This window comes from Mycobacterium sp. M23085 (assembly GCF_045343915.1).
Taxonomy (GTDB): Bacteria; Actinomycetota; Actinomycetes; order Mycobacteriales; family Mycobacteriaceae; genus Mycobacterium.
The window spans coordinates 461,372-519,042 of sequence record NZ_CP174280.1 but is presented as its reverse complement, the minus strand read 5'-3'; the positions used below and the strand labels follow the sequence as shown (position 1 = coordinate 519,042).

Here is a 57,671-nt window from a genome sequence, read left to right as displayed (position 1 = left end):
TGATACCGGCCTTGCGCATCAGGGCCTGGGTGTCGCGCCGCTGCTCGGGCAGGACTACCGTGACGACGTCGCCGGCGCTACCCGCCCGTGCGGTCCGTCCGGAGCGGTGCAGATACGACTTGTGTTCGGCCGGCGGGTCGATGTGTACGACGAGTTCGACCTCGTCCACGTGCACGCCACGCGCGGCGATGTCGGTGGCCACCAGCACCCGGGCGCCACCCGAGGCGAACATGGCCAGGTTCCGCTCGCGAGCGGGTTGAGACAGATTGCCGTGCAAGTCGACCGACGGGACTCCCGACTCGGTCAGCTGTTTGGCGAGTTTGCGCGCTTGATGCTTGGTGCGCATGAACAGGATTCGGCGGCCGGTGCCGGACGCAAGCCGGTGCACGACTTCCTTCTTGGCCTCCGCGTTGGCGACGTGGAACACGTGATGGGTCATCTCGGACACCGGCGAGTTGGCCTCGTCGACGGAGTGCAGCACCTCGTTGCGGAGGAACCGTTTCACGAGCTTGTCGACGCCGTTGTCCAGCGTTGCCGAAAACAACAGCCGCTGGCCACCATTCGGAGTAGCGGCCAGGATCCGGGTGACGCCGGGCAGAAAACCGAGATCGGCCATGTGGTCGGCTTCGTCGATGACGGTGATCTCCACGGCTTCCAGGCTGATCAACCGCTGCTTCATCAGATCCTCGAGCCGACCCGGGCAGGCGACCACTATGTCGACACCCGATTTGAGGGCTGTTACCTGACGGCTTTGTGAGACGCCGCCGAAGATCGTGGTGATCCGCAGGCCGCAGGCTGCCGCCAACGGTTCAAGTGTGGCCGTGATCTGCGTCGCCAGCTCTCGGGTGGGCGCAAGCACCAAACCGGACGGTCGCGAGCGATGCCGGTTTCCCTCCGCCAAGCGGCTGACGAGCGGGATCGAAAAGGCCAGGGTCTTGCCGCTACCCGTCTTTCCGCGACCGAGCACGTCACGGCCGGCTAGCGTGTCGGGCAGGGTCTCGATCTGGATCGGGAATGGGTGCGTGATGCCGCGTTCGGCGAGCGCATCAACCATCTGATTGCGCACGCCAAGGTCGGCAAAGGTTTTGTCGGTAGTCACTTTCGGTGCCTTTCAGGCATCGGTCGTGCCGGACCGCGGCGTTGTCGCGCGCGTCCTCAGCACAAAGGTGGCGAGATTGCCGGAGGGCAAAATCGATCGCCGCGAGACAAGCTGGTGCGGATGCACGGATCATCTGAACGTGGTGGTTGAGCCCGAATTTCGGGGCGACACCAGAGGGATGAAGAAGCGTTCCACGACGTGGTTGACATCTTGCTTTGACGCCAACGCTGGTGCCAGCATAGCGCACCCTGTGCACAACAATGACAAAGCGGCCCCGCACAGCGATGTGATCTGTGTCGCCGAGTACTGATCAGGATTCGAGCCGGGCCCGCACCGCTGCCATGCGTTCGATGAGTTCGGTCTCGTCGATGACACCGCGTACCAACAGGGAATGCGCCAGCGCAACCAACCTGTTTTCCGGGTACGGCAGCTCGGCGTAGACAGTTGCCGACAGCGCGTCCTCGTCGTTGCGCCGATCGACAAAGGCGAGAACATATGGGTCACAAGCGCTTCGATCGAGGGCATCGCACATCCCGTCGAGGCTCGTGTGCCACGGAGGTGTCGGATTTTCGACCCCGTACTTGGCCGCCATGCGACTCCAGATTTGGTTGCGCTCAACGATTTTCGTCAGCGCGGCGACGGTGGCGTTCTCGATGGGGTGCGGAGTGTGCGCGGCGCTCATCTCTCAGCTTGTATCAGGCGGGGTGTACGGCCGGGCGAGTCTGTGTGACGACGTTGGTGGTCACCCCCGGCTTTGGCAGCGCGACACCGATCAGGCAATCGCGCGTGATGATTTCGACCAGTTGGTCTTCGGTCCAACCCTGTGTTCCGTCTGGGCGGACGGGCATCACCATGAACCGATGCTTCTGGTTGGAATCCTCCACCCGGATCTCGACCTCTTCGGGGAGGATGTTCGGCCGAAGCGAGCCAGCGTTCCGGGATTTCGGTCTGCAATGTGTCGTTGCCGGGCCCGGTGTAGCCATGCCACAACTCGGAGAGGTTGAACCGAACGCGTGGTGCTTTTCGGCGAGCACGCGTGCGACCGCCAGCAGCCATCGCGCGTAGTAGGGTAGGCCGAGATAGATGGTGCGGCCCACATCGACGTTGCCCATCCGCCGTCGTTCCTCGGACAACCAGATCCCACGCCACCCGAGCACCTCACACATGACGTACGTGTTGTGCTCCCAAATCTCGTACTGCTTGTTCTCGAATTCGATGGGGGCGTCCGGCTCGCCGCCGACGTCGTGCGGAGTCTTGACGTAGGCGTTGAAGCGTTCGTGGTCAATGAGATCCGGCGTGGGGGCGTCCGGCAGCTCCGGGTACGAGGATTGCAGCCGGGCCACCAAGTCCAGCTGCGCCGCTCGCTCCGACGGGGTCGTCATCACAGCTCCATCCGCTACGGCCATTTTCCGCCTCCACTTCACTCCTCCTGTCCGCATTGCGCAACCTCAAAGCGAATCTGGAGAATGGCGGTCTCCGGTAGTGTCTGCGGGATGGAGCGGCGCGTCCTGGAGGCGGTCATTTATGAGCGCGAACCGCCGATCGCAAGGATCGTCCTGAATCGGGTGGACAAGGCCAACACCAAGGATGCGGTGCTGGTCAGCGAGGTCGATAGCTGCCTGCACGAGGCCGACCGCGACAAGGACATCAAGGTCGTCATTCTCAAGGCGAACGGCAACGGATTCTGCGGCGGCCACGTGGCGCGCTGGGGCCCGGACGAAAACCCCTATCCGGATTTCGGCGACACATTCGAGGACCTCTACAAAGGCACCGCCGATTTGTTCTTGTGGCCGACGCTCTACCTGTGGGAATTCCCCAAGCCGACCATCTCGCAAATCCACGGCTACTGCGTGGGTGGCGGCATCTATCTCGGCTTGCTCACCGACTTCTGCGTCGCCTCCGAGGACGCGTATTTCCAGATGCCACTTGCCCAAAGCCTCGGCGAACCCGGCGGGCACACGATGATCGAGCCGTGGCTGTTGATGAACTGGCATCGCACTATGGACTGGCTGCTGCTGGCCCCGACCCTGTCCGCGCAGCAAGCCCTCGAGTGGGGTCTGCTGAACAAGGTGGTGCCGCGCGAGGAGTTGGAGGACAGCGTCGAGGAGATGGCGCGCAAGATCGCCCAGATCCCGTTGACGACGTTGATGGCGGTCAAGAACAACGTCAAGCGCGCATGGGAATTGATGGGCATGCGGGTGCATCTTCAGGTCAGTCACATCTTGACGAATATGGTTGGCGCCGCCTCCGATGTGCAGGCGCGGCGGGCCGAGCTGATGCAGTCGGGCATGAAACCGCGTGAATTCGTCGACCGCGACGCATCCGACACACCGCCGGCGTGACGTCGTCGCTACCTTCGGCGCAGGGTCAACGCGGTTCTTCTGTGGCGTCGTGGTAGGCGCGGCCAGATACCGACTACCGGCTCATCTCTCCCGCGATTCTGCGGCCGGCGGCGTGGCGCGCGGCGACGTAACCGAACACCATGGAGCTGGCGATGCTCGCCCCGGCACCCGGATACGTTCGCCCCATCACCGTCGCGGTGGTGTTGCCGGTGGCGTACAAGCCGTCGATCACCCGACCCTGCTCGTCGAGAACCTGTGCGTACTCGTTGGTGATCACACCGCCGCACGTCCCGACGTCGGCGGGAAACACCCTGGTCGCGTAGTAGGGAGCGATGTCGAGCGGCCCGATGGCGGCATTGGGCCGGTACCCGGGATCGCCGAGGCAGTCGTTGTAGGCCGATTGGCCGCGGCCGAAGTCGGGATCCAACCCATTGGCCGCGAACCGGTTGAAACGCGCAATGGTGTGGGCCAGTTCGTCGGCCGGAAGGTCGATTTCGCGGGCCAGGTCGGGAATCGACGCAGCCCGTCTGACCGCGCTGGATTCGATCAGCTCGGCCGGTAGCGGCTGGTTCCGCTTCAGGATTTTCAGGGGGCTCGCGCTGGTGACGTATCTGCGCACATATCCCTCGTCGAAAATCATCCAGCACGGCACGGCCTTGTTGGCATACATCGCTTTGCCCACTTCGACATAGGAATTCGACTCGTTGCAGAATCTCCTGCCCGCCGAGTCGACGTAGATGGCCCCGGGACGCTGGCGTCCCGAACCCAGCGAAGCGGCGACGGCGCCCCCATTGGCGATGAAGACCGAAGGCAGCCACCAGGCCTCGTCCAGCAGATCGGTTTTGGCGCCGAGCCGCATCGCTGCCTCGAGCACCTCCCCGGTGTCGCCGGCGTTGGCGATCGACCACCTTCCCTCGTTGGGCTGATCGCCGCTATACCGGCGGCGCATCTCCTTGTTATGGCCGAAACCGCCGGCGGCCAGCAGGACTCCCTTGCGCGCCGCGACGTTCAACGGTGTGCCATCGCGCACGACGCGCACGCCCACCACCCGGCCGTCGTCGACCACCAGGTCCGTCATCGCCGCATCGGTCCACAGCGGGGGCACCCCGTCGCTGAGATCCATCAGCGCCTTGAGCATCTGAGCGATCAACGATGCGCCGTTGGTGAGGATTTGACGCCGCCGCGCACGCGCCATCGCGGTGCGCAGGAACACCCGGGTCGCCACCGCGAATGCCCGGGGCGCGCGGTTGAAGTATTGAACCGAGCGCAACTCGTTGGTCAGCACCACATACCCGTAGTTCTTGGCCAGCGGTGGCTGTACCTTGTCGCTCCAGTTGCCCAACTTCGCGGCGTCGAATGGGATTCCCTCGACGGCGCGGCCGGACGCGTTGCCGCCCTTGTGGTTCGGGTAGTAGTCGCTCCAGCCCGCGCACCGGATCAGTTCGATGCCTTTGCGGCTGAGGAAATTGATCATCTCGAAGCCCGCGGTGAGGAACATCTCGCGCCGCCGGGGGGAGGACGCCGCACCGATATCGCCGACCACGTCGGCAAGGTAGGCCAGGCCGTCCTCGTGCGAGTCCGCGATGCCCTCGGCGCGCATCAACGGGTTGTTGGGCAGCCAGACGATGCCGCCGGACAGTCCGGTCGAGCCGCCGACCAGCGACTGCTTCTCGATGATCAGGGGTTCGAGGCCGCAGTCCAGGGCGGCCAATCCGGCGACCATCCCGCCCCCGCCACTGCCGGCGATGACCAGGTCCACCGAGTGGTCCCACCGGGTCGTCATGGCGCCTCCGAGCCGAAGCCGAGATCGGCGATCGGCACGTCGATGGTGGTGTTGGTCTTCTGGATGGCGGGCAGCAGGGTGGGGTAGGGCAGGCCGGCCAGGAAACCGTCGATGACGCGTTCGAAGTTCGAGATCAGCCCCTCGATCTGGTCGGACAGCCGCATGAACTCAAAACCCTTGGAGTGCAGGCCCTTCTGCTGTCTCGGCAGGTTGGAGAAGTCTTGGGCCGGGATGGGCGGCCAGCGTGGATCATCGGGGGCCATGGGTTCTGGAGGCGTCGGTTTGCCGGCCGACGCGTCCGCCGGAAACCGGGTGAGAGACCAGATCTCGAACAGCGTCTCCTCGGGTCCCAGCGGACGGATGCGGTACGAGGAAGCGCTGCTGTAGGTGGGCAGGATGAAGTGGTGCGGGAAGGCGAATCCGATTGCGTCGGTGATCCCGCGGCGGACCAGGTCGTTGAGATCGGGCATGCCGCTGCCGCGGGCACGGTGCCAGTTGACCACGGCATCGTTGAGGGCGCTGCGCCACGCCGCCAGCGCGGCGGCGGGGTCGGCCGGCAATTCGATGTTCTGCAGGCCCTCGGCGATGCGGATGTCGTTTTCATGCGTCATGCCTGCCATGCCGTCCCCGAGCGTGCGCATGAAATAGAGGCTGCTCGCGACGACGGGATGCACTGCCGCGGAAGGCTCATCGGTCTGCGCGGACGGGAGCAGTTGCGGGTGGGTCTGCGGGACGTGGTAGCCCTCCATGAACGCCGCGGTCGCCAGTTTCCAATTCACCGGCAGCCGGCACGATTGCCACCACTCCACCCGCAGCGAGTCCACCTGCCACGCGTCGTAAATCGACGCGAACGGCTCCATCCAGTCGCGCAACGGCGGTGCGCCGTCGTCCAGGTTGATCCACGCGCATCCGCCCCAAAGCTCACAGCGCACCGACACCAGTCGCAGGTCGTCGGCGGCCAGGTTCTCGTCGGCGAACGCATCGGGCCGTAGGACGAACGTGTTGCGGCCGTCGATGCCCCAGCACCAGCCGTGAAACGGGCACACGAACGTGCGCCGATTCCCGTTGCCTTCCACCAGCTTCACGCCGCGGTGGCGGCAGGCGTTATGGTAGGCGCGCACGCTGTGGCCGTCCACCCGGACCACGATGACCGACTGATCGAGGATTTCGTATTCGACGAAGTCGCCGGGCTTGGGGATCTCCTCGAGCCGGCACGCCATCTGCCACACCCGAGGCCAGAGCAGCTGCGCCTCCAGCGCGTAGAAATCCGGATCGTAGTAGCGCTGCTTGGGGATTCGATCGGCGGTCTGGACCGCCCACGGCACCGGTAGCGGCATCCAATTCACCCTGGCCCGACGCGGGGTTTGCGCGCCGGAAATCTCGTTGCCCATACCTACAGCCATCTCGTCATCCCTTGTGTCACTTCACAAGACCCGCGATACTCTGTCTTGCCAGTAGCGGTCGCGGATTCGTCTCTTGTACAACTTTCCGTTCGGGTCGCGGGGTAGGGCGTCGAAATCGACGGTGCGCGGGCACTTGTAGCCGGCCAGGTGAGCCCGGCAGTATTCGATGAGTTCGGCCGCGAGGTCTGGTCCCGGCGCCACGCCGTCGGCCGGCTGCACGACGGCCTTGACCTCTTCGCCGAATTCGTCGTTGGGAACCCCGAATACCGCCGCGTCGACCAGCTTCGGATGCATGACGAGCACATTCTCCACCTCTTGCGGGTAGATGTTGACCCCGCCGGAGACGATCATGAACGTCGACCGATCGGTGAGATACAAAAACCCGTCTGCGTCGACATAACCCATGTCGCCGAGAGATCGCCACCCGCGGTCGTTGTAGACCGATGCGGTCTTGGCGGGATCCTTGAAGTATTCGAAGTCGGGTCCACCTTCGAAGTAGAGCTCGCCGGATTCCCCGACGGGAAGTTCCCGCCCGTCCTCGCCGACCACATGCACCGGGGTCAGTGGAACCCCCACCGAGCCGGGATGCGCGAGCCATTCCTGCGGACCGATCGTGGTGCCAGCGAAACCCTCGGTGCCACCGTAGTATTCGTGAAGTATAGGTCCGAACCACTCCATCATCTGGTACTTGACGTCGACCGGGCACGGTGCCGCCGCGTGAATGACGCAGCGCAAGCTCGAGACGTCATAGCGTTGCCGGACCGCCGCGGGCAACTTGAGCATGCGCACGAACATCGTCGGCACGAACTGGGCGTGGGTCACCCGGTGGGTCTCGATCAGACGCAACACCGTCTCGGCGTCGAACTTGCGCATGAGAATCGACGCGGCGCCCACCCGGTTGGCCGCCATCGTGTAATTCACCCCGGCCGCGTGATACAGGGGCGCGGGGGACAGGTACACGCTCGCGGCGTCCATCCCGTATTTGTGGATCAACGCCATCTCGAGCACCGACTGCGCCCAAGATCCGTTGCCGTCGATGGGCAGCGGGCGTCGCACCGCCTTGGGCCGTCCGGTGGTGCCGGACGAATAGAGCATCTCCGATCCGTCCGATGCCGGTGGGGCATCGCCCGCGGCCGCGAGCGCTTCCTCGTAGGATCGCCAGCCCGGCAGCGCACCGCCCACCGCGAGGTAGGCGACGACCGCGGTGTCAGCGGTGCGGATGTGCGCGGCCAGCTCGGGCATCGAGGCGTCGACGAAGACGGCTTTGGCGCCCGAGTCGTCGATGACGTAGCCGACCTCACCGGGCACGAAGTGGGTGTTGACCGAAGTGTAGTAGAGGCCGGAAAGCTGAGCGCCCCAGGTAATTTCGAGGAACTCCGGCCGATTCGGCAGCACCAGGGCCACGCCGTCGCCGCGGCGCAGTCCCGCGTCGTGCAGCGTCGCGGCGACTCGCTGGCTGCGGGCATGCAGTTCGCCGAACGAGATCGTGCCGTCGTCGGTGATCAGGGCCGGCGACTGTGCGGCTGCGATCGCGTGATCGGCGATGTTCACCATCGGGCCTATGTTGTTGCGGCGCCGTCGGTCTGGGCGGCGGCTGCGGCCTGGCGGCGGGCCTGCTCGGAGGGCAGCACCTTGTCCTTGAACACCGTCTGAATCAGTTCCTGCACGTCCTTGCTGATCGAGGCCAGCGCTACGAGATCGTTCGAGCTCTGCCAGTGCACGCGCATGCCCATCAGCTCCCAGGCCCGCTTCAGGTTGGCCTTGGTGGCCAGCAGGGTCGTCATCGGTGCCTGCGCGATGTGGCGGGCGATGGCCTCGACCCGGCCGTCCAGCTGGTTGCGGGGGACCACCTCGTTGACCAGGCCGACGTCCAGTGCCTTCTTGGCGTCGATCACCTCGGCGAGATACAGGTAATATGCGGCACGCCGCCAGTTCATGAAAACCCAAGGCTCGATGGAGCATTCGCCCGACGGCATGCCGAAGCCCTGCAGGGGCGGGTAGGAGAAGTACGCGTCCTCCGAAGCGATGACGATGTCGGTGGTCAGCCCGTAGTGGGTGCCGCCACCCACGCAGTAGCCGTGCACCTGCGCGATCGTGGGCTTGGAGAACTCCCACAGGTTCAGGATCGGCTTGACGAACAGGTCGGTCTGCGGCTTCCACGGTGTGCCCATCACCTTGGCGCCCTCGACGAACGACGGATAGTCGACGGCGTTGTTGCCGATGGCATGTCCGGAGCAGAAGCCCTTGCCGTTGGCCTTCATGATCAGCACTTTGATGTCGTAGTCGCGGTCGGCGTCCAGCAGCGCGGCGTCGACCTCTTCGGCCAGCTTCTGGTCCTGGGCGTTGGCCTTCTCCGGCCAGTTCAGGGTGACGCGGGCGATCGGGCCCTCTTTTTCGTAGATGATTCTCTCGCGGGTCTCGTTGAGATCCATAGGGCTCTACCTCTTCTCGTTAGGACGTGATGACGCCGATTTCGGCGCCGATGTCGTAGGTGGTCCCGACCTGGCCCGTCCAGCACACCGTGCCGGACGCTCCCGCTTCGATTTCCTGTTCGACTTTCTCGGTGGCGATCACGTAGATCGGCGTGCCCGCCTCGACGTGTTCACCCGCACCGACGAGCAGCCCGGTGAGCTCGGCCTCGGAGACCGCCACCGACACCCGTGGGATGCGAATGATGAAGTCAGCCATGCGCCTTCACCGCCTGACAGGTGCGCTGGGCCGCCTCGACGATGCGCGCCGGCGACGGATACACCTGCGCCTCGAGGGCCGCCGCGGCCGGGCTGGGCACGAACCGCGCGGCGACCCGCTCGACGGGCGCCGCGAGTTCGCCGAACAACTCGGTGGACAGCAGCGCGACGATCTCTGCTCCCGGGCCGCCGAATTGGACCGCGTCGTGGACGACGACGGCCCTGCGAGTGCGCCGGACCGATTCGACGATGGCGTCGACGTCCAGTGGCACCAGGGTGCGCAGGTCGATGACCTCGGCGCTGACGCCGTGGGTGGCGAGCGTGCCCGCGGCGGTGAGCGCGTCGTGCACACAGCGCCCATAGGCGATCAGGCTCACGTCGGTGCCGGGCCGCTTGACGTCGGCCTGGCCCAGCGGGATGGAGAAGCCGGGGTCGGTGGGGACGGGCCCCTTCTTGCCCTGCAGCCGGATCGTTTCGATGAACAGGCAGGGATCGGGGTCGAAGATCGCCGACGTCAGCAGGCCTTTGCCATCGCGGGGCGTGGACGGCACGATTACCTTCATGCCGGGGATGTGCATGAACCACGCCTCCAGGCTCTGCGAATGCGTCGCACCGGTGGCCAGCCCGGCGTAGACCTGGGTGCGGACGGTGATCGGCGCCGACGTGCGTCCGGCGGTCATGAACCGCAGTTTGGCGGCGTTGTTGATCAGCTGGTCGGCGGCGATGCCTATGAAGTCCATGATCATGATCTCGGCCACCGGCAGCAGTCCGTCGATGGCCGCGCCGATGGCGGCACCCAGGATGGCGGCCTCCGAGATCGGTGTGTCCAGGACCCGTTCGTTGCCGTACTTGGTGGACAGCCCCGCGGTCGGACCGGATGCGCCGGGATCGGCGATGTCCTCACCGAGCAGGAAAACCCGCTCGTCGGCCGCGAGCGCTTGGTCCAGCGCGAGGTTGAGCGCCTCGCGCATTGTCATCTCTTTGTCATCCATCACCAAATCCTCAGGCCGGGAACCGGATCGGCGTGGCGTAGACGTCCCGGTCGAGTTCGTCCGCCGTCGGCGGGTCGGCGCTCAGCACGGACCGCAGGGCGGACTCCACCGCCGCCAGCGCCTCGTCGTCGATGCGCGCGAGTTCGGCTTCGCCGCACACGCCGGTGTCGGCAAGGTGCCTGCGGAAGCGGGGCACCGGGTCGGCGGCGATCGCCGCCTCGAGTTGTCCGGACGGTATGTAGGGCATCCGGTCGCCGAAATAGTGGCCGCGGAAGCGGAATGTCAGGCACTCGATGAGGGTGGGGCCGCCGCCGCGGCGGGCCCGCCGCAGCGCCGCGTCGAGCTCGGCTTTGACCGCCAGCGGGTCGTTGCCGTCGACGGGAACACCCGGCATTCCGTATCCGGCGGCCCGGTCGGCCACCCGCTCGAGTTTCATGGTGTCGCCGGTCGGTGTCATCTCGGCGTACAGGTTGTTCTGGCAGACGAACACCACCGGCAGGTCCCAGAGCGCGGCCATGTTGGCCGCTTCGTGAAAGGAGCCGGTGTTGGTGGCACCGTCACCGAAGCTGACCACGGTGACACGATCGAGCCCCTTGCGTTTGGCGGCCATCGCCAATCCCACACCCACCGGGGGTCCGGCACCGACGATGCCGGTCGAAAGCATCACGCCGACTTCGGGTTTGGCGATGTGCATGGTGCCGCCCTTGCCCCGGCTCGCGCCGACCGTGCGGCCCATCATCTCGCCGTAGATCTCCTCGAGCGGAACCCCCTTGCCGATGAGATCGTGCAACCCGCGATAAGTGGTCACCAGCTGGTCGTCGGGCCGCAGCGCGACACCCATCGCGGCGGCGATCGCCTCCTGCCCGCGCGACGGCCAGTACACGCAGATCAATTCGCCGGTGCCGATTCCCTTGGACAGCCGGTCGTCGGCCGCCTTCATCAGCACCATGAGCGTGTACAGGCGCCGTTGCATGGAGCGGTCGTCGGTCATCGCGCAATCCCATTGAGGTGCAATCCGATTGGTGCCACCGTCGTCACGCGCCCGACCATGGCTTGACCTTGAGGAAACCGCCGCCGTCCACGCGGAGTTGCTGGCCGGTGATATACCGGGCGGCGTCGGAAGCGAGGAACAGCACCGCCTCGCTGATGTCCTCGGGTTCGACGTAGGGGATCGGCATCGCCTGGACGAACGGGAAGACGGGTTCGGCGTCCTCGCGGGTCGGCTCCTTCAGATCGGGCCGGAAGGCCCGGTACATCGGCGGGCTGTGCAACATGTCGGTGTTGACGTTCGTCGGATGCACCGCGTTCATCCGGATGGAGAACGGGGCGAGCGCTAGGGCGAAGTCGTTGACGTAATGTGCGGCAGCCAATTTCGCGAACGCGTAGCCGGCTCCGCCGGGGCCGCCGTCGATGCCCGTGGTGTTCATCGACGACATGAAGGCCGCGTTGGACCCGATCACCACGATCGATGCACCGGACTGCAGGTGTTTGAGGCTGGCGTGGACGAGGTTGAGCACGCCCACCAGATCCACGTCCACCGCGTCGGCGAAGGCCTTCGGTGGCAGGCCCGCGGTCAATGGGCAGATGCCGGCGTTGGCCACCACCACGTCGAGGTGCCCGAATTCGGCGACGCCCTCGTCGATGGCTGTGGACAGCGCCGCGCGGTCACGAACGTCGGCGATCGCGGTGTACGCGCGCTGGCCCTCCTTCTCCACCAGCCGCGCCGTCTCGTCCAAATCCTCGGGGCGGGCCAGGGGATACTCATTGGTGTCGATGTCGGTGCACAGATCCACGGCGATGATGTCGGCACCTTCGGCGGCCAGCATCCGCGCATGGGAACGGCCCTGACCGCGCGCGGCGCCACTGATCACGGCCACCTTGCCCGCTACCCTGCCCATCGCCCGTCCTTCGTCCGAAGGTCTACATCAGGACCCGCATTGGGGCCCAACGCCATTCGCCGTCAGCACTGGTGTCTCTGTTGGTATCTCCGTGGGAATGGATCGACGTGTCGCCCGTTCGCGCCATAGCGCGGCGCGCGGTCACCGCGGCGGGCGTCGGAATCAGACCTTCGGTCGGCTCCATCGCATCTCTTCCCGGAAACCTGCGCTGACCTGCAGATGGGCTATCACTACGCCCAAGACTAGCTAGAATATCTAAAATAGCAAGGAATGGTCGCGACGAGGGGATTGGCGATGGCCGACGGGCACGGTGGAGTCCTTGAGGGTGTGCGGGTGGTCGAACTGGCGTCGTGGACTTACGTGCCCTCTGCCGGTGCCGCCCTGTCGGACTGGGGTGCCGACGTGGTCAAGGTAGAGGGCGTCACCACGGGCGATCCCGGGCGCGCGCTGGTGGTCGGCGGGTTCACCCGGCAAGCGGCCCGCCCGGACGCCGACTTCATCCTCGAGCTGGGTAACCGGGGCAAGCGCAGCATCGCGATCGACATCAAATCGGAAACGGGTCGCGAACTGTTCGGCCGACTGTTGGCCAGTGCCGACGTGTTCTTGACCAACTGGCTGCCCGGTGCGCTCGAACGGGCCCGGCTGACCGTCGAGGACATCCGCTCGTTCAACCCGCAGATCATCATCGCGCGCGGCACCGGCCTGGGCGTGCGTGGACCGGATCGCGATCGCGGCGGATTCGATGCGGCGACGTACCTGGCACGCGGCGGGGTCGCCTACACGCTGACGCCGTTCGGCAGCGAGACGCCCGCGGTGCAGGGGCCCGGCTTCGGTGACCTGCAGGGTGGGGCGACATTGGCCGGCGGCGTGTGCGCCGCCCTGTTCCACCGGGAACGCACCGGCGAACCGACCATTGTCGACTCGTCGCTGCTGGCGCAGGCGATGTGGTCGATAGCGCCGTCGATCTCGGCCGCCGACTTCTTCGATATCGATGGGATCCCCGGCGCACCGCCCGGCCTGGCCATCAATCCGCTCGTCAACCGGTACAAGACCAAGGACGGCAGGTGGATCCAGCTGGTGTTCCTGCAGCCGGACAAATTCTGGGCGGGCTTCTGTGGGCGCGTGGGGCTGGCGGAACTGGCCGACGACCAGCGATTCGTGCCTTCCAGCAATCTGATCGCCAATGCGGCCGCGGCGACCGAGCTGCTGGCGACCGCCTTCGCGCGTCACGACCTCGCGCACTGGCAAGCGGTGCTCGCGGATGAACCGGGTGTCTGGGGTCCGCTGGCGACACCCCGGGAGACTCTCAACGACCCGCAGGTCGAACCCAACGGTTACGTGATCACCAACGTCGACGACCACGGCGAGAAATACCGAATCGTCGCCGCGCCAGTCCAATTCAACGAGACACCACCGTCGCCCGCGCGCGCCCCCGAGCACGGTCAACACACCGAAGAGATCCTGTTGGACCTCGATGTCGACTGGGACGACATCGCCAAGGCGAAGGAGATCGGGGCGATTCTTTGAGGAGCCTGGCCGGTCCGGCTCGGCGACTAATTGCGCTGTTGAGCAGCCTGTTTCGATAACACGTGTCGCAAATTTACTGATGAGTAGCCGATTTCGAAACGGTCACAGGCGCATATCAATGTCAATGGTGGGCTGGCACATCATGGCGGATCCGCAAATCATTGCACAGGGCGCCTTTTGGGGGGTGTGACCGCGACGAAGCGTAACGCACGGCTTCCTGCCGCTATCCACGTAGCGGTTTCGCGAAGGCGCAGCAGGAGGTATCAACAGCATGACGACGAACTGGGTTCCCGCCCAAACTTCATGCGGCCCGAACTCCGGCCGCATTCTCGACACCGCGCGGGGCATCCTCATCGGACTTCGCCGGTGTCCTTCCGACGCCGCGTTGGACGAATTGCACAGCGCGGCAATACGGCACAAGGTGCCGGTATTCGCCATGGCCTGGGCACTTGTGCACCTGGCGGGGGACGGGGAGAAGACGCCCAGCTTCGTCGACGCGCAGTCCGCGGCCCGCCGCGAGTGGGGTGCGCTGTTCAAATCCGCCGCTCTAACCTGTTGAGCGAGCGCCACGACGTTGGGGCGGCCGAGCTTTCGAGGGGTAATTCGGCCGCCTCCAACTACAACCACACCGTCGGCCCAAATGCGTATCCGGAGGGAAGCGCTTGCGGGCTACCGCTGCAGTGGCCGACGCGCCGGCGAGGTGTCCGGCGCTGGCGAAGAGGGCGTGTGGCGACACTACCGGAGTCCGAAATCGAATACGGGATCAGGCTGTTTCGTTAGCGCCGCCCCGGCGGGGCGGGCTTGGGCGGCGCCCACAAGTCGACCGGCACGATCTCGTGCGCGTGACCATCAGGTCCCAGTAGCCGCCCCCATGATTTGACGGAGCGTAGTACCACGCGAGTGTCGATGACGGTTACGCCGGGGTATGAGGCGATCAGTCGCGATATCAAGTCGTCGAGCGACGACAGGGCGTGGAGCTGCATGGTGACGAAAAGGTTTTCCACGCCGTCGCCGACGGCCGCGACGCAGAAGCGGGTCTCCGGGTATTCCACCAGTGACCGTCCCACAGCGGCCACTGGCGACCCGCTTACCTGAAGTTTCAGCGCGACACCGGTCAACCAGCCGGCTTCCACGCGGGCGAAATCCGTGCGGAATGCCAACAATCCCGAGCGGGTCAACAATCCCAGGCGCCGTCGCACCGCCGGTTCCGACTGGCCGACGGCGGCAGCCAAATCCCGGCAGCTGAGACGCCCGTCATGTTGGAGTGCCAGAAACAACTGGCGGTCGAACTCGTCGAACTCATGGTGATGCGCATGCACGGCCGGATCCGGTGTCAGCTCGCGGACTTGCCTCGCGCTGAGACCGCCCAGTCGCCAGCGGGTGCCGCTGAACAGCCGAGTAATGAGCGCGGACCGCACGCGCAGCAGCCCCGGGACCGCGGGAAGGACATCGATGATCAACTCGGCTAGCCGGGGTTGGTCGGCGGCTGCTACCAATGCATAGAGGTTGCCGGCGCCCGTCGTTATATTGACGCTGAAGACCTGCGGCATGACCGCGAATTTGTCGGCCACCGAGGGAGCGGCCCCGGGTTTGCACTCGGCCTCGAACAGCGCGGCTCGCGCTGGCAGCCGCGGACCGATGGCGGACGAGACCCATGCTCGCCCGGTGGACACCAGGCGACGCCACCGCCGTGCCGCGGTGACCGGCGAGACGTCGAGAACCCGGCCGAGTTCCTCAAAGCTGATCTGCGGATTGACATGGAGCGCATCGAGCAAGGCGATATCCATCTCGTCCACGCCGTCCACGCCGTCCACACCGCTTATTGTCACGCCGTCGACTCACCGAGGTGCTCACTCTGGGCGACAAGCTTCATGCCGAGCGGCTGAGGCCGGTCCATTCGGGGCGGCTGGATCCCCGGGGGACGAGGATCGGATCCGCCCAGCCGGGCGCGGTGCGGCTGAAACTGACGGGCGGGGCGAGCATGTGGATTCCACCCATGGGACTCTCGGCATCGTAAGCGATTGGTTCGGCGATCGAGTGCTCGTCGTCTCGGCCTGCGTCGGCGGGGTCAACCAGGCCCAGGGTTTGGTACCACATCGCGTTACGAGTGAGGTTGACGGTGACATGCCAGCTACCACCTTCGGTTTGTTGTCGGATCAGCCCGGCGGCCGCGCCCAGAGCGCCCATGTAGCCGGTGATGAAATCGTTGATGAGCCCGGTGGGCGGCAGCTTGGGGCTATCGGCCCCGCCTTCGATCACCATCAATCCGGACGCGGCCGATCCGTTCATGTCGAAACCGCCGCGGTGTGCCCACGGCCCCCTCGACCCATAACAGGTGACCGAGACGTGGATTAGGCCCGGGTGGGTGCTTGCGAGTTCGCAGGGGTCGAGACCCAGTTTCTCCAATTTGAGGTGGCGATGGTTGTTCACCACGACATGCGCGTCGCGCAACAATCGACTGACATCGGCCTTGCCGCGGTCCTTGGTCAAATCCAGCCATGCGCTGCGAGATCCGATATTGGCTTCGAAATAGACCCAGTCGTGCTCGAAGTCGTTCGGGCGGGAAGCGCCGAGCACCTCGGCACCCTGCTCGGCCAGCACGCGGCCCACCGTCGGCCCCGCCACCGCGTGGGTGAACGACAACACGCGCACGCCCCCGAAGGGTCGCTCCGAGGGCCCTAGTTCGTGCGGAGGGGCGTCGCCTATGCGGGTGAGCCCGATGACGGGCTGGCTGGCCAGCAGCGCTCCATGCGGGTGGGCCAGCCACTCCTCGGGGCTGCGGGCCACACAGGCAGGCAAACCGACCGCGTTGGCCGCTTCTTCGAGATCGAAGGCATCCCAATCGCCAAACGCCTTCGCGACTTTAACGCAATCGGGTGGCACATCGAGGAATCGGCACCATTTGGCCGACTGGTGCGGATACACCGCCGAGGCCATTACGGTGCGCCCATCGCGGGTCCGATACGGAATGAGCGCGAAAGGATTGTCCAATACCAGCGCAATGGAAGGAAATTCGCCGGCAAGCGTCGGCTCCCATGCGTAGCTGGGATTGATGTGATGTACGGCTTGGCGCAAATCCAAATGCAGATCCTGGCCCGGACCGCCGCGCTGGCGGTGCATCGCGGCCGCCGCCACCGCGTTGCCCATCATCGGTATACCGATCGCCGCTGCCAATCGATGCCGCGCCGGGATGATGGGATCCTGACCGGCGAAGGTGACTCGGCCCCCGGCGTCGGCGACCGACAAGCCGACATCGGCGAGAAGATCGTCAAGCGCCTCGGTCGCGTCGAACGTGGACATCGCGGACGTCGTTTCGGTCATCGTTGAGCTTCCTCTGCGGTGGTGCCGGTCATCCGGTGGGCGGCTGGTGTTGTCGCGACCGGCTGACATTTCCCTGCCGCCAGGGTGGGTGCATCGGCGCCCAGAGCACCGAAGACGATGGAAAGTGCTCGGAATCGTGGTTCTGTTGCAGGAAACCGACACCACTGGGCCCTCGGATCGACGCGACAAGATGGTGGCGTCACATCATCCGCGCGCTACGCTCAGGAGTCGAACTCCGCGCCGCGTTCGTTTCCGAACTCCGCGACGCGTTCGGTTCCTAATAACGCCAAGCTATTTCGACGGCGGCAGCTGGCGCGGGCCGTCAGGCGGACCCAACTCGGGAGGTCCATCCCGCTTGGTCAGCGCGCGCCGACGGGCGCCTTCCGCGGACTCCACCGACAAGCGGTCAGCATCATCTGCAACCCGCCGCGGCAGGGACGAGTGGGAACGGTCACCGGCCACCTGTCGGTGCGGGCGGTGGCGGGGTTCTTGCCGCGACGAGGTAACGAATCCGGTTCGGGCCGAAGGTGTTTCGGTGCTGGCGGGCTGCCCGGACAGCTGAGTGTCGGAGGCCTCGGTGTTGACCGCCATCTTACGGCTGCGCTTGAGCGTGAACGTGATCTCTTCGGTTTCTTCCAGGACGCCTTCGAACACCTGGCGCGCGGTGCGCAGTGGCTGGGTGGTGGTGTCGAGCACCTTGGTCACGAACGGCGGCACCAGCGGGCGGATCCACCGGGCGGCGGCCTTGGTGGCGTCCGGAATCGACGGGATCAACGGGACATTCCGTTCCTCGTGCGTCTCCACCTCGCCGACCGGCGACGCGGCAGCAGGCAGGTTCTCCGGGACATCGGGTGGCTCGGCAAGGCCCGAGCCGGCGGCCGGCTCCGGCGCCGGCAGCTGGGTGATCGCCCGACTGGCGGCCTCGGCTTCGGCGGCGATCGGCAGATACACGTCGTCATCGCCCGGCTCGAAGGTGCGCCGCGACGGCGCGGGCACCGGATTGTCGAAAACCTCCAGCACCCGGCGGCGTTGCTGCTCGCGATCGATCTCGGCCTGCGCCTCGATGGCGAGTCGAGCCTGCGTCAGTTGGTGCTCGGCCCACAGGATTTCGGCCTCGCGGCGCACCTCGGCCCGCTTCACCGCGATGGCGGTGTCGGCGTCGAGTTCGGCGCGCTCGCGCTCGGCGCGCGAGGCGGCACGGCGATCGTGGGATGTCTGTCCGCGCCACAAGCCCAGGATCAGGGGCGCCAGGTAGAGCAGCACGCACAGCGCGAGCGTCAACAGCCGCAGGGCCATCGCCCCGGCATCGGCGAAGGTGAGCTCATTCATCGCGATCCAGCGCGCGCCCAGACCCCGGCCGGCGTCCGCCACAACGGCGGCCCGTGCGTCGTTCAGCGCTGCCTCCTGGCGCGCAATCGTGGCGTCCAGGTCTGGTGCGCGGCTGTCCCGGGCGGCTAGCGCGGTATCCAATTCATGCTGGGCATCGGCGAGAACCTGGTTGGCGGTGCGCGTTTCGGGCCCGGCACCGGGGTCGCCGGTGATCCGCGTCTGCGGGCAGCCAGGTGTGGGGTGGTACTCGCAGCGGGCGACGACCAAGGCCTTGTCCTGGCTGTCACGGGCCTGCGCGACCGCGCTGTCGAGCGCGGTGCGGGCATCCCTGGTCTGCTGCAGGGACGCCGATGCCTGTGCGACCGCGGGTTCCGACCCCGCGTTGCGCAACGCACGTTCGTCGAGACGATGGTCGATCGAGCTGGAAAGGATGACCAATGCTGCGAGTTCGCCGACGACGACGCCCACCGCGGCGGCCACCGCGGCGCGGCCCACGACGCCGGAGCGGCTCCGTTCGGGCCCCGGGATGGTGCCCCGGGTGACCGCGCCGACCAGCAGACCGAAGACGAGGCTGAGCGCCACGACGGCCGGCAGTGGCCAGCGAGCCGAGCCGCTTACCGCCAGCGTTGCGACCAGCCAGGCCAGCACCGCGCCCAACAACGCCACCGCGCCGGCGACAGCATGGGTGGACCGTTCGTGGCGCTCGCCGAGCTCGCTCCGGTGCCCGCCGCCGAGCCAGATGAGCACCGCCGGCACCAGGGCCAGCCCAGTGCGCTGCTCAGTTACTTCCTGGGGCATGACTGAAAACACCTCCACCTTCAAGCCTGGCAGGCCACCGCCCGACACATCGAATCGAACCACCCCGGCTGTGGTGCGCTTCACAACGCCACCGGGGCACGAATAGGTTTGCTGACCCGAGAGACGGGATCTGCCCCAGATTTCTGCGACGCGGGCAGATCAGCGACCGTTCCGGCAGGCGACATGAGACGGTATAAGCCTATGACGAACCACGATTATGTCACCTACGAAGAGTTTGGCCGCAGGTTCTTCGAGGTCGCCGTCACCCCCGAGCGGGTCGCCGCCGCGTTCGCCGACATTGCCGGCAGCGAGTTCGCCATGGAGCCGATTGCGCAGGGCCCGGGGGGAATCGCCAAAGTCAGTGCCAACGTCAAGATTCAAGAGCCGCGGGTCACCCGCCGGCTGGGCGACACCATCACCTTCGTCATCCACATTCCGCTCTCGATCGACCTGCTGGTCGACCTATGGCTGGACAAGCAGCGTTTCATGGTCTCCGGAGACATCCAACTGCGCGCCACTGCGCGCGCGGCCGAACCGCTGTTGCTGATCGTCGACGTCGCCAAACCGCGGCCTTCCGACATCACCGTCAACGTCTCATCGAAGTCGATCCGCGGCGAGGTGCTGCGGATCCTGGCCGGCGTAGACGGTGAGATCCGGCGATTCATCGCGCATTATGTCGCCGCCGAGATCGACTCGCCCCAGTCGCAGGCGGCGCAAATCATCGACGTGGCCCAGCAGCTGGACCAGGCGTGGCCCTGAGCATCCCGGCCCACGAATAGGCGCGACGGTGTCGGGGTATCCGAACTCGGTTGTGCGGTTGCCGTCGGCGCGTTGGCGGTGACACTTCTATCGCCAGGGGAGGATGACTTTGGCTCGCGTAGATGTATCGGTGTCGTCACAGGTACCACCGGAAGCGGCGTGGAAGCTGGCGTCCGACCTGGATCGATTCGACGAGTGGATGACGATTTTCGCCGGATGGCGTGGGCCGGTGCCCGACACCATCGAGAAGGGCACCTGTGTCTCGTCGTGCGTCAAGGTCAAGGGGTTTCGCAACGTCATTCACTGGGAGGTCACCCGGTACGACGAGCCGAAAGCCATCGAGCTGCGCGGCCGCGGTCGCGGCGGTATCCGTCTCACGGTCGCGATGACCGTTACCGATGATCACCCGGGGTCGACGTTCCACCTCACCGCGGATCTGAGCGGCGGTCTGCTGAGCGGGCCGATCGGGGGACTGGTCGCCCGCGTGCTGCGATCCGATGTGCAGAAGTCGGTGAACAACCTCGCGGCCCTGCGCTAGCCGGGCTACCGGGCCGGGTGGGTGGTCACCCATTCCCTCTCGTCATCGCGAATTCGCCTGCGGTCCATCGCAAGCCAGGACAAGCCGGCCCCGAACGTCAGCATCGCGACGATAGCGGCGGCGACACCCGCGCCGGCCTCACCCAAGGCGAAATTGGTCACGCACACCGCGAAGGCCAACGCGGCCGCCGCGACCACGAGTAGCCCGGGCGTTTGCCCCGCCGCCGATAGCGATCCGCGCGGGTGGCGGTCAGCGGTCCGATCGTGGTCGGCAGTCCTCGGACTCATGGGCGTCTCCTCTGCTGTCACATCCGCTTCGGCCGATCTGGTGGTGCTACCCAAAACGCCGTTCGGACAAACGACTTGGCAGGAGGCGACGGGAATTACGCTTTACCCGCCGGTTGGTGATGTGGGAAAGACGAACTAGTCATGGACACAGATCATTTACGGCGTCGTCGACGAAGTCGCTGGCCTGTCGGGAGTTCAGGCCACCCCGGCCCAGCCGGCGGTCGGAGGTCTGCAGCACCGTTTCCTTCAGCTGGCTGACATCAACGCCCGCCCATACCTGTTGGCAAACCTCCTGGCCTACTTGCACCAGTGTCGCGTCACCGCCGTCGACGTCGCGGATGCCGTCTTTGTGCAGGTCGTTGAGGTAGGAGTTGACGTCAGCGTAAGCCGGGCCGGCGTAAATGACCTCGGGGACCAGAAGCAAGCAAATCGTCATTGGCAGGACCATAAATCGCCTACAGCGCCGCTGCGCCGGCATAATTCCTCTCCTTTGCCTGGAATTCCGGAGCGAATCACGAACCTAACGCCAAAGAACGCTCTGCGCGGATGGAATTGCCGAAACCGCCCGGATATTGGAGTGGCGACGGTACGTCAACCAGCTGTGAAATGCCAACGAAGTTTGTCAAAGTTTGCTGTCGGCCGCTCAACGACATTCGCGATCAGTGCCGCAGCGCGAAACGTCATCCGGATCACTGTGCGTGCACGCATGATCAGCTGCCAACACCCTAGACAGGGTCGTGCGGCCGCAGCCGGCGCACGGTGCGGGTCTCGATGGCATTGATCGTCAACGCCCGGCGGCCGATCCGCCAGCCCGCGTCGGTCAGCACGTACTCGTCGTCGTAGCGCAGGTGCCAGGCCACGTCCATCACCTCGGCGTCGCGCGCGTCCCAGTGGTGCGCGACACACGCGATCCGGCCCCGGGCGGTGCCGGGTTGCGGAGCCGCGTCGTACACCTCACCGATGATCGCGTGCTCGGTGCGGGCGACCGCCGCGACGGCCGCGACCGCGGCGGTGATGGCCTGCCGGCCGCGATGCGAATGGACCGGCCGCAGATCGGCCGGCGGTGCGGGCACCACCAGCGCGGCATCGGAGGTGAATAGCCCTGCAACAGCGTTGAATTCACGATCATCGACATTGGCGGCGTACCGGTGCACCAGGTCGGTCAGGGCCGCCCGCTGCTCGGCTGAAAGCGTCATGAGTTCTTCAAGGACAACCGTTGTGCGCACGCGGACAGCAGGTCTTTGGCCTGCTCGATGTCGGTGGTCGGTGGCATGGCCAGCACCAAACGGTCGGCGCCCTGATCGGCGAGGGCGGCCGCGCGCTCGGCGTCAATCTTGGTGACCGCGTGGCCCAGTGCCACTTCCAGCGCCATCGGATCCCGGCCCGCCGATGACGCCTCGTCACGCATGAGTGCGATCAGCGACGCGAGTCGCGGCCCGCTCACCCCGAGCGGCTGGAAGCCGTCGCCGAGGCGTCCGGCGCGACGCGCGGCGGCTCGGCTGTGGCCACCGATGTGGATCGGCAGGCGTTCCCCCGCAACGGGTTTCGGATAACACATGACGTTGTCGAAGTCGAAGAACTCACCCGTGAAAGAGGCGCCTTCGGGACGCTGCGCCCACAATTCCCGCATTACGGCCAGCTGCTCGTCGGCGCGTCGGCCCCGGCTGTCGAAGTCCACGTCGCAGGCGGCGAGCTCTTCCTTGAGCCAGCCGACCCCCACGCACAGGCGCAGTCTGCCGCCCGACAGGGCGTCGACGGTGGCGGCCCGCTTGGCCAGCACCACAGGATGATGGTTGGGCAGCACCAATACCCCGGTGGCCAGCCTGAGGCGGCTGGTGTGGCCGGCCAGAAACGCAAGCAGGTCAAGCGGATCGGGGATGGGGCAGTCCGGCGCCAGGCCGACGCGTCCCGAATCGTCGTAGGGATAGATGCTGTCGTAACGGGTGAGTAGAACCGTGTGCTCGACGACGACGATCGATTCGAACCCGCACGCTTCGAGGTGGCGAGCGAACGCCACCATCCAGTCGGGGTCCGCGGTCACACCGTCGGCGACCGGGGCCACGACTGACACCTTCATGGCTGTTGAAGCTAACAAGGCGCCCGCCGGGGCGATCAGCGGGCCGCGCTTTCGGTGGCGACCGGAGCGATCGCGGCACGCACGGCTTCGGCGAGCGTGGCGGGGCGGGGGTCGGTGAACACGTCCTCGAGCATCACCGCGCGCCCGTCGGGACCGGCCAGCGGCACCCGCCAGTTGGGGTATTCGTCGGTGGTGCCGGGCTGATTCTGGGTCCTGCAGTCACCGACAGCGTCCGTCAGCGCCACCCCCAGCAGCCGCGACGGCGTCCGGCCCAGATAGCGGTAGAGCGCCACGATGACCTGCTCGGGATCTTCTTCACCCTCCTCGAGCAATCCGACCCGGCGCAGTTCGGCCAGCCACGCCGCCAGCTCCGCCCGGTCCGACTCGAGTTCCTCGTCGACGGGGCGGGTCAGCAGCCCTAACGAATCACGCAGCCGCACATGGTCACCCGCGAGATAGCCGGCCGTCGGAGGCAGATCGTGCGTGGTGACCGAGGACAGACAGTATTCGCGCCAGCGCTCGGCACGCAGCGGCAGTCCGCGGGCGCTGGGATCGTCGCGGTCCAACTCGAACCACAGGATCGAAGTGCCCAGCAGGCCCCGCAACAAGAGGTAGTCGCGAACCCACGGCTCGACCGTGCCGAGATCCTCACCGACGACGACCGCCCCGGCCCGGTGGGCTTCCAGCGCGACGATGCCGATCATGGCCTCGTGGTCGTACCGCACGTAGGTGCCTTCGGTGGGTGAGCAGCCCTGCGGGATCCACCAGAGCCGGAACAACCCGATGATGTGGTCGATGCGCACCCCGCCGGCATGCCGCAACACCGCACGGATCAACGCGCGGAAAGGACGATATTCCTGCTCCTCCAACCGGTCTGGCCGCCACGGCGGTTGCGACCAGTCCTGGCCGAGCTGGTTGAACTCGTCCGGCGGCGCGCCCGCGGTCACGCCCAGCGCCATCACGTCCTGCAGTGCCCAGGCGTCGGCGCCGTTGGGGTGCACGCCGACGGCCAGGTCATGCATGATGCCCAAGGACATGCCGGCCCGGATCGCCTGGGACTGCGCCGCGGCCAGCTGCTCGTCGAGTTGCCACTGCAGCCAGCGATGGAAATCGACTGTGTCCGAATGCTTCTTGACGAAATCCGCAATCCCGGATGCGTCCGGGTGCTGCAGCGCCTCGGGCCAGGAGTGCCAGTCGGCACCGTACTTCTCGGCCAGCGCGCACCAGGTGGCGAAGTCGTCCAACGCGCGGCCCTCACGGTCGCGGAACGTAGCGTAGGACAGCTCCCGTCCCGCCGACCGCGGTTCTTGGTGCAGCAGCTTGAGCGCCGCCCGCTTCGCGGTCCAGCAACTGTCGCGGTCGATGGTGTCGAAGCGGGCGGCGCGCTGCTGCACCTCGGAGCGCAGCCGGCGGACCCGGCTGCGCTTGGTCAAGTAGGCGAATTCGGGGATTGCCTCGACGTGAAGATAAATCGGGTTGACGAAGCGGCGCGACGTCGGCAGGTACGGCGACGGCTCCATCGGTTTGGTCGGGGCCGCCGCATGCAGGGGATTGACCAACAGATAGTCGGCACCGTGGCGCGATGCCGACCACACCGCCAGGCCGGTCAGGTCGGTCAGATCGCCGACCCCCCAGGACTGCCGCGACCGCACGCTGTACAGCTGAGCGGCCAGGCCCCACGCGCGGCGGGCGCCGAGCCGCTCCGGGAGCCCCAGCCAGTCCGGCGTCACGATCAGAGCGGTGCTGGTCTCGCAGTCACCGGAGCGCAGGTGCACCCGGTGATAGCCCAGCGGCAGATCGGCGGGCAGCAGGAAGCTGGCCTCGCCCACCCAGCGACCGTCCAGGTCGAACGGCGGGGTGAAATTGTCGACCTGCTCGACACCGCCGCGCGCCGTGCCGTCTTCGAGCTCCAACCACACCTCGGCGGGATCGCCGTGGGTGACATGCGCCCAGAACCGGATCTGCTCCCCGGTACGCCCGACGATGGTCGCCGGCAGCCGGCGCGCCCAGTGTGACCGCAGCTTCGCGGTCAGCGCGACGTTGCGCTCCTGCTCGCTGTCGGCCGCGACGCCGAGGGCACCCAGCACGGCCTTCAACGTGGCCTCGGAAACCCCCACCCGCCGGCCGGTCCAGTCCTCGTATTCCGTCGCGATGCCGTACCTCCGGGCGAGTTCGATCAGCGACGGCGCGAGTTCAGTCATACCGCCATCTTGCTGTCAGGATTCGCCGGCCGGCGACTCGGACCCCGCGCAAGTTAGCGCATTCTTTGCTGGGCGGTGGCCTGCCATTCATTCGTGCCTGCCCTCGGCAAAGGCTTCCCGCGCTCGACAGGACGAAAGGACGCGCGGCCACTACGATGTTGCAGGTAGACGAAAAGGATCCGGTCCGCTCATCCGTGGGGGACGTGAAACTGCCAGCTCAGCGGCATATGCCGACGCCATCCTCGGTGGCGGCTCCGGCGCGGTGGACGCGGCCGGATTCGGGTGCATAAAGAGATGTAGAAGAGTATCGCTTCAGCGCCGCGTGGCGAGGTCCGCGCAGGTGCCTTAACGTTGTCGTGTAATTCGCGCTGGATCAGTTCGCACGGGCAATATCCAGACGCATCAGCAGACCGGATGGTGAATAAGTGGCGGAAGAGAGTCGCGGGCAGCGCGGGTCGGGGTACGGCCTCGGGCTGTCCACCCGGACCCAGGTGACCGGCTACCAGTTCCTCGCGCGCCGGACCGCGATGGCGCTGACCCGGTGGCGCGTCCGCATGGAGGTTGAGCCGGGTCGGCGGCAGAACCTGGCCGTGGTGGCATCGATCTCCGCCGCGCTGGTGATCTGCCTCGGGGCGCTGCTCTACTCCTTCATCAGCCCGGCCGGCCAGATCAACGAGTCGCCGATCATCGCCGACCGCGACTCGGGCGCGCTGTACGTCCGCGTCGGCGACAAGTTGTACCCGGCGCTGAACTTGGCGTCGGCCCGCCTGATCACCGGTCGCCCCGACAACCCACACCTGGTCAAGTCCAACCAGATCGCCAGCCTGCCGCGGGGTCCGATGGTGGGCATCCCGGGTGCACCGTCGAGCTTCCACCCGACCAGCCCGCCCGCGTCGTCCTGGTTGGTCTGCGACACCGTGGCGAACTCGACCGGCGCCGGGGCACCGTCCGGTGTGACGGTGACGGTGATCGACGGCAATCCCGATCTGAGCAACCACCGGCGAGTGTTGACCGGGTCGGACGCGGTGGTGCTGAACTACAACGGGGATGCCTGGGTGATCCGGGACGGGCGTCGCTCACGCATCGACGGATCGAACCGATCGGTGCTGCTCCCGCTGGGGCTCACCCCCGAGGAGGTCAGCATGGCCAAGCCGATGAGCCGTGCCCTCTACGACGCGTTGCCGGTGGGTCCGGAACTGACCGTGCCGCAGATCCAGAATGCCGGTGCCGGTGCGTCGTTCCCGAACGCGCCCGGCCCGATCGGCACGGTGATCGTCACGCCGCAAATCAGTGGGCCACAACAGTATTCATTGGTGTTGGCCGACGGCGTGCAGACGCTGCCACCGTTGGTGGCCCAGATCCTGCAGAACGCCGGGCCCGGCAACACCAAACCGGTGACCGTGGAACCGTCCGCGCTGGCGAAGATGCCGGTGGTCAACAAGCTGGACCTGTCGTCCTACCCGGACGCACCGTTGAACGTGATGGACATCCGCGAGAACCCGGCGACCTGCTGGTGGTGGCAGAAGACCTCCGGTGAGGACCGGGCCCGTGTCCAGGTCATCTCCGGCGCGACCATTCCGGTCCAGCAGAAGGATGCCGGCAAGGTGGTGTCGCTGGTCAAGGCCGACACCACCGGCCGCGAAGCCGACCAGGTCTTCTTCGGGCCCGACTACGCCAACTTCGTGGCCGTCACCGGAAACGACCCGGGAGCCAAGACCACCGAATCGTTGTGGTGGCTCACGGATGCGGGTGCCCGCTTCGGGGTCGACGACACTCGCGAGGTACGAGAAGCGTTGGGCCTGAAGACGAAACCGGGCCTGGCACCGTGGGTGGCGCTGCGGCTGCTACCGCAAGGGCCGACGTTGTCGCGAGCGGATGCGCTGGTGGAACACGACACGCTACCGATGGATATGTCCCCAGGAGAGTTGGCGGTACCGAAGTGAAACGTGGATTTGCGCGGCCTACACCGGAGAAGCCTCCGGTAATCAAGCCGGAGAACATCGTCCTCCCGACGCCGTTGAGCATCCCGCCACCGGAAGGCAAGCCCTGGTGGATCGTGGTGGTCGGCGTCGTGGTGGTCGGCCTGCTGATCGGTATGGTCGCCATGACCTTCGCCAGCGGTTCGCGCGTGTTCGGCGGCGCCGGCTCGATCTTCCCGATCTTCATGATCGGTGGCGTCGCGATGATGATGTTCGGCGGGCGGTTCGGCGGCCAGCAGCAGATGAGCCGGCCCAAGCTGGACTCGATGCGCGCGCAGTTCATGCTGATGCTGGACATGCTGCGGGAGACCGCCCACGAGTCGGCCGACAGCATGGACGCCAACTACCGGTGGTTCCACCCGGCGCCCACCACGCTGGCCGCCGCGGTCGGCTCGTCCCGGATGTGGGAACGCAAGCCCGACGGTAAAGACCTGAACTTCGGCGTGGTTCGCGTCGGCGTCGGGATGACGCGCCCCGAGGTGACCTGGGGTGAGCCCCAGAACATGCCGACCGACATCGAGCTGGAGCCGGTGACCGGTAAGGCGCTTCAGGAATTCGGTCGCTACCAAAGCGTCGTCTACAACCTGCCGAAGATGATCTCCGTGCTGGTCGAGCCCTGGTACTCGCTGGTCGGCGATCGCGAGCAGGTGGTGGGACTGATGCGGGCGATCATCTGCCAGCTGGCGTTCTCACACGGGCCCGACCACATGCGGATGATCGTGGTCAGTTCGGACCTGGACGAATGGGATTGGGTGAAGTGGCTGCCGCACTTCGGCGACCCGCGCCGCCAGGACGCCGCGGGCAACGCGCGGATGGTTTACAGCTCGGTGCGCGAGTTCGCCGCGGAGCAGGCCGAATTGTTCGCCGGCCGTGGCTCTTTCACGCCCCGGCACGCCAGCTCGTCGGCCCAGACCCCGACACCGCACACCGTGATCATCGCCGATGCCGTTGACCCGCAGTGGGAGTACGTGATCAGTGGTGAAGGCGTCGACGGGGTGACCTTCTTCGACCTCACCGGCTCCACGATGTGGAGCGCGGTTCCGGAGCGCACGCTGCGGTTCGACGAGAAGGGTGTGATCGAGGCGCTGCCCCGCGACCGCGACACCTGGATGGTCATCGACGAGAAGCCCTGGTTCTTCGCCCTCACCGATCACATCAGCACCGCCGAGGCCGAAGAGTTCTCGCAGAAGCTGGCGCGCTGGCGGCTCGCCGAGGCTTACGAGGAGATCGGCCAGCGGGTGGCGCACATCGGCGCCCGAGACATCTTGTCCTACTACGGAATAGAGGACCCGGGCCGCATCGACTTCGAGCAACTGTGGGGTAGCCGCAACGACTCGATGGGCAGGTCCCGGCTGCGCGCGCCGTTCGGTGTCCGCTCCGACAACGGCGAGCTGCTGTTCCTGGACATGAAGTCGCTGGACGAAGGCGGTGACGGTCCGCACGGCGTCATGTCCGGTACGACCGGTTCGGGTAAGTCGACGCTGGTGCGGACCGTGATCGAATCGCTGATGCTCAGCCACCCGCCGGAGGAGCTGCAGTTCGTGCTGGCCGACCTCAAGGGTGGGTCGGCGGTCAAGCCGTTCGCCGGCGTGCCGCACGTGTCCCGGATCATCACCGACCTGGAAGAAGACCAGGCGTTGATGGAGCGCTTCCTGGACGCGCTGTGGGGTGAGATCGCCCGCCGCAAGGCGATCTGCGACAGCGCCGGTGTGGACGACGCCAAGGAATACAACTCGGTGCGCAGCCGGATGCGGGCACGCGGCCAGGACATGGCGCCGCTGCCGATGCTGGTGGTCGTCATCGACGAGTTCTACGAGTGGTTCCGCATCATGCCGACGGCCGTCGACGTCCTCGACTCGATCGGCCGCCAGGGTCGCGCCTACTGGATCCACCTGATGATGGCGTCGCAGACCATCGAGAGCCGCGCCGAAAAGCTGATGGAGAACATGGGTTACCGGTTGGTGCTGAAGGCGCGTACCGCCGGTGCGGCCCAGGCGGCCGGTGTGCCGAACGCGGTCAACCTGCCCGCCCAGGCCGGTCTGGGCTATTTCCGCCGCAGCCTGGAAGACATCACCCGGTTCCAGGCCGAATTCCTGTGGCGGGACTACTTCCCGCGCGGCCTCACCGACGACGGAGACGAAGCGCCGGCGCTGGTGCACAGCATCGACTACGTGCGTCCGCAACTGTTCACCAACTCATTCACCCCGCTGGAAGTCAGCGTCGGGGGACCGGACGTCACCGTGCCCGCCCTCCCCGCCGACGGCGAGCCGCTTCCGATCGAGGCGGCCGAGGACGACGATTCCGAAGGGATCCGGACGCCCAAGGTCGGTACGGTCATCATCGACCAGCTGCGCAAGATCGACTTCCAGCCGTACCGGCTGTGGCAGCCGCCGTTGAGCCAGCCCGTCGCCATCGACGAACTGGTGAACCGGTTCCTCGGCCGCCCCTGGCAGCAGGATTACGGCACCGCGCGAGATCTCGTCTTCCCGATCGGGATCATCGACCGTCCCTTCAAGCACGACCAGCCGCCGTGGACCGTCGACACGTCCGGACCCGGTGCCAACGTGCTGATCCTGGGTGCCGGTGGTTCCGGCAAGACGACCGCGCTGCAGACCCTGATCTGTTCGGCGGCGCTCACCCACACCCCCGAGCAGATCCAGTTCTACTGCCTGGCCTACAGCAGCACCGCGCTGACCACGGTGGCCCGGCTGCCCCACGTCGGCGAGGTGGCCGGTCCGACCGACCCCTACGGTGTTCGTCGCACGGTGGCCGAACTTCTGGCCCTGGTGCGGGAGCGCAAGCGCAGCTTCCTCGAGTACGGGATCGCCTCGATGGAGGTGTTCCGGCGGCGCAAGTTCGGCGGCGAGCCCGGCCCGGTCCCCAACGACGGGTTCGGCGACGTCTACCTGGTGGTGGACAACTACCGGGCGCTCGCCGAGGAGAACGAGGTGCTGATCGAGCAGGTGAACGTGATCATCAACCAGGGCCCCTCGTTCGGGGTGCACGTGGTGGTCACCGCCGATCGTGAATCGGAGCTGCGGCCGCCGGTGCGCAGCGGTTTCGGCTCCCGCGTCGAACTGCGGCTGGCCGCTGTGGAAGACGCCAAGCTGGTGCGTTCGCGGTTCGCCAAGGACGTTCCGGTCAAGCCGGGGCGCGGCATGGTGGCGGTCAACTACGTCCGCCTCGACGCCGACCCACAGTCCGGTCTGCACACGCTGGTGGCGCGGCCCGCGCTGGCCAGCACGCCCGACAACCGGTTCGAGTCCGACAGCATCGTCGAGGCCGTCAGCCGGATCACCAGCGCCCAGGCTCCGCCGGTGCGCCGGCTGCCCGCGACCTTCGGGGTGGAGCAGCTTCGCGAGCTCGCCGCGCACGACACCCGCCAGGGCGTCGGTGCGGGCGGAATCGCCTGGGCCATCTCGGAATTGGACCTGTCGCCGGTCTATCTCAACTTCGCCGAAAACGCGCACCTGATGGTGACCGGCCGTCGCGAATGTGGGCGTACCACGACGCTGGCCACCATCATGTCTGAGATCGGGCGGTTGTACGCGCCGGGCGCGACCAGCGCTCCGACGCCGCCGGCGGGGCGGCCCTCTGCCCAGGTGTGGTTGGTGGACCCCCGTCGTCAGTTGCTGACCACGCTCGGCTCGGACTACGTGGAGAAATTCGCCTACAACCTCGACGGCGTGCAGGCGATGATGGGCGAACTGGCCGCGGTCCTGGCCGGCCGCGAGCCGCCGCCCGGCTTGTCCGCCGAGGAGCTGCTGTCGCGGAACTGGTGGAGCGGGCCGGAGATCTTCTTGATCGTCGACGACATCCAGCAGCTGCCGGCAGGTTTCGACTCGCCGCTGCACAAGGCCGCGCCCTGGGTGACCCGGGCTGCCGACGTCGGCCTGCACGTGATCGTCACGCGCACGTTCGGTGGTTGGTCGTCGGCCGGCAGCGACCCGATGTTGCGGGCGCTGGCGCAGGCGAACGCGCCACTGCTGGTGATGGACGCCGACCCCGACGAGGGATTCATCCGCGGCAAGATGAAGGGTGGTCCGCTGCCCCGTGGCCGAGGCCTGCTGATGGCCGAGGACACCGGCGTGTTCGTTCAGGTCGCGGCGACCGCGTTGCGCAAGTAGACGGTGCCGGCTGCGCTGGGGCTGACCGGGTTACTCCGGGTCAGCCCCAGCTCAGCGGTAATTGCTTGAGCGCGAAACTCTTTGAGGGGTAATTGATCAGGGGGGAGTAGTCCTCCGGCAGTTCAAAATCCGGAATCTGGGCGAGCCATTCCGCGACGATCACCGTCAGTTCGATGCGCGCCAGATGCGAACCCAGGCAGCGGTGCGGTCCACCGCCGAACCCCCAGTGCCGGTGCACCTTTCCGTCCATGTTGAGCTCGTTGGTGGACATGGCGTCGGCGTCATCGCGATTGACCGCGGCCATGCACAGCCGCACCGAGGTGCCCGGCGGCAGCGTCATGCCGCCAACTTCGACGTATTCGGTGGTGATCCGTGGCGCCACCGGCGCCGACGGCTCCAGCCGAACGATTTCTTCGATGAAAACCCTGATTTGCTTTGGGTTGTCGCGCAGCTCCTTGCGCAGCTGCGGTCGGCGCGCCAATTCGTACAGGGAGAATCCGATGGCGGCGGTCACCGTGTCCAGGCCGGCCAGGATCAGCAGGTGACTCATGCCCAGCAGTTCGAGGTCGGTGAAGTTGCCCTTGCCGGTGATCACCTTGGACAGCATGTCCGACCCCGGGTTTCGCCGCCGTTCCGCAATGGCATCGGCCAGATACTGCAGCAGCTGATCGGACTTCTCGATGTCGCTTTGGGTGATGAAGGGCTTCTCGCCGACGACCGCGTCCTTCCAATCGATGAGGCGGTCGCGATCCTCCACCGGTAGGCCATAGAGATCCAGGAACACCTGAAACGGGTAGAGGTTGGCGAAGTCGGTCATCACTTCGCACTTGCCGCGGCCGGCCAGCTCCGCGATCATCTCGCTGGCGTGGCGTTGCAGCACCGGACGCGATTTGTTCAACGCGTGCGGGCTGAAGTACGGCTGCAGGATTTGGCGGTACCGGGTGTGTTGCGGCGGATCAAAAGCCAACGGCAGCACCGGCAACGGGTGGCCGGGTGGCTGCAGCACCGTCGACGAGAAGACCTTCGTGTTGCGCAGTGCGGCCAGCACATCCTCGCGTCGGGTTATGTAGTAGTGCCCGTTCATGAACACAACCGGTCCCGCGTCGCGCAGCGTCTTCCACCCCAGGCCCCGGTCCTCGGTCATGGGTAGCGTGGCGAAATCCAGCCGGGGTAGATAGAACGAGCCTTGCTGGCCTTCGCTCATGCGCTTAGATCTCCGGTCATCTGTTGGACTGCGCCCATACCAACGCGCGGCGGCACAACAATATTGCATGCGCGGCAACGGAACACGGTTCGCCTGCCCACGCTGATCCCGGACTGCGGGGCGCAGCAGCGATCGGCGAACATCCTCGACACTTTACCGACCGACTAATCTGGTAACGAACGGTGAAGTGCAAGCTCGTCAGATCGCCGAGCCGTCGACGGCCACGCCGGGCCACCTAGGGAGGAAACCTCGTGAGGGTTCGTCTGGACCAGTCGAAATGTGTGGGCCACGCCCAGTGTTACGCCGTCGACCCAGATCTGTTTCCCATCGACGAGTCCGGCTATTCGATTCTCGAGGAGCATGAGGTCGCTCCCGAAGACGAGCAATTGACTCGCGACGGCGTCGCTTCCTGCCCCGAAATGGCACTGATTCTCGAAGAAGGCTGACGGCCCGGACCCGTACTCGCGAGGCAGACGAAAAGCAAACGGACGGTGAACATTCCGTTGCCTTTTGTGAACTCCGACTGGCCGGGAATGAACAGTGGCTGGCCATTGATGAACAGCTGGCTTTGGGTGTCGGTGTTTGCCTCGTAACGAACTAATCTCAGTGCCGGGCGGCAGTTCGGGCACACGCGAGCTGCCGCTCGGTCGCTGATAACGGGGGATAAGCCGAGGCCAAAGGTGCATGTCGTTCCTGACCGGATGTCCGAGAAGTGCGGTGGCATACCACCTTTGCGGACGCAACCAATCGGTCGGTATGCATCGTCCGACGCGGCTGATGGGGTTGCGGGCGGAAGCCATCGCCCAGCGACCCCCCGATTTCGACGGCCGACAGGTGGCGTCGTTTACAGAGCCGTGACCACGGCCACCACTGATTCCTATGTGACAGCCGGATCGACTGCGATCGCGGCCGACTGAGGAGGACACGGTGTTTGACTTCGCGGCGTTACCGCCCGAAATCAATTCCGGTCGCATGTATGCGGGTCCGGGGTCGGGGCCGATGATGGCCGCGGCTGCTGCCTGGGATGAGATTGCGGCGGAGTTGGGTGTGGCGGCCAGCGGCTATAACTCGGTGGTTACCGAGTTGACCAGTGGGCCGTGGGTGGGGCCGGCGTCGGTGTCGATGGTGTCGGCGGTGTCGCCGTATGTGAGCTGGCTTAATGCGTTGGCGGCGCAGGCTGAGGAGACGGCGGGGCAGGGGCGGGCGGCGGCGGCGGCGTTTGAGGCGGCGTTTGCGATGACGGTGCCGCCGCCGGTGATTGCGGCCAATCGGGTGTTGTTGGCGACGTTGGTGGCGACGAATTTCTTTGGGCAGAACACTCCGGCGATTGCGGCTACTGAGGCGCAGTACATGGAGATGTGGGCGCAAGACGCCGCTGCGATGGCTGGGTATACCGCGGCGTCGGCGGCGGCGTCGGTGTTGAGTCCGTTCGTCGCGGCGCCGAATACGACGACTCCGGAGGCGGCGTCTGATCAGGCTAATGCGGTTGCGCAGGCGGTGGCTGAGCCGGCGGGCAATACCGCGCAGACGGCGGCCAACGTGGTGACGCCGCAGTTGTCTTCGTCGGCGGTGTCGGTGGGGACGTCGCAGACGGTGACGCAGACCAGCTCGGCTGCGGTGGTGACTCCCTCGGCCACCCAGGCCGCGGTCACGCAGATTACCCCGACTAATCCCTGGTGGTGGGAGATGGGTTCGGGTGACTACACGGTGCTGCTCAAACAGAACTCGGGTCTTGGGTATTTCTCCAACGGCATCGTGGCGTTCTGGTCGCAGTTGGCTCAGCAGTTGGTCTCTGGTCCTGGTGGTAGCACGGCCGGTGCCGGGGGTGCGTGGTATCCCACGCCGCAGTTCGCCAGCTTGGGGTTGGGCAACCTGGGCAGCCTGGGTGGTGTGGGTCATGTGAGTGCGATTTCTGCCGGTGCTGGGCAGGCGGGTCGGATCGGGATGTTGTCGGTGCCTCAGCAGTGGGCGACGTTGACCTCGGCGGTCAACCCGGTCACCGCCGCGGAGATGGAGGCCGCGACTCCCGTCGGCGCTGGCGCGCCGGGGGCGCCGGCCAACGCGCTGCTGCGCGGCATGCCGGTGGGCGGGTTCGGCCGCCGCGGCGCCGCCGCCGCGGGCTATGTCAACAAATACGGATTCCGCTACAGCGTGCTCACCCGCCCACCCTCAGCCGGATAACAAGAACCCTTTGCCACCAATGAACAGTCGACACTACGGAGGCGATGCCCACGTGATCCACGTAGTCCCCGGAGCAAGCCGTGCCTGACGCCTGCCACCCACCGAACCATTCTTCGAATGCCGCCGGGCCCGACACAAGGGAAGGAAAATCATGTCGTTTGTGACCACACAGCCGGAGGCGCTGTTAGCCGCAGCCGGCAGCCTCCAAACCATCGGCTCGACGCTGAGCGCTCAGAACGCCGCGGCAGCGGCGCCAACGACCGGGGTGGTGCCGGCCGCTGCCGATGAGGTGTCGGCGCTGACGGCGGCGCATTTTGCTGTGCACGCCCAGACGTATCAGGCCGTCAGCGCTCAGGCGGCGGCGATCCACGAAATGTTTGTAAACACCCTGAGCACCAGCTCTGGGTCGTACGCGGTAACTGAGGCGGCCAACGCCGCCGCGGCGGGTTAAGGAGTCAATGGTGTTTGATTTTGGGATGTATCCGCCGGAGTTCAATTCGGCGCGGATTTATGCGGGTCCGGGGGCGGGGTCGTTGACGACGGCGGCGTCGTCGTGGAATGCGGTGGCTGCGGAGTTGCAGTCGGCTGCGTTGAACTATCAGAACGTGGTGACGCAGTTGTCCAGTGAGGAGTGGACGGGGACGGCTTCGGCGGCGATGGCGCAGGCGGCCACGCCGTATGCGGAGTGGCTGAGTACGACGGCTGCGCAGGCCGAGCAGGCGGCCGTGTTGGCGCAGGAGGCGGCCGCGGCCTATGAGGCGGCGTTGGCTGCGTCGGTGCCGCCGCCGTTGATTGCTGCCAACCGGGCGCAGAGTTTGCAGTTGCAGCAGACCAATGTGTTGGGGCAAAACACTCCGGCGATTGCCCAGTTGGAGGCCCAGTATGGCGAGTTTTGGGCTCAGGATGCGGCGGCGATGTCGAATTATGCGGTGCAGTCCACGGCGGCGACCAAGGGCCTGACGACGTTTAAGGCCGCGCCCCAGGTCGCCAGTGAGTCGGGCACGGCGACCCAAAGCGCCACGGTGGGCCAGGTGACGGCCAACAGCGCGGCGAGCAAGGTGGGCAACACGGTGAGCAACGTGACGACCCAGACGACGAACAGCACAGTCACCCCCGCGGCGTCGGCGGCGTCCACTCTGGCGAGCGGGCCGCCCACTCCTACCTACAGCGAGCTCTGGTACCTGCTGACCGGATATACGGCCGCTCCCACCAGCCTGGGCGCGTTCGTCAACGGTTACGCTCCGTTCGCGAGCCTCTTCTATAACACCGAGGGTTTGCCGTATTTCAGTACTGGTATGGCCAACACCTTTACTCAGATCGCCAAGTCGACGGGTGCTATCGGTGGGGCGGCTCCGGCGGTGGCCAAGGCGTTGCCCGGCCTGGGTGGGCTGGGCGGGATGCTGGGTGGCGGTGCCGCTGCGCATCCGGTGGCCGCGCTGGGCAGTGCGGCCTCGGTCGGGGGCAAGTTGTCGGTGCCGGTGGCCTGGTCGGGTGCGCCGGCTGCGCCGGTGCTCGGCCATGCCGTCCCGGTGAGCAGCATCAGCGCGGCCCCGGAGGCGGCCGGTGGACCCGGGAACCTGCTCGGTGGTATGCCGCTGGCCGGTGCCGGTGCCGCCGGGCACGGCGTCGCCGGTCCCAAGTACGGGTTCCGGCCCACCGTCATGGCCCGACCACCCTTTGCCGGATAGCCTCAGTCCCTAGTCGACGCTGACCCAGAAACGCGTCCTGCCTCCGAAAGGTCGGCGGCAGGACGCGTTTCGGCGCGCCGCTACTAATGGCGCCGCCCCCGATGGGCGGTGATCGCAGCGGCCGCCTGTCTCGGGCCCCACGCACGCCGTCTCGCGGCTTTGTCCGGGTGGCCTCGGTGGTCGTCCACAGCGAATCTTGTGTCGGCTTTATCTGCGGCCGGATTTTTACCTCGGACTGGGGTTTTTGCGCCGTCCGAGTTACCCGGTATCGGCCCGCCAAGTCAGTACCGTCATGCATCGCTCGTCGGTGTTTCCCCAGGTAATGGCCTGTGCCGACGAAACACTCCGATTACGGAGCCTTCGTGCGGCTAGCTCAGATACCGATCGCGGACCTGGAGGTGCCGTACCGGTGACCGCGGCGCAAGGCGGCAACGGGCCGCTGTGTCGACTTAGCCTTCCCCAAGCAAGCAAATGCTGAAGGTCATCGATGTGAGACCACTAGCGAGGGGATACATGTCGTTCGAGCCTGGTGCTTCGTAACCATGGACTTCGGGGCGTTACCGCCGGAGGTCAATTCCGGTCGCATGTATGCGGGTCCGGGGTCGGGGCCGATGATGGCCGCGGCTGCTGCCTGGGATGAGATTGCGGCGGAGTTGGGTGTGGCGGCCAGCGGCTATAACTCGGTGGTTACCGAGTTGACCAGTGGGCCGTGGGTGGGGCCGGCGTCGGTGTCGATGGTGTCGGCGGTGTCGCCGTATGTGAGCTGGCTTAGTGCGTTGGCGGCGCAGGCTGAGGAGACGGCGGGGCAGGGGCGGGCGGCGGCGGCGGCGTTTGAGGCGGCGTTTGCGATGACGGTGCCGCCGCCGGTGATTGCGGCCAATCGGGTGTTGTTGGCGACGTTGGTGGCGACGAATTTCTTTGGGCAGAACACTCCGGCGATTGCGGCTACTGAGGCGCGGTACATGGAGATGTGGGCGCAAGACGCCGCTGCGATGGCTGGGTATACCGCGGCGTCGGCGGCGGCGTCGGTGTTGAGTCCGTTCGTCGCGGCGCCGAATACGACGACTCCGGAGGCGGCGTCTGATCAGGCCAATGCGGTTGCGCAGGCGGTGGCTGAGCCGGCGGGCAATACCGCGCAGACCACGGCGAACGTGGTGACGCCGCAGTTGTCTTCGTCGGCGGTGTCGGTGGGCACCTCGCAGACGGTGACGCAGACCAGCTCGGCTGCGGTGGTGACTCCCTCGGCCACCCAGGCCGCGGTCACCCAAATTACCCCGACTAATCCCTGGTGGTGGGAGATGGGTTCGGGTGATTACACGGTGCTGCTCAAACAAAATACGGGTCTTGGGTATTTCTCCAACGGCATCGTGGCGTTCTGGTCGCAGTTGGCTCAGCAGTTGGTCTCTGGTCCTGGTGGTAGCACGGCCGGTGCCGGGGGTGCGTGGTATCCCACGCCGCAGTTCGCCAGCTTGGGGTTGGGCAACCTGGGCAGCCTGGGTGGTGTGGGTCATGTGAGTGCGATTTCTGCCGGTGCTGGGCAGGCGGGTCGGATCGGGATGTTGTCGGTGCCTCAGCAGTGGGCGACGTTGACCTCGGCGGTCAACCCGGTCACCGCCGCGGAGATGGAGGCCGCGACTCCCGTCGGCGCTGGCGCGCCGGCGGCGCCGGCCAACGCGCTGCTGCGCGGCATGCCGGTGGGCGGGTTCGGCCGCCGCGGCGCCGCCGCGGGCTACGTCAACAAATACGGATTCCGCTACAGCGTGCTCACCCGCCCACCCTCAGCCGGATAAGCGGCGGATCAGGCATGCACTACCTCACCTTTACCCGCGGCCGGATTTTATCCGCTGCCGGCATAACTGTGCCTCCCGCTACGCCGACGTCGAGCCGTCGTACCCGCAGCAAATCGGCTCACAGTTTTGGGTATTTCCGCAGTTCAGACGCGTTGCGCCGAGTGAGCTTGCGGCGGCGGGACGGGGTCGAGCATTCGACCGGGGCACCCGGCCGGAAGGCACGCCGGCGATCCATCACTGAGGTGACCGGCCAGGGACGAGCCGTCAGCGCATTAACGTCATTCACTACTCGACGCATCGATTCGAACATCACAGGTTAAGGGGCTATTCGTGGTGGATTTTGGGGCGTTTCCGCCGGAGTTCAATTCGGCGCGGATTTATGCGGGTCCGGGGGCGGGGTCGTTGACGACGGCGGCGTCGTCGTGGAATGCGGTGGCTGCGGAGTTGCAGTCGGCTGCGTTGAACTATCAGAACGTGGTGACGCAGTTGTCCAGTGAGGAGTGGACGGGGACGGCTTCGGCGGCGATGGCGCAGGCGGCCACGCCGTATGCGGAGTGGCTGAGTACGACGGCTGCGCAGGCCGAGCAGGCGGCCGTGTTGGCGCAGGAGGCGGCCGCGGCCTATGAGGCGGCGTTGGCTGCGTCGGTGCCGCCGCCGTTGATTGCTGCCAACCGGGCGCAGAGTTTGCAGTTGCAGCAGACCAATGTGTTGGGGCAAAACACTCCGGCGATTGCCCAGTTGGAGGCCCAGTATGGCGAGTTTTGGGCTCAGGATGCGGCGGCGATGTCGAATTATGCGGTGCAGTCCACGGCGGCGACCAAGGGCCTGACGACGTTTAAGGCCGCGCCCCAGGTCGCCAGTGAGTCGGGCACGGCGACCCAAAGCGCCACGGTGGGCCAGGTGACGGCCAACAGCGCGGCGAGCAAGGTGGGCAACACGGTGAGCAACGTGACGACCCAGACGACGAACAGCACAGTCACCCCCGCGGCGTCCGCGGCGTCCACTCTGGCGAGCGGGCCGCCCACTCCTACCTACAGCGAACTTTGGTACCTGCTGACCGGATCAACGGCCGCCCCCACCAGCCTGGGCGCACTTGTGAACGGCTACAGCCCGTTTGCGGGATTGTTCTATAACACCGAGGGTTTGCCGTATTTCAGTACTGGTATGGCCAACACCTTTACTCAGATCGCCAAGTCGACGGGTGCTATCGGTGGGGCGGCTCCGGCGGTGGCCAAGGCGTTGCCCGGCCTGGGTGGGCTGGGCGGGATGCTGGGTGGCGGTGCCGCTGCGCATCCGGTGGCCGCGCTGGGCAGTGCGGCCTCGGTCGGGGGCAAGTTGTCGGTGCCGGTGGCCTGGTCGGGTGCGCCGGCTGCGCCGGTGCTCGGCCATGCCGTCCCGGTGAGCAGCATCAGCGCGGCCCCGGAGGCGGCCGGTGGACCCGGGAACCTGCTCGGTGGTATGCCGCTGGCCGGTGCCGGTGCCGCCGGGCACGGCGTCGCCGGTCCCAAGTACGGGTTCCGGCCCACCGTCATGGCCCGACCACCCTTTGCCGGCTGAGCACGGCATCCCAACCGTATCGACGCCGACAATGCCGACGCAGTCAATAGTGTCCGCAGCATGATGCGACCCGAGTTTCTCGATCGCTTCCCGGGAGTCGCCCGCGGCGGCGATCGGGGCGATCAAACCGCTGACATGGGCGAAAGGAGGTTCCCGCGCTACGCCGCCGGCGAAGGTCGTCGCCGTGACCCTTTGCACGGGCTAATCGACAATCGGATTTTTATGCACAACCACGCGGCCACAGCACCCGTGGCGCCGATTACCAGCAACCTTTTACACTAATGGCTGGTAACGTTTGCCATGGCCGTCCCAGGAGGGGCAGCCGCCAAGGTCAGGCGCTGTTACCGTGTCGTTACAAAAAGTGAATTCGCAGTGCCGCTGAATGAACAATTGCAAACACCGGGCTTCCGCACCGACCTCGGGGGCCGCAGTCATCTAGTCTCGCAGAGTCGGGGATTGAACTAGGAGGGAACAACATGTCGTTCGTGACCACACAGCCGGAGGCGTTGGCCGCGGCGGCCGGGAACCTGCAGGCCATCGGGTCGACCTTGAGCGCCCAGAATGCAGCCGCTGCAGCCCCAACGACGGGGGTGGTGCCCGCCGCTGCCGACGAGGTGTCGGCTTTGACCGCGGCTCAGTTCGCCGCGCACGCGCAGATGTACCAGGCGGTGAGCGCCCAGGCTGCCGCGATCCACGAGATGTTCGTGAACACCCTGTCCACCAGCTCCGGTTCTTACGCTGCGACCGAAGCAGCTAACGCAGCCGCCGCCCTGTAGATCGAGCACGCGGTTCGGGGACTTGGGACAGGTCGTCACCGAAATGGGTTCTCACGTAACCGATCTGGAGGAGACGACGTCCGGTCTGCGGGATTCGGCTGTTGTCCCGTCCCGCAGGGCAACACGCACTCCGTCAACTCAAACGCCGCGGTTCGGGTTTGACGTCCGTCTCACCGTGACAGCGCCCGGTGGCCGCCGGCTGACGGGAAGGGGGGGTTATTTCTATTCATTCGGCTCGGCGGTTGCGTAACACGTAAACGATCCGGCCACCGTTTTCCACAACATTTTCCAGTAACCACGTAGCAAGGAGAACAGCCGACATGGCAACACGTTTTATGACCGACCCGCACGAGATGCGGGCGATGGCGGGCCGCTTCGAGGTGCACGCCCAGACCGTTGAGGACGAGGCTCGCAAGATGTGGGCGTCGTCGATGAACATCGCCGGCTCGGGCTGGAGCGGTCAGGCCCAGGCCACCTCGTACGACACCATGGGTCAGGTCAACCAGGCCTTCCGCAACATCGTCAACATGCTCCACGGAGTGCGCGACGGACTGATTCGCGACGCGAACAACTACGAGCAGCAAGAGCAGGCCTCGCAGCAAATCCTCAGCAGCTAGCGCTTAGAACCGCAGCTGCGTAACATCTCAAGACATTAGGAGAACACCGTTATGAGCATTAACTACCAGTTCGGCGACGTAGACGCCCACGGTGCCTTGATCCGCGCCCAGGCCGCGTCCTTGGAGGCTGAGCACCAGTCCATCGTTCGCGATGTGCTTGCTGCCGGCGACTTCTGGGGCGGTGCGGGTTCGGTGGCATGCCAGGAGTTCATCACCCAGTTGGGTCGCAACTTCCAGGTCATCTACGAGCAGGCCAACTCTCACGGGCAGAAGGTTCAGTCCGCGGGCAGCAACATGGCCAGCACCGACAGCGCCGTTGGGTCCTCCTGGGCCTGACCCGCAATTTTAGGCGCGGCAGCACACCACCCGTCGGTGTGCTGCCGCGTCCTGCGGTTACCGTCCAATTCGGCTTGAGGTAATTAGGGACAATCGGGGAATTGATGGACCAACAAAGCACCCGCACCGACATCACTGTCAACGTCGACGGTTTCTGGATGCTGCAGGCGCTGCTGGACATCCGGCACGTCGCGCCGGAGTTGCGGTGCCGGCCATATGTGTCTACCGACTCGAGCGACTGGCTCAACGACCATCCCGGGATGGCGGTGATGCGCGAGCAGGGCATAGTCGAGAACGACCAGGTAAACGAGCACGTGGCCGCGCGGATGAAAGTGCTCGCGGCGCCCGACCTCGAAGTGGTCGCCCTGTTGTCCCGAGGCAAGCTGGCCTACGGCGTCCTCGACGACGAGAACCAGCCCCCGGGTTCGCGCGACATCCCCGACAACGAGTTCCGGGTGGTCCTTGCCCGCCGCGGACAGCACTGGGTGTCGGCGGTCCGGGTCGGCGGAGAGATCACCGTCGATGACGTCGCCGTCGCGGACAGCGCCTCGATCGCGTCCCTGGTGATCGACGCCCTGGAATCCATTCACCACGCCGAACCGGCGGCGATCAACGCCGTGAACGTCCCGCTCGAGGAAATGCTGGAAGCGACGAAGTCGTGGCAGGAGTCGGGGTTCAACGTGTTCTCCGGGGGAGACCTGCGCCGGATGGGGATCAGCGCCGCCACCGTGGCCGCGCTGGGCCAGGCGCTGTCCGACCCGGCCGCCGAGGTGGCGGTGTACGCCCGCCAGTACCGGGACGACGCCAAGGGTCCGAGCGCCTCGGTGCTGTCACTCAAAGACGGCTCCGGCGGCCGCATCGCGCTGTACCAGCAGGCCCGCACCGCCGGTTCGGGCGAGGCATGGCTGGCGATCTGTCCGGCGACCCCGCAGCTCGTGCAGGTGGGCGTGAAGACTGTGCTGGACACACTTCCCTACGGCGAGTGGAAAACTCACAGCAGGGTTTGACATTCGCGCGAAACACAGAGTTCACCAATCTGAGTGCACTCAACATGCGGTTGAGCTGCGAACACGGCATACTTCTCTCAAGACATCAGCAAATGTCTAACCGGTGTCAACGACAACTCTTGATCGCAAGGCGAGGCAGATGGAATTCCAATTGGTCGGAATGCACTTTGCGGGGGGCCGCAGCACCTCGACGAGTGCACCGGCGCACGCCCGGGCTCACACAATCACCACAAGGAGTGCAAGGCGATGACTGCGGTAGTTGAAGTACCACAGCCTGACGTAGAGGGAATCTCGCAGCCTCAGGCAGTCGTCGTCGGCGTGATGGCCGGCGCGGGTGTTCAGATCGGTGTCCTACTGGACGCCAACGCTCCCGTCTCGGTGATGACCGACCCGTTGCTGAAGGTGGTCAACAGCCGGCTGCGGGAACTCGGTGAAACTCCGTTGGAGGCGTCTGGACGGGGCCGGTGGGCGCTATGCCTGGTGGACGGCTCGCCACTGCGGGCCACCCAATCGCTGAGCGAGCAGGATGTCTACGACGGAGACCGGTTGTGGATCCGGTTCATCCCGGACACCGAGCACCGCTCGCAGGTCATCGAGCACATCTCCACCGCGGTCGCCGCAGACCTCAGCAAGCGCTTCGCCGCCATCGACCCGGTCGTCGCGGTGCAGGTCGGTGCGTCGATGGTGGCCGTCGGAGTGACGACCGCGGCCGGCCTGCTCGGCTGGTGGCGTTGGCACCACAACTCGTGGCTTCCGACCGTGTACGCGGGCGTGATCGGCGCGGTGGTGCTGGGTGTTTCGCTATTGCTGTTGATGCGGGCTAACACGCAGCAGGAGCGGCGCGTCGCCGACACCATGCTGTTGAGCAGCCTGGCGCCGTTATCGATCGCGGCGGCCTCGGCGCCGCCCGGGGGTGTCGGATCCCCGCAGGCGGTATTGGGTTTCGGGGTCCTCACCATTGCCGCGGTCCTCGCCCTGCGCTTTACCGGACGCCGCCTGGCGATCTACACGGCAATCGTGACGGTCGGCCTGATCGCAGCGGTGGCCGCGCTGGCGCGCATGGTCGCCATGACGAGCGCCGTGACGCTGTTCACCTGCGTCGTGCTGGTATGCGTCATGGTCTACCAAAGCGCACCGGCGATCTCGCGGCGGCTGGCCGGCATCCGGCTGCCGGTCTTCCCGTCGGCGACCAGCCGGTGGGTGTTCGAGGCCCGGCCCGACCTGCCCACCACGGTGGTGCGCTCCGACGGTGGTCCTCCGGTGCTGGAGGGGCCCGCTTCGGTCCGCGACGTGCTGACCCAGGCCGATCGCGCCCGCTCCTTCCTGTCGGGTTTGCTGATCGGGCTCGGCGTGCTGATGATCGTCTCCCTGACCGCGCTGTCGGACCCGCGCACCGGACAGCGCTGGCTGCCGGTCTTGCTGGCCGGCTTCTGCGCGGGCTTCCTGATGCTGCGCGGCCGGTCCTACGTCGACCGCTGGCAGGCGATCACCTTGGCCGGAACGGCCGTCCTGATCGTCGGTGCGGTCGTGTTGCGCTACGCGCTGGTGCTGCAGTCGCCGCTCGCGATCTCGATCAGCGCCGCGATTTTGGTGCTGCTGCCGGCCGCGGGACTGACATCGGCGGCTGTGGTGCCGAACACCGTCTACAGCCCGCTATTCCGCAAATTCGTGGAATGGATTGAATACCTCTGCCTGATGCCAATTTTCCCGCTGGCATTGTGGTTGATGAATGTCTATGCAGCAATCCGCTATCGCTAACGGCAAGAGGTGGCGTGGTCGCGCGTCCGCCGCGACCATCGCCGCCGCACTGCTCGCGTCAGGCGCGCTGGCAGGCCTGCCGCCCGCCTACGCGATTTCGCCCCCCACCATCGACGCGGGCGCGGTACCGCCGGACGGCCCGCCCGGGCCGGGGGCGCCGATGAAGCAGAACTCGTACTGCACCGAGGTCGGTGTGCTGCCCGGAACCGACTTCCGGATGCAGCCCAAGTACATGGACATGCTCAACCTGCAGGAGGCATGGCAGTTCGGTCGCGGGGCCGGCGTGAAGGTGGCCGTCATCGACACCGGCGTGACCCCGCACCCCAGGTTCCCGCATCTGATTGCCGGCGGTGACTACATCATGGCCGGGGACGGGCTGTCCGACTGCGACGCGCACGGCACCATCGTGGCGTCGATGATCGGCGCGGCGTCGGCCAACGGCGCCGGGGTGCCGCCGGCGGCACCGCGCAAGCCGGTCACCATCCCCACCACCGAGCCACCGCCGAAAGCACCACCGCCACAGACGGTGACCCTGTCACCGCTGCCTCAGACGGTGACGATGGTCCCGCCGAAACCGCCGGAGGATCAGCAACCGCCTCCCGGCCCGTTCGGGGCACCCCCGCCGCCGCCGGGAGCTCCGGCACCGGCGGCCCCGCCGCCCGCCGGCCCGCCACCGGGACCGCCGCTGGGCGGCCCGCCGCCCAATGGGCAGGCGCCGGCGGCCGGCCACGGCGGCGGCACGGTGACCATCCCCGGCTACGCCGGCGGCGGACACGTGGCCAAGGTCGACAACCTGCGCGGGCCGCGTCCGCTCGACCCGCCACCGCCGCCACCACCGCCGCCCGCGCCGCCGAAGGCCGGCCCGGACGCGTTCAGCGGGGTGGCCCCCGATGTCGACATCATCGCGATCCGGCAGTCCAGCCAGGCCTTCGGGCTCAAGGACGCCTACACCGGTGACGAGGATCCGCAGACGTCGGCGAAGATCGACAACGTCCAGACGATGGCGCGGGCCATCGTGCACGCCGCCAATATGGGGGCCCAGGTCATCAACATCTCCGACGTGACCTGCATGAGCGCGCGCAACATCATCGACCAGCGCGCGTTGGGCGCGGCGGTGCGTTACGCGGCGGTCGACAAGAACGCCGTCATCGTGGCCGCCGCCGGAGACACCAGCAAAAAGGACTGCAAACAGAATCCGCCCCATGATCCATTGCAGCCCAACGATCCTCGGAACTGGAACGCGGTCACCACGGTCGTGACGCCGTCCTGGTTCAGCGACTACGTCCTGACGGTCGGCGCGGTGGACACCGAAGGCCGGCCGCTGAGCCAGGGCAACCAGGGTCAGGCATCGACGAGTGTGGCCGGGCCGTGGGTCGGGATCGCCGCGCCCGGGACGGACGTCGTCGGGCTGTCGCCGCGAGACGACGGCCTGATCAACGCGATCGACGGACCGGACAACACGCTGCTGGTTCCGTCCGGCACCAGCTTCTCGGCGGCGATCGTGTCCGGGGTGGCGGCCCTCGTGCGGGCCAAGTTCCCCCAGCTGTCCGCCTACCAGGTCATCAACCGGTTGACCCGCACCGCCCACGCGCCGGCGCGCGGCGTGGATAACCAGGTCGGTCACGGCGTCGTCGACCCGGTGGCGGCTCTGACCTGGGATGTGCCCGACGGTCCGATCAAACCGCCGCAGCAACTGTCGGCACCGCTGAACATTCCGAAACCCGCCCCGCATCGGGATATGGTGCCCATATGGGTCGCCGGCGGAGGCCTGCTGGCGGCGCTACTCATCGGCGGCGGCATATTCGGTACGGCGATGCTGATGAAGCGGTCGCGGAAACAGCAATAGGGGCGGAGCAGCTTTCATGAAGCGTCAGCGCAGGTTTGGGTTGTCATTGTCGTGGCGGCGGCTGACCACCGTGTTTTTGGTCGACGTCCTCATCATGGTGGTGGCCAGCCACTGCCCCGAGTCCTGGCAGGGCACGTATCGCATCGCGTTCTGGGTCGGTGTCGCCCTGTGCCTGTTGGTGACGCTGCTGTCGCTGGTCAGCTACCACGGGCTCACCGTGGCATCGGGTCTGGCCACGTGGCTCTGGGATTGGTCTGCCGACCCGGGCTCGGCGCTGTCCGCCGGTTGCACACCGGCCCTCGATTACCAGCGCAAGTACGGGCGCGACAAGGTCGGCGTGCGGCAGTACCAAGGCCAGCTGGTCACGGTGATCGCCATCAGCGGCGGAGACGGCGACTCGGCCTCGCGCCTTCGTCACCGCAACGCGCCGGCCACCTTGCTGGTGTCGGCCGTCGCCTCGGGCCTACGCCAGTTCGACGTCCACCTCGATGACGTCGACATCGTGTCGGTGAAGGTCCGCCGCGGCGGCCCTGACGCCAAAGCCGCCGAGCTGTCCAAGCTGGACAATTGGGGCCCCGAAGAGTGGGAGGTGGCCAATGACGAGCCCACCTCGTACATTCGCCGCACCTGGCTGGTGTTGCGGATGAACCCGCAGCGCAACGTCGCCGCCGTGGCGGCCCGCGATTCACTGGCGTCGACCCTGGTCGCAGCAACCGAACGGCTCGCCCAGGATCTCGACGGGCTGACCTGTGCGGCCCGGCCGTTGACCGCGGAGGAGCTGGCCGAGGTCGACCGCGCGGTGCTGGCCGATCTGGAACCGACCTGGAGCCGGCCCGGCTGGCGGCGCCTCAAGCACTTCAACGGGTTCGTCACCAGCCTGTGGCTGTCGCCGTCCGACATCACCACCGACAAGCTGGAAGAACTGTGGCAGGACGAGACCGTCGCCACGGTGCTGACCATCCGGCTCACCTCGCGCGGTGGCCGGCCGCAGGTGTCGGCCTGGGTGCGGTACCACACCGATAAGCGGTTGCGTCGCGACGTCTCGTCGGGCCTCAACCGTCTCACCGGACGCCAGCTGGCCGCCGTACGAGCCAGCCTGCCCGCTCCGACGGCGCGCCCCCTGCTGGTGGTGCCGAGCCGTCCACTGCGCGCCGACGATGACGACCTCGCGCTATCCGTCGACCAGCCGCGGGAGAGCTCGGCGGGCGTGCCTGTAGCGCAATGACGAGGCCGCAATCAACCGCTGAGGGCGCCCGCAACGCGATGGTCGCGGGCCTGCTGGCCTCCGGCGTCTCGGTCAACGGGCTGCAGCCCAGCCACAACCCGCAGGTTGCGGCGCAGATGTTCAACACCGCGACCAACCTGGATCCGGGGATGTGTGACGCCTGGCTGGCGCGGATCCTGGCGGGGGAGCAGAGCATCGATGTGCTGTCGGGTGCATGGTCTTCGATCCGGACTTTCGGTTGGGAGACCCGCCGCCTCGGGGTGACCGAGTTGCAGTTCCGTCCCGAGGTCTCCGACGGATTGTTCCTGCGGCTGGCGGTCACCAGCGTCGAGACGTTGGCATGCGCGTACGCCGCGGTTCTCGCCGAAGCGAAACGCTACGAGGAAGCCGCGAAACTGATCGACGGTGTCGAACCCCGCCATCCGGTCGACGAGGAACTCGTCAGCTACGTGCGGGGCGTGCTGTACTTCCGCACATCGCGGTGGCCGGATGTGCTGAACCAGTTCGGCGAGGGCAAGACGTGGCGACAGCCCGAGCTGAAGGCCGCGGGCGCCGCGATGGCCACCACGGCGCTGGCTTCGCTGGGGGTGTTCGAGGAGGCCCTGCGCCGGGGCCAGGAAGCCATCGAGGGCGACCGGGTGCCGGGCGCCGCCAACGTCGCCTTGTATACCCAGGGCATGTGCTTGCGGCATCTGGGCCGCGAGGACGAGGCCGTCGAGCTGCTGCGGCGGGTGTACTCGCGTGATCCGAAGTTCACGCCGGCCCGTGAAGCGCTGGACAACCCCAACTTCCGCCTGGTGCTGACCGACCCGGAAACGATCGAAGCCCGGACCGACCCGTGGGACCCGGACAGCGCGCCGACCCGGGCCGAGACCGAGGCGGCTCGCCACGCCGAAGAGGCGGCGAAATACCTGGCCGAGGGCGACGCCGAGCTGAACGCCATGCTGGGGATGGAACGCGCCAAGCGGGAGATCAAGCTCATCAAGTCGACCACCAAGGTGAACCTGGCGCGCGCCAAGATGGGCCTTCCGGTGCCGGTCACGTCGCGCCACACATTGTTGCTCGGTCCGCCCGGCACCGGAAAGACCTCGGTGGCAAGGGCTTTCAGCAAGCAGCTGTGCGGGTTGACCGTGCTGCGCAAGCCCGTGGTGGTGGAAACCAGCCGCACGAAGCTGCTGGGCCGCTACATGGCCGACGCGGAGAAGAACACCGAGGAGCTCCTGGAGGGCGCCCTGGGTGGTGCGGTCTTCTTCGACGAGATGCACACGCTGCACGAGAAGGGTTACCAGCAGGGGGACCCCTACGGCAACGCGATCATCAACACGTTGTTGTTGTACATGGAGAATCACCGCGACGAGCTGGTGGTCTTCGGCGCCGGCTACGCCAAGGCCATGGACAAGATGCTCGAAGTGAATCAAGGTCTGCGGCGGCGTTTTTCGACCGTAATAGAGTTCTTCAGCTACACCCCCGACGAGCTGGTCGCGCTGACCCGGTTGATGGGCCAGGAGAACGAAGACGTCATCACCGATGAGTCGGCGCAGTCGCTGTTGCCGTCGTACACGAAGTTCTACCTTGACGAAAGTTATTCGGAGGACGGCGATCTCATCCGCGGCATCGATACGCTCGGCAATGCCGGTTTCGTGCGCAATGTGGTGGAGAAGGCCCGCGATCACCGCAGTTTCCGATTGGACGACGAGGATCTGGATGCGGTACTGGCCAGCGATGTGACCGAGTTCAGCGAGCGTCAGCTGCTGCGTTTCAAGGAGCTGACCAAGGAAGATCTCGCCGAAGGCCTCAGCGCGGCGGTCGCCGAGAACAAGTCGGATTAACGCGCCGTCATCACGTCGGCGAATCCACGAACGGGCCCCCGCGGGTACATTCGAGGCGACGGCGGGGTGAATGCCTTGTAAGTCAGCTTGACTCAATCCGGGCCGAGTGCCACCATGTCCAGTGCAAGCACCTCGCTAGGTGAGGCGTCTGCACGGACACAGGCCACTGACCTCGAACGTCGAAAGACGCCCAGGGTCAGGACAGCTCCTCCCGGATTAAGGGTTGAGCCCAAGTGGCTTCCGGCTTTGGTTGGCCGGATACGCCGTGTGGTGCCGAAGCTCTGACGAGAGGGGTGCCGCAGCCGGCCGTTTCGCCTGGTTGTTTCTCCCCGCGTGCCCTGTGTGGCATCCCCGCGTGCCCTGGCCTTGAGGAGGTGAGAGCGAATTAGTCCCGGTGACAGTACGTATGCCAGATCGTTGACAACTTCGCTTCGATCCGACCTCGGCATCGCATTTTCCTGAATTGGCTTGTAATTAGCCAACTTTCATAACACGTGCGCTCGATGACGTGTGGCGTTCAAGCGCGCCTGGGCATGGCCGGAAACCCTTGGCGCGATTACCCGGTGGGGAGTTTGTGATGAAGTATGTTGTTGCACAGCCAGAATCGTTGGCTGCAGCCGCCGGCGATGCCCCTATCGCATCATTGCCCGGCCGAGGGGCGTCAGACCGCCCACGTCGCGCAACTCGTGCGCACCATCCTCAAATCGCCCGACGATCTCGCATCACGGTCGTCAACTGGCTTGTCGATAACCGGGTAGCGCTCGGACCTCGGGAGTCGCGAACAACCGAGCAGGAAGGGTACCGTCTCAGTAGCTTAATAGAAATGATTATCATTAAGGAGATCGATGGGGACGCATCGTCAGACTGTGTCGCTACCTCACATAGCGGCACCGGTTCGATTGCGGTCTCCGCGGTCACGAACGCAGCCGCGACTCGTTGAGGGTGAGGGGGATACCCATGTTCGACTTTGCGGTGCTGCCGCCGGAAATCAATTCGGCCAGGATGTATGCGGGTCCGGGGTCGGGTCCGTTGCTGGCTGCGGCCGGGGCGTGGAACGCGGTGGCGGCCGAGATGCGTTGTGCTGCGGCCTCGTATGGGTCGGTGGTGACCGAACTGGCCGGTGGGGGGTGGTTGGGGCCTTCGTCGAGGTCGATGGTAGCTGCGGTGGCGCCGTATCTGGCGTGGCTGGATGGCACGGCCACGCAGGCCGAGCAGACCAGTGGTCAGGCGTTCGCCGCCGCGTCGGCGTTTGAGGCGGCGTTTGCGGCCATGGTGCCGCCGCCGGTGATTGCGGCTAATCGTGCGCAGTTGGCGTTGTTGGTGGCGACGAATGTGTTTGGGCAGAACACTCCGGCGATCGCGGCGACGGAGGCGCAGTACGCCGAGATGTGGGCTCAGGATGCGGCGGCGATGAATGGTTATGCCGTTGGTTCGAGCACGGCGGCGCAGTTGACGCCGTTTGCCTCGCCGCAGTCGACGACCACGGCTGATGGGGTGGTGCAGCAGACGAACGCGGTCACCGCGGCGTCGAACACCGCGGCGGGCAATGTGCAGTCGTTGTTGTCGGGGGGCTCGGGATCGATGAGTGATGTGACGAGTAATGCCACTACGTCGGGGTCGCTGTATGAGTATTTGACGCAGTTTTTCGACGGGAACAACAACACCGCGCTGGGCAACTTTTTGAACAGCAACTTTTTCAGCAACTCGATCCTCAACGGTTCGATCGCGGGTGGTCCGTTTAATCCGCAAACGATTATCGGGACGATGCAAGGGGTGTTGGCGGCCCAGCATGCCACGACGTTGGGCGGGTTGGGCGACTTCGCGGCCGACGCCGATGGGCTGGCGGGTGCCGAGGCGGCGAGCGCGGGTCTGGCCTCGCGCACAGCGCTGGGTTCGGGTGTGGGTGGTGTGTCTGCGGGGGTGGGTAATGCGCAGTTGGTGGGGTCGGTGTCGGTGCCGCAGGGTTGGGCGGCGGCGGCCAACATCGCCCCGGGTCACACGGCGGTGCAGGCTACCGGGGTGACCGGGCTGACCGATCCCGCGGCGGCTCCGGGTGCGGGGGGGCCCGGTGGGGTGGCCGGGCCGGTGGGTGGCAGCGGTCGGCGGTTGCGCCGGGCCATTCCGAAGTATGGGTTTCGGCCCGTGGTCATGCCCCGTCCGCCGGCTGCGGGCTAACAACGCTGGGAGTAGATGTCATGTCGATAGTTGAGGTGGGGTTGGCGCCGGAGATCACCTCGGCCAGGATGTATGCCGGTCCTGGGTCGGGGTCGTTGCTGGCGGCGGGCGCGGCGTGGAACGCGGTGTCGGCGGAGTTACGCTCGGCGGCCACTCACTACGGTGCGGTGGTGAGCGCGCTGAGCAGTCAGGGCTGGTCGGGGCCCTCGGCGCAGAAGATGCTGGCCGCGGTGCAACCGTATCTGCAGTGGCTCGAGGCCACCGGCGCCCAGGCTGAGTTGGCGGGGGTGCAGGCCAACGCGGCCGCGGCGGCGTTTGAGGCGGCGTTTGCGGCCACGGTGCCCCCGGCGGTGGTGGCGGCCAACCGCGCCCAGCTGGCACAGTTGGTGGCCGGCAACCTGTTGGGGCAAAACAGTGCGGCGATCGCGGCCACCGAGGCCCAATACGGGGAGATGTGGGCGCAAAACGCCAACGCGATGACCGGCTATAGCGCCTCCTCGCAGGCGGCGACCCAACAACTGGGCCCGTTTGCCCAACCCGTGCCCGATACCACCAGCGATGGGACCGCCCAGCAAGCCACCGCGGTGGCCCAGTCCTTCAATACTGCCGGGACCAATGCGCTCAGTGCGGACCCCAGCAGCATCTTTGCCCCCGGCTCGGGTGATTCGACCACCGGGCTGGCCGGGCTGTTGAACACGTTGAGCAATTCCCACGAGAACCTGCTGGGCGCCTTCCTGAACAACAACAGCGTCTCGGGGCTGTCCAACGGATTTACCACCAACGGCATCTTGAACCCGACCACGTTCGTCGATTCCCAAATCGCGATGAACTCCATCAACTCGCTCAATGCCGTGGACTCCTCGACCTCCGGGCTGGGGGTGTTGGCCGCTGGGCTGGGCGGCACGGCGAACCTGGCCTCGGTGAGCACCCCGGCGGTGGGCGCGGTGGCCGGGGTGGGACAGGCCAGCCTGGTCGGGGCGCTGTCGGTGCCGCCGGCCTGGGGGGCCACCGGAGCCGCGATCACCCCGCTGGCCACCACCACCCAGGTCGGCCTAAGCGCCTACCACGGTTTCGGCTCGGCCACCCCGATGGTGATGGACCAAGCCGGCACCGCCGGCATGCCCGGTATGCCCCTGGCCGGCATCCCCGCCGGCCACGAAGAGGAGTTCTCCGAACCCATGTACGGCTTTCGGCTACGCATCATGGGCCGCCCCCCCGCAGCCGGATAACACACCACACCGCGGCTGGCTCCTTTCCTTCCCGCCGCCCGAGCCGGCGTTCGCACGGCTGGCCGGGCGGCTTAGCCGTCGGTGTGCATCGGCGGGGCGCCACTGCCGTTGCGCACGGCTCAACAATGCGGCGAAATCCCTTGTGAACCACCGATATCGGCCCACAGGAAACTGTCAGCAGCTGAGCAGTGCCACAGCAGACTGACTGCGTCTACCCGAATAGGTGAAAACGTTGGGAGAACGACGTGACGATCAACTACCAGTTCGGCGATGTGGACGCCCAATGCAAGGCGCGGTAGGCGATGGCGTCGTCGAGTCCTTAAAGCCATTCCGGACAATCGCAGGCATGAACTTGGTGGAAGGGTAGCAGAAATTCGCAGTCAAACCTCTGAAGTGTATATTTCCGAACCTTGTTAAACCGCGGCAATGACGCCGATATCTGAGTGTGCTAATCAGCCATTCTACTAAGCAATATTCTGAGGGTGATTGATGCGTGGCGTGTCCTTGAGGCCGTTGCCAGCCGAATAGGTGCCTAAGCCCTCACTGAATCCGAAAGTGTTGGGCACCAACCGCAGTGGCAATTGCTGCGCGGCTCGGCTAGTCGTTCGAACGCCCTTCAGGCGCCGATTAAAGCTAGGGCGGTATGGCTTTGTTGTCTTCATCACATGGAATCCGCACATGTATTCGGTGGCAGATCTGATGAATTTCCTTAGAGCTGTGACTTTGTCGACGCCGGGGTGGCGAAGCCGTGCCTACCATGGCCGCCAACAGAGGAACCGGAGGTATTAGATGTTGGATTTCGGGGCTTATCCGCCGGAATACAACTCGGGACGGATGTACTTGGGAGCGGGGTCGGGGCCGCTGCTGGCGGCCGCGGCGGCGTGGGACGAATTGGCCGCGGAGCTGCAAAGCACCGGGGCGTCATACAGCTCGACGATCGAAACCCTGACGACGGGTCCATGGACGGGTCCCTCGTCCATCGCGATGGCGGCCGCGGCGGCACCATACGTGGCGTGGATCCACGCCACCGGCGCGCAGGCCGAGCAGGCGGGCGCCCAGGCGAAACTCGCGGCCGGCGCCTACGAGGCCGCGTTCGCGGCGACGGTTCCGCCGCCGGTGGTTGCCGCCAACCGATCGCTGCTCGCGACTCTGGTCGCCACCAACATCCTCGGCCAGAACACCCCGGCGATCGCCGCCACCGAAGCCCAATACATGGAGATGTGGGCGCAAGATGCCGCCGCGATGTACGCGTACGCGGCGTCCTCGGCAACTGCCTCTCAGCTGGCCCCGTTCGCCGAGCCACCGCAGACCACCAACGAGTCGGCCGCACCCACCCAAGCGGCCGCGGTCGCCCAGAGCGCGGGACAGTCCAGCGCGAATACCGCCGGCCAGCTGTCGCAACTGGGCACCACGATGCAGCCGGTGGCACAAGCCGTCGGCAATGCCGGCGCGGCGGGGACCACGCCGACGGAGCTGACTACACCGAGTTTCATCACCAATTGGAACGAATTCTGGTCGCTGGCGACCGGCGTGTACTCGCCGCAGTCGTGGAGTTCCATCCCCGGTGGACCGTTCCTGTCGTTCGGCCAGGCGTACGCCTGGGGACAGAACGGCCAGGGCGCGGCCGCGTATCTGGCTGGGCCGAAAGCCATTTCCGGGGCGTTGGCGCCGCTGGCCAGTGGCGCCAACGCCGTCAAGCCGACGCTCAGCTCCGCCGTGGGGACGGGGCGGGTGTCGGGATCGATGGGGAAAGCAGCTCTGGTGGGCGGCATGTCGGTGCCGCAGGGCTGGACGGAAACCGCCCCGGCGATCCGAACACTCGCCCAGGGGCTGCCGACCAATCTGGCAGCAGCGCCCGCCGCGATGGCCGGTGAGGAGGGCGCGTTCAGCCAGATGGCGCTGTCCAGCCTGGCCGGACGCGCCGTCGCGGCCGCCGGAACCAGGCCGATCGGCAGCGCCGCCTCGATGGCGGGCTCACTGGGCGGCGTTGCCGCCGAAGCGGATCCGGCCACGGCCACCATCATCGTGATCCCCTGCATCGAGGAGTGACCGCGATGACGAAATCGCATGGCAGCCGGGCGCTGTCGACCCGGATAGCCAGGTAGGGGATAGCAGAGATGTTTTACGTAGCCTTTCCGCCGGAATTCAACTCGGGCCGGATGTACAGCGGTCCGGGAGCGGGGTCCTTGGTGGCGGCGGCGACGGCCTGGCAGAACCTGGCCACCGAATTGCATTCCACCGCAACGTCATATTCGGCGGTGCTCTCCAGCCTGACGGCCGGGCCTTGGGTAGGCCCAGCCTCGCTGGCCATGGCGAGCGCGGCTGCACCGTACGTGGCCTGGATGGAGCAAACCGCGGCGCAGGCCGCACAATCGGCGACCCAGGCCGCCGAGGCGGTCGCCGCCTACGAGACGGCATTCGCCGCGCACGTGCCGCCTGCCGTGATCGCGGAAAACCGTACCGTGCTCGCGCAATTGGTGTCGACCAACCTGTTCGGGCAGAACACCGCGGCGATCGCCGCGAATGAGGCACAGTACAGCGAGTTTTGGGCGCAGGATGCCACGGCGATGGACACCTACTTCACCTCGTCGGCCAACGCAGCCAACAAATTGACGGAATTCAGCCCGGCGCCCAACACCACCAATGAGGCCGCCGCGCCGATGCAGGCGGCCGCGGTGAGTTCGGCGGCCAGCACGCCGGTAGCCAATGTCGCCTACACCGCGGCGTCGTCGGCGACCACCACCCTGCCCTACAGCGGCGCCTTCTCCGTCCCGGCGAACTTGGCCTATCTCTACCAAACGTTCATGACGAATCTGTTCAACACCGTGCCGGGCGGGGCCGGCTTCTACACCGGCATGTATAACGCCGTGAAGGTGCCGCTGGGGCTGACCACCCAGTTCAACGACGTCGGGTTGCTGGTCAACTTTCCCCTGTCCCAGTGGCTCAAGTTCGCCCCGCCGGTTGGATACGGGGCGCTGCCGAAAGACGCGCTGGGCGCCGGCCTGGGGGCGCTGGGCTTCGGCCGGGGCACGCTATACAGCTCGATCACGCCGTTCGCCGGCATGGGCAATGCGGGCACCCTGGTCGGCAAGCTGTCGATCCCGCCGAGCTGGGCGACGTCCACCCCGGCCATCCGTACCATCGCCGCCGCGCTGTCGGCCGTTGGAACCGAGGCCGTGCCGGCCGCCGCACTGGCCCAGGGGGGTCTGTTCAGCTCGATGGGACTGGCCGGGATGCTGGGCAGCGCCGTGGGCTCCGGTGGCCCGACGGTGGCGCGTGCGGGTGTGCGTAACCGGATGACTCCCATCAAGGACCTCAAAGACATCAAGGACCTCAAAGACAAGCAGTCGCCGGAACAGCTGAAACGTGTTGTCGCACAGATCTCGGAGAAGCCAGAGACGGTGCAGCACCACAACGTCGACCAGGAAAACCTCGACGCGCTCCTCGAGCAGCTGGCCAAGAAGCCGGGCATCCACGCGGTGCATCTCAAGAAGGGCGCCAAGCCGAAAGTCATTCCCGCCGACGCCCAATCAGGTTGAGGCACAAAGGCCGATGAACGTTGTAGGCATCACGCCGGAAGGGCGATAGAGATGAAACCGCTACTGGCGCTGCTTGGGGTTTCGGCGATGATTGCTCTTGCCGCACCGGCATACGCCGAACCACCGGCGGCCCCGGAGGGGGACGACGCGGGCTTCGTCGCCGCGCTGGAGCAAGCCGGCTTCAGCTTCAACAGCCCGGGATCGGCCATCGCCGCGGGCAGGGCGGTGTGCTCCTGCCTCAACAACGGCGAGTCCGGCCTGGAGGTGGTGCACGACGTCAAAACCCATAACCCCGGGATGGACATGGAGATGGCATCGAACTTCGCCGTGCTTTCCGCGCAGTACTACTGCCCCCAGCACCTCGCCAAAGCCTGAGCCGAGGCGGGGCGACCCTCAGCCCGCCGAACCCGAATGCCCTGCCGCTCAAAATATCTGCGCAATACCGCTTGGCGCTGCGAACACTGCCAGGACATGGGACGATCACCAGTCATGAGACTGCTCCTGGCGCTGAGCATTGGCGTTTCGGTCGCAATCGGAATGGCCCCGCTCGCGCAGGGCGACCCGGTGACACCCGGTGGCGACGAGGCCGGTTTCCTTGCGTCGCTGCGGAGTGCGGGCATCACCTACTCGACCCCCGAGTCAGCCATCACGTTCGCCAAATCGGTGTGCGTGTCCATGGGCGACGGCGAGGCCGGCCCGCAAATGATTGATGAGCTGAAGAGCCAAAACCCCGGGCTCACCAACGATCACGCCGCATCGTTCTTGGCGATCGCGGCGAAATATTTTTGCCCGCAGCGACTTAACCGAGGGTAGCCCCGCCTCTCCCATATGGCATCCGCGCAACCGAGCGGCAGCGCGCGGGTTTCGCCGATGTGGCCATCCGGCGCCTGATTAGGCTTCGGTCCATCTGCCGTTCACCTACACATGTTTAGCTGCGCCCGCCGGCCACCACGCCGGGGCCGCAACCGTAATCGCCCGGTACGGCCGGGGGATACTCGACAACGAGTCCACGGGGAAGGAGCGAGTCGTTGGAGACGCTGAGCGCTCTCGATTTCTTGCTCCGCCTGGGCGTCGGCGTGGGCTGCGGGGCCCTCATCGGCCTGGAACGGCAATGGCGGGCGCGCCGGGCCGGCCTACGCACCAACGCACTGGTGGCCGCCGGTGCGACGCTGTTCGTCCTGTACGCGGCTGCCACCTCCGACACCAGCCCGACCCGGGTCGCCTCTTATGTCGTGTCCGGCATCGGGTTCCTGGGTGGTGGTGTGATCCTGCGGGAGGGCGTCAACGTCCGGGGTCTCAACACCGCCGCCACCCTGTGGTGCTCGGCGGCGATTGGCGTACTGGCCGCTTCCGGCCATCTGGTGTTCGCATTGATCGGCACGGGCACCGTCATCGGCATCCACCTGCTGGGGCGTCCACTCGGCCGGCTGATCGACCGCGACAACAGCGCCGATGAAGACGAGAGCCTGGTGCCGTATCTGGTGCAGGTGCTCTGCCGTCCGAAGCACGAGAAATACGCGCGAGCCCAAATCGTCCAGCACGCCGGCAGCAACGACATCACACTTCGCGGAATCCACACCGGCAACGCGGCGGACGACGAGGTCAGCCTGACCGCCCATCTGCTCATGAACGGTGACGCCCCGGCCCGGCTGGAACGACTGGTGGCCGAGCTCTCGCTGCTGCCGGGCGTCCGCGCCGTGCAGTGGTATGCCGGAGACGAAGCGCAGTCCGACGATCGCCGCTAGGACGGGCCGCTAACTCCGCAGC

48 protein-coding genes and 1 riboswitch (1 of these 49 cut by a window edge) are annotated in these 57,671 nt (G+C 66.4%); of the genes, 28 read left to right on the top strand and 20 right to left on the bottom strand.

The features are described 5' to 3' along the window. The 3 genes from ACIUM1_RS02210 to ACIUM1_RS02200 all read right to left on the bottom strand — a co-directional run. Positions 1 to 1,099, bottom strand: partial view of a DEAD/DEAH box helicase gene (locus ACIUM1_RS02210; RefSeq protein WP_406815672.1) — the 5' portion only. Its footprint begins 278 nt before the window's first position; 1,099 of the gene's 1,377 nt are visible here — the first part of the coding sequence; it begins with the start codon at positions 1,097 to 1,099; its stop codon lies beyond the left edge, outside the window. A 310-nt stretch (positions 1,100 to 1,409) separates the two neighbouring features. Then, positions 1,410 to 1,781, bottom strand: a complete 372-nt coding sequence (locus tag ACIUM1_RS02205; RefSeq protein ID WP_406815671.1) for a thiocyanate hydrolase — start codon at positions 1,779 to 1,781, stop codon at positions 1,410 to 1,412. Between the two features lie 13 nt (positions 1,782 to 1,794). Beyond that, entirely contained in the window at positions 1,795 to 2,481 is a 687-nt protein-coding gene (locus tag ACIUM1_RS02200; RefSeq protein ID WP_406815670.1) for a nitrile hydratase subunit alpha, read from the bottom strand. 111 nt (positions 2,482 to 2,592) lie between these two features. On the opposite strand from ACIUM1_RS02200, the gene ACIUM1_RS02195 reads away from it, so the two are divergent. Then, positions 2,593 to 3,441, top strand: coding sequence for an enoyl-CoA hydratase-related protein (locus ACIUM1_RS02195; RefSeq protein WP_406815669.1), 849 nt, complete (start codon positions 2,593 to 2,595; stop codon positions 3,439 to 3,441). 73 nt (positions 3,442 to 3,514) lie between these two features. Here the strand turns inward: ACIUM1_RS02195 and ACIUM1_RS02190 are convergent, their stop codons facing one another. From ACIUM1_RS02190 to ACIUM1_RS02155, 8 genes are all read right to left on the bottom strand, one after another. Further along, positions 3,515 to 5,224, bottom strand: a complete 1,710-nt coding sequence (locus ACIUM1_RS02190) for an FAD-binding protein (protein ID WP_406815668.1) — start codon at positions 5,222 to 5,224, stop codon at positions 3,515 to 3,517. After that, the gene (locus tag ACIUM1_RS02185; RefSeq protein WP_406817492.1) at positions 5,221 to 6,561 is read right to left on the bottom strand and encodes an aromatic ring-hydroxylating dioxygenase subunit alpha; all 1,341 of its coding nucleotides are present in this window, start codon (positions 6,559 to 6,561) and stop codon (positions 5,221 to 5,223) included. Before ACIUM1_RS02185 ends, ACIUM1_RS02190 begins: the two co-directional genes overlap by 4 nt. 87 nt (positions 6,562 to 6,648) lie before the next feature. Next, complete coding sequence (locus tag ACIUM1_RS02180; protein WP_406817491.1) at positions 6,649 to 8,178, bottom strand: acyl-CoA synthetase; 1,530 nt, start codon at positions 8,176 to 8,178, stop codon at positions 6,649 to 6,651. 8 nt (positions 8,179 to 8,186) lie between these two features. Further along, entirely contained in the window at positions 8,187 to 9,059 is an 873-nt protein-coding gene (locus ACIUM1_RS02175; protein ID WP_406815667.1) for an enoyl-CoA hydratase-related protein, read from the bottom strand. Between the two features lie 19 nt (positions 9,060 to 9,078). Continuing rightward, positions 9,079 to 9,315 (bottom strand): biotin/lipoyl-containing protein, encoded by a 237-nt coding sequence (locus tag ACIUM1_RS02170; protein WP_221043002.1) that lies wholly within the window; start codon positions 9,313 to 9,315, stop codon positions 9,079 to 9,081. Beyond that, entirely contained in the window at positions 9,308 to 10,306 is a 999-nt protein-coding gene (locus ACIUM1_RS02165) for an alpha-ketoacid dehydrogenase subunit beta (protein ID WP_406815666.1), read from the bottom strand. Before ACIUM1_RS02165 ends, ACIUM1_RS02170 begins: the two co-directional genes overlap by 8 nt. A gap of 10 nt (positions 10,307 to 10,316) precedes the next feature. Then, positions 10,317 to 11,297, bottom strand: a complete 981-nt coding sequence (locus ACIUM1_RS02160) for a thiamine pyrophosphate-dependent dehydrogenase E1 component subunit alpha (RefSeq protein WP_406815665.1) — start codon at positions 11,295 to 11,297, stop codon at positions 10,317 to 10,319. Positions 11,298 to 11,340: 43 nt separating this feature from the next. Continuing rightward, the gene (locus ACIUM1_RS02155) at positions 11,341 to 12,204 is read right to left on the bottom strand and encodes a mycofactocin-coupled SDR family oxidoreductase (protein WP_406815664.1); all 864 of its coding nucleotides are present in this window, start codon (positions 12,202 to 12,204) and stop codon (positions 11,341 to 11,343) included. 294 nt (positions 12,205 to 12,498) lie between these two features. Between ACIUM1_RS02155 and ACIUM1_RS02150 the strand changes: the two genes are divergently transcribed. Together ACIUM1_RS02150 and ACIUM1_RS02145 are read left to right on the top strand one after the other, a co-directional pair. Beyond that, positions 12,499 to 13,731 carry a CaiB/BaiF CoA transferase family protein gene (locus ACIUM1_RS02150; protein WP_406815663.1) on the top strand — a complete coding sequence of 411 codons (1,233 nt, stop codon included), beginning with the start codon at positions 12,499 to 12,501 and terminating at the stop codon, positions 13,729 to 13,731. 271 nt (positions 13,732 to 14,002) lie between these two features. Next, positions 14,003 to 14,290: an antitermination regulator gene (locus ACIUM1_RS02145; RefSeq protein ID WP_406815662.1), complete on the top strand. Its 288-nt coding sequence runs from the start codon at positions 14,003 to 14,005 to the stop codon at positions 14,288 to 14,290. A gap of 217 nt (positions 14,291 to 14,507) precedes the next feature. On the opposite strand, the gene ACIUM1_RS02140 is transcribed toward ACIUM1_RS02145, so the two are convergent. The 3 genes from ACIUM1_RS02140 to ACIUM1_RS02130 all read right to left on the bottom strand — a co-directional run bounded on the left by ACIUM1_RS02140 (position 14,508) and on the right by ACIUM1_RS02130 (position 19,179). Next, positions 14,508 to 15,545, bottom strand: coding sequence for an Lrp/AsnC family transcriptional regulator (locus ACIUM1_RS02140; RefSeq protein WP_406815661.1), 1,038 nt, complete (start codon positions 15,543 to 15,545; stop codon positions 14,508 to 14,510). A 55-nt stretch (positions 15,546 to 15,600) separates the two neighbouring features. After that, positions 15,601 to 17,052: a CoA transferase gene (locus ACIUM1_RS02135; protein WP_406815660.1), complete on the bottom strand. Its 1,452-nt coding sequence runs from the start codon at positions 17,050 to 17,052 to the stop codon at positions 15,601 to 15,603. Positions 17,053 to 17,343: 291 nt separating this feature from the next. Then, the gene (locus ACIUM1_RS02130) at positions 17,344 to 19,179 is read right to left on the bottom strand and encodes a DUF4407 domain-containing protein (RefSeq protein ID WP_406815659.1); all 1,836 of its coding nucleotides are present in this window, start codon (positions 19,177 to 19,179) and stop codon (positions 17,344 to 17,346) included. A 201-nt stretch (positions 19,180 to 19,380) separates the two neighbouring features. Between ACIUM1_RS02130 and ACIUM1_RS02125 the strand changes: the two genes are divergently transcribed. Both ACIUM1_RS02125 and ACIUM1_RS02120 read left to right on the top strand, forming a co-directional pair. Beyond that, positions 19,381 to 19,938, top strand: a complete 558-nt coding sequence (locus ACIUM1_RS02125) for a hypothetical protein (protein WP_406815658.1) — start codon at positions 19,381 to 19,383, stop codon at positions 19,936 to 19,938. Positions 19,939 to 20,047: 109 nt separating this feature from the next. Next, on the top strand, positions 20,048 to 20,476 hold the full coding sequence (locus ACIUM1_RS02120; RefSeq protein WP_406815657.1) for an SRPBCC family protein: 429 nt from the start codon (positions 20,048 to 20,050) through the stop codon (positions 20,474 to 20,476). 5 nt (positions 20,477 to 20,481) lie between these two features. Here the strand turns inward: ACIUM1_RS02120 and ACIUM1_RS02115 are convergent, their stop codons facing one another. The 5 genes from ACIUM1_RS02115 to malQ form a co-directional block, all read right to left on the bottom strand. Then, the gene (locus tag ACIUM1_RS02115; RefSeq protein WP_406815656.1) at positions 20,482 to 20,763 is read right to left on the bottom strand and encodes a LapA family protein; all 282 of its coding nucleotides are present in this window, start codon (positions 20,761 to 20,763) and stop codon (positions 20,482 to 20,484) included. Between the two features lie 139 nt (positions 20,764 to 20,902). Further along, positions 20,903 to 21,199, bottom strand: a complete 297-nt coding sequence (locus tag ACIUM1_RS02110) for a DUF732 domain-containing protein (protein WP_406815655.1) — start codon at positions 21,197 to 21,199, stop codon at positions 20,903 to 20,905. A 289-nt stretch (positions 21,200 to 21,488) separates the two neighbouring features. Then, the gene (locus tag ACIUM1_RS02105) at positions 21,489 to 21,959 is read right to left on the bottom strand and encodes a nuclear transport factor 2 family protein (protein WP_406815654.1); all 471 of its coding nucleotides are present in this window, start codon (positions 21,957 to 21,959) and stop codon (positions 21,489 to 21,491) included. Next, the gene (locus ACIUM1_RS02100) at positions 21,956 to 22,840 is read right to left on the bottom strand and encodes an LLM class F420-dependent oxidoreductase (RefSeq protein ID WP_406815653.1); all 885 of its coding nucleotides are present in this window, start codon (positions 22,838 to 22,840) and stop codon (positions 21,956 to 21,958) included. The genes ACIUM1_RS02105 and ACIUM1_RS02100 overlap by 4 nt, the downstream gene beginning before the upstream one ends. A 35-nt stretch (positions 22,841 to 22,875) precedes the next feature. Then, on the bottom strand, positions 22,876 to 25,041 hold the full coding sequence (gene malQ / locus ACIUM1_RS02095) for a 4-alpha-glucanotransferase (protein WP_406815652.1): 2,166 nt from the start codon (positions 25,039 to 25,041) through the stop codon (positions 22,876 to 22,878). 425 nt (positions 25,042 to 25,466) lie between these two features. Between malQ and eccB the strand changes: the two genes are divergently transcribed. Further along, entirely contained in the window at positions 25,467 to 26,984 is a 1,518-nt protein-coding gene (gene eccB / locus ACIUM1_RS02090; protein ID WP_406815651.1) for a type VII secretion protein EccB, read from the top strand. After that, entirely contained in the window at positions 26,981 to 31,147 is a 4,167-nt protein-coding gene (gene eccCa, locus ACIUM1_RS02085; RefSeq protein ID WP_406815650.1) for a type VII secretion protein EccCa, read from the top strand. The genes eccB and eccCa overlap by 4 nt, the downstream gene beginning before the upstream one ends. A gap of 40 nt (positions 31,148 to 31,187) precedes the next feature. On the opposite strand, the gene ACIUM1_RS02080 is transcribed toward eccCa, so the two are convergent. After that, a complete protein-coding gene (locus ACIUM1_RS02080; protein WP_406815649.1) occupies positions 31,188 to 32,351 on the bottom strand; it encodes a cytochrome P450 in 1,164 nt (387 codons plus the stop codon). Between the two features lie 251 nt (positions 32,352 to 32,602). Between ACIUM1_RS02080 and ACIUM1_RS02075 the strand changes: the two genes are divergently transcribed. The 21 genes from ACIUM1_RS02075 to ACIUM1_RS01975 all read left to right on the top strand — a co-directional run bounded on the left by ACIUM1_RS02075 (position 32,603) and on the right by ACIUM1_RS01975 (position 57,649). After that, on the top strand, positions 32,603 to 32,797 hold the full coding sequence (locus tag ACIUM1_RS02075) for a ferredoxin (protein ID WP_406815648.1): 195 nt from the start codon (positions 32,603 to 32,605) through the stop codon (positions 32,795 to 32,797). Between the two features lie 481 nt (positions 32,798 to 33,278). Then, positions 33,279 to 34,532: a PPE family protein gene (locus ACIUM1_RS02070; RefSeq protein ID WP_406815647.1), complete on the top strand. Its 1,254-nt coding sequence runs from the start codon at positions 33,279 to 33,281 to the stop codon at positions 34,530 to 34,532. A gap of 151 nt (positions 34,533 to 34,683) precedes the next feature. After that, the gene (locus ACIUM1_RS02065) at positions 34,684 to 34,983 is read left to right on the top strand and encodes a PE family protein (RefSeq protein WP_406815646.1); all 300 of its coding nucleotides are present in this window, start codon (positions 34,684 to 34,686) and stop codon (positions 34,981 to 34,983) included. Between the two features lie 7 nt (positions 34,984 to 34,990). Then, positions 34,991 to 36,220 (top strand): PPE family protein, encoded by a 1,230-nt coding sequence (locus ACIUM1_RS02060; RefSeq protein WP_406815645.1) that lies wholly within the window; start codon positions 34,991 to 34,993, stop codon positions 36,218 to 36,220. A 542-nt stretch (positions 36,221 to 36,762) separates the two neighbouring features. Next, the gene (locus ACIUM1_RS02055; RefSeq protein ID WP_406815644.1) at positions 36,763 to 38,010 is read left to right on the top strand and encodes a PPE family protein; all 1,248 of its coding nucleotides are present in this window, start codon (positions 36,763 to 36,765) and stop codon (positions 38,008 to 38,010) included. A 330-nt stretch (positions 38,011 to 38,340) separates the two neighbouring features. After that, positions 38,341 to 39,567 (top strand): PPE family protein, encoded by a 1,227-nt coding sequence (locus ACIUM1_RS02050; RefSeq protein ID WP_406815643.1) that lies wholly within the window; start codon positions 38,341 to 38,343, stop codon positions 39,565 to 39,567. A gap of 476 nt (positions 39,568 to 40,043) precedes the next feature. After that, positions 40,044 to 40,343, top strand: coding sequence for a PE family protein (locus ACIUM1_RS02045; protein WP_007771419.1), 300 nt, complete (start codon positions 40,044 to 40,046; stop codon positions 40,341 to 40,343). A gap of 320 nt (positions 40,344 to 40,663) precedes the next feature. Continuing rightward, positions 40,664 to 40,960 carry a WXG100 family type VII secretion target gene (locus ACIUM1_RS02040; protein WP_007168951.1) on the top strand — a complete coding sequence of 99 codons (297 nt, stop codon included), beginning with the start codon at positions 40,664 to 40,666 and terminating at the stop codon, positions 40,958 to 40,960. A gap of 51 nt (positions 40,961 to 41,011) precedes the next feature. After that, positions 41,012 to 41,296 carry a WXG100 family type VII secretion target gene (locus ACIUM1_RS02035; RefSeq protein ID WP_406814367.1) on the top strand — a complete coding sequence of 95 codons (285 nt, stop codon included), beginning with the start codon at positions 41,012 to 41,014 and terminating at the stop codon, positions 41,294 to 41,296. Between the two features lie 104 nt (positions 41,297 to 41,400). Continuing rightward, complete coding sequence (locus ACIUM1_RS02030) at positions 41,401 to 42,303, top strand: ESX secretion-associated protein EspG (protein ID WP_406815642.1); 903 nt, start codon at positions 41,401 to 41,403, stop codon at positions 42,301 to 42,303. A gap of 246 nt (positions 42,304 to 42,549) precedes the next feature. After that, positions 42,550 to 44,061, top strand: coding sequence for a type VII secretion integral membrane protein EccD (gene eccD, locus ACIUM1_RS02025; RefSeq protein ID WP_406815641.1), 1,512 nt, complete (start codon positions 42,550 to 42,552; stop codon positions 44,059 to 44,061). Further along, positions 44,039 to 45,907 carry a S8 family serine peptidase gene (locus ACIUM1_RS02020; RefSeq protein ID WP_406815640.1) on the top strand — a complete coding sequence of 623 codons (1,869 nt, stop codon included), beginning with the start codon at positions 44,039 to 44,041 and terminating at the stop codon, positions 45,905 to 45,907. The genes eccD and ACIUM1_RS02020 overlap by 23 nt, the downstream gene beginning before the upstream one ends. Positions 45,908 to 45,923: 16 nt before the next feature. Continuing rightward, entirely contained in the window at positions 45,924 to 47,132 is a 1,209-nt protein-coding gene (eccE, locus tag ACIUM1_RS02015; RefSeq protein WP_406815639.1) for a type VII secretion protein EccE, read from the top strand. Next, positions 47,129 to 48,961, top strand: a complete 1,833-nt coding sequence (gene eccA5, locus ACIUM1_RS02010) for a type VII secretion system ESX-5 AAA family ATPase EccA5 (protein WP_406815638.1) — start codon at positions 47,129 to 47,131, stop codon at positions 48,959 to 48,961. The genes eccE and eccA5 overlap by 4 nt, the downstream gene beginning before the upstream one ends. 124 nt (positions 48,962 to 49,085) lie before the next feature. Next, positions 49,086 to 49,261, top strand: a riboswitch (M-box (ykoK) riboswitch). Positions 49,262 to 49,918: 657 nt separating this feature from the next. Next, complete coding sequence (locus ACIUM1_RS02005; RefSeq protein WP_406815637.1) at positions 49,919 to 51,136, top strand: PPE family protein; 1,218 nt, start codon at positions 49,919 to 49,921, stop codon at positions 51,134 to 51,136. A 20-nt stretch (positions 51,137 to 51,156) separates the two neighbouring features. Beyond that, on the top strand, positions 51,157 to 52,365 hold the full coding sequence (locus ACIUM1_RS02000) for a PPE family protein (RefSeq protein WP_406815636.1): 1,209 nt from the start codon (positions 51,157 to 51,159) through the stop codon (positions 52,363 to 52,365). Between the two features lie 789 nt (positions 52,366 to 53,154). Further along, positions 53,155 to 54,414, top strand: coding sequence for a PPE family protein (locus ACIUM1_RS01995; protein ID WP_406815635.1), 1,260 nt, complete (start codon positions 53,155 to 53,157; stop codon positions 54,412 to 54,414). A 68-nt stretch (positions 54,415 to 54,482) separates the two neighbouring features. Then, complete coding sequence (locus tag ACIUM1_RS01990; protein WP_406815634.1) at positions 54,483 to 55,904, top strand: PPE family protein; 1,422 nt, start codon at positions 54,483 to 54,485, stop codon at positions 55,902 to 55,904. A 51-nt stretch (positions 55,905 to 55,955) separates the two neighbouring features. Further along, positions 55,956 to 56,279, top strand: a complete 324-nt coding sequence (locus ACIUM1_RS01985) for a DUF732 domain-containing protein (RefSeq protein ID WP_406815633.1) — start codon at positions 55,956 to 55,958, stop codon at positions 56,277 to 56,279. 114 nt (positions 56,280 to 56,393) lie between these two features. Continuing rightward, positions 56,394 to 56,717 carry a DUF732 domain-containing protein gene (locus ACIUM1_RS01980; RefSeq protein ID WP_406815632.1) on the top strand — a complete coding sequence of 108 codons (324 nt, stop codon included), beginning with the start codon at positions 56,394 to 56,396 and terminating at the stop codon, positions 56,715 to 56,717. Positions 56,718 to 56,932: 215 nt separating this feature from the next. After that, entirely contained in the window at positions 56,933 to 57,649 is a 717-nt protein-coding gene (locus ACIUM1_RS01975) for an MgtC/SapB family protein (RefSeq protein ID WP_406815631.1), read from the top strand. Positions 57,650 to 57,671 lie beyond the last annotated feature (22 nt).

Bases quoted from the DNA above. Each gene is read 5' to 3' on its own strand.
- ACIUM1_RS01990 (WP_406815634.1), top strand. From the start codon at position 54,483: ATGTTTTACGTAGCCTTTCCGCCGGAATTCAACTCGGGCCGGATGTAC.
- ACIUM1_RS02135 (WP_406815660.1), bottom strand. From the start codon at position 17,052: ATGACCGAAACGACGTCCGCGATGTCCACGTTCGACGCGACCGAGGCG.
- ACIUM1_RS01995 (WP_406815635.1), top strand. From the start codon at position 53,155: ATGTTGGATTTCGGGGCTTATCCGCCGGAATACAACTCGGGACGGATG.
- ACIUM1_RS01985 (WP_406815633.1), top strand. From the start codon at position 55,956: ATGAAACCGCTACTGGCGCTGCTTGGGGTTTCGGCGATGATTGCTCTT.
- malQ (WP_406815652.1), bottom strand. From the start codon at position 25,041: ATGACTGAACTCGCGCCGTCGCTGATCGAACTCGCCCGGAGGTACGGC.
- ACIUM1_RS02160 (WP_406815665.1), bottom strand. From the start codon at position 11,297: ATGACCGACGACCGCTCCATGCAACGGCGCCTGTACACGCTCATGGTG.
- ACIUM1_RS02005 (WP_406815637.1), top strand. From the start codon at position 49,919: ATGTTCGACTTTGCGGTGCTGCCGCCGGAAATCAATTCGGCCAGGATG.
- ACIUM1_RS02155 (WP_406815664.1), bottom strand. From the start codon at position 12,204: ATGGGCAGGGTAGCGGGCAAGGTGGCCGTGATCAGTGGCGCCGCGCGC.
- ACIUM1_RS02060 (WP_406815645.1), top strand. From the start codon at position 34,991: ATGGTGTTTGATTTTGGGATGTATCCGCCGGAGTTCAATTCGGCGCGG.
- ACIUM1_RS02110 (WP_406815655.1), bottom strand. From the start codon at position 21,199: ATGACGATTTGCTTGCTTCTGGTCCCCGAGGTCATTTACGCCGGCCCG.
- eccE (WP_406815639.1), top strand. From the start codon at position 45,924: ATGAAGCGTCAGCGCAGGTTTGGGTTGTCATTGTCGTGGCGGCGGCTG.
- eccA5 (WP_406815638.1), top strand. From the start codon at position 47,129: ATGACGAGGCCGCAATCAACCGCTGAGGGCGCCCGCAACGCGATGGTC.
- ACIUM1_RS02035 (WP_406814367.1), top strand. From the start codon at position 41,012: ATGAGCATTAACTACCAGTTCGGCGACGTAGACGCCCACGGTGCCTTG.
- ACIUM1_RS02100 (WP_406815653.1), bottom strand. From the start codon at position 22,840: ATGAAGGTGTCAGTCGTGGCCCCGGTCGCCGACGGTGTGACCGCGGAC.
- ACIUM1_RS02185 (WP_406817492.1), bottom strand. From the start codon at position 6,561: ATGCCGCTACCGGTGCCGTGGGCGGTCCAGACCGCCGATCGAATCCCC.
- ACIUM1_RS02065 (WP_406815646.1), top strand. From the start codon at position 34,684: ATGTCGTTTGTGACCACACAGCCGGAGGCGCTGTTAGCCGCAGCCGGC.
- ACIUM1_RS02000 (WP_406815636.1), top strand. From the start codon at position 51,157: ATGTCGATAGTTGAGGTGGGGTTGGCGCCGGAGATCACCTCGGCCAGG.
- ACIUM1_RS02145 (WP_406815662.1), top strand. From the start codon at position 14,003: ATGACGACGAACTGGGTTCCCGCCCAAACTTCATGCGGCCCGAACTCC.
- ACIUM1_RS02125 (WP_406815658.1), top strand. From the start codon at position 19,381: ATGACGAACCACGATTATGTCACCTACGAAGAGTTTGGCCGCAGGTTC.
- ACIUM1_RS02175 (WP_406815667.1), bottom strand. From the start codon at position 9,059: ATGGATCTCAACGAGACCCGCGAGAGAATCATCTACGAAAAAGAGGGC.
- ACIUM1_RS02170 (WP_221043002.1), bottom strand. From the start codon at position 9,315: ATGGCTGACTTCATCATTCGCATCCCACGGGTGTCGGTGGCGGTCTCC.
- ACIUM1_RS02020 (WP_406815640.1), top strand. From the start codon at position 44,039: ATGCAGCAATCCGCTATCGCTAACGGCAAGAGGTGGCGTGGTCGCGCG.
- ACIUM1_RS02150 (WP_406815663.1), top strand. From the start codon at position 12,499: ATGGCCGACGGGCACGGTGGAGTCCTTGAGGGTGTGCGGGTGGTCGAA.
- ACIUM1_RS02040 (WP_007168951.1), top strand. From the start codon at position 40,664: ATGGCAACACGTTTTATGACCGACCCGCACGAGATGCGGGCGATGGCG.
- ACIUM1_RS02165 (WP_406815666.1), bottom strand. From the start codon at position 10,306: ATGGATGACAAAGAGATGACAATGCGCGAGGCGCTCAACCTCGCGCTG.
- ACIUM1_RS02105 (WP_406815654.1), bottom strand. From the start codon at position 21,959: ATGACGCTTTCAGCCGAGCAGCGGGCGGCCCTGACCGACCTGGTGCAC.
- ACIUM1_RS02190 (WP_406815668.1), bottom strand. From the start codon at position 5,224: ATGACGACCCGGTGGGACCACTCGGTGGACCTGGTCATCGCCGGCAGT.
- ACIUM1_RS02130 (WP_406815659.1), bottom strand. From the start codon at position 19,179: ATGCCCCAGGAAGTAACTGAGCAGCGCACTGGGCTGGCCCTGGTGCCG.
- ACIUM1_RS02045 (WP_007771419.1), top strand. From the start codon at position 40,044: ATGTCGTTCGTGACCACACAGCCGGAGGCGTTGGCCGCGGCGGCCGGG.
- ACIUM1_RS02115 (WP_406815656.1), bottom strand. From the start codon at position 20,763: ATGAGTCCGAGGACTGCCGACCACGATCGGACCGCTGACCGCCACCCG.
- ACIUM1_RS02195 (WP_406815669.1), top strand. From the start codon at position 2,593: ATGGAGCGGCGCGTCCTGGAGGCGGTCATTTATGAGCGCGAACCGCCG.
- eccD (WP_406815641.1), top strand. From the start codon at position 42,550: ATGACTGCGGTAGTTGAAGTACCACAGCCTGACGTAGAGGGAATCTCG.
- ACIUM1_RS02205 (WP_406815671.1), bottom strand. From the start codon at position 1,781: ATGAGCGCCGCGCACACTCCGCACCCCATCGAGAACGCCACCGTCGCC.
- ACIUM1_RS02080 (WP_406815649.1), bottom strand. From the start codon at position 32,351: ATGAGCGAAGGCCAGCAAGGCTCGTTCTATCTACCCCGGCTGGATTTC.
- ACIUM1_RS02030 (WP_406815642.1), top strand. From the start codon at position 41,401: ATGGACCAACAAAGCACCCGCACCGACATCACTGTCAACGTCGACGGT.
- ACIUM1_RS02200 (WP_406815670.1), bottom strand. From the start codon at position 2,481: ATGACGACCCCGTCGGAGCGAGCGGCGCAGCTGGACTTGGTGGCCCGG.
- ACIUM1_RS02055 (WP_406815644.1), top strand. From the start codon at position 36,763: ATGGACTTCGGGGCGTTACCGCCGGAGGTCAATTCCGGTCGCATGTAT.
- ACIUM1_RS01980 (WP_406815632.1), top strand. From the start codon at position 56,394: ATGAGACTGCTCCTGGCGCTGAGCATTGGCGTTTCGGTCGCAATCGGA.